The organism is Nostoc sp. (genome assembly GCF_036916575.1).
In the GTDB taxonomy this organism is placed as follows: domain Bacteria; phylum Cyanobacteriota; class Cyanobacteriia; order Cyanobacteriales; family Nostocaceae; genus Nostoc.
Genome location: NZ_JBALGC010000053.1, coordinates 1 through 51621 on the forward strand (window position 1 = coordinate 1; position 51621 = coordinate 51621).

General features: G+C 42.4%; 41 protein-coding genes and 1 pseudogene. 15 read left to right on the top strand and 27 right to left on the bottom strand.

Translation table 11 applies throughout. The annotated features are described in order from the left end of the window. Nucleotides 1-140 precede the first annotated feature (140 nt). The 3 genes from V7L29_RS12130 to V7L29_RS12140 form a co-directional block, all read right to left on the bottom strand. The gene (locus V7L29_RS12130; RefSeq protein WP_334735610.1) at nucleotides 141-1226 is read right to left on the bottom strand and encodes an ABC transporter substrate-binding protein; all 1086 of its coding nucleotides are present in this window, start codon (nucleotides 1224-1226) and stop codon (nucleotides 141-143) included. A 132-nt stretch (nucleotides 1227-1358) separates the two neighbouring features. Continuing rightward, nucleotides 1359-1526, bottom strand: coding sequence for a hypothetical protein (locus tag V7L29_RS12135; protein WP_334689873.1), 168 nt, complete (start codon nucleotides 1524-1526; stop codon nucleotides 1359-1361). Nucleotides 1527-1529: 3 nt separating this feature from the next. Beyond that, nucleotides 1530-1697 carry a hypothetical protein gene (locus V7L29_RS12140; protein WP_334735611.1) on the bottom strand — a complete coding sequence of 56 codons (168 nt, stop codon included), beginning with the start codon at nucleotides 1695-1697 and terminating at the stop codon, nucleotides 1530-1532. A 778-nt stretch (nucleotides 1698-2475) separates the two neighbouring features. On the opposite strand from V7L29_RS12140, the gene cruF reads away from it, so the two are divergent. Continuing rightward, nucleotides 2476-3387: a gamma-carotene 1'-hydroxylase CruF gene (gene cruF, locus V7L29_RS12145; RefSeq protein WP_334689872.1), complete on the top strand. Its 912-nt coding sequence runs from the start codon at nucleotides 2476-2478 to the stop codon at nucleotides 3385-3387. 295 nt (nucleotides 3388-3682) lie between these two features. Next, the gene (gene cruG / locus V7L29_RS12150) at nucleotides 3683-4888 is read left to right on the top strand and encodes a 2'-O-glycosyltransferase CruG (protein WP_334735641.1); all 1206 of its coding nucleotides are present in this window, start codon (nucleotides 3683-3685) and stop codon (nucleotides 4886-4888) included. A 293-nt stretch (nucleotides 4889-5181) separates the two neighbouring features. Here cruG and rnhA read toward each other — a convergent pair whose 3' ends face one another. The 4 genes from rnhA to V7L29_RS12170 form a co-directional block, all read right to left on the bottom strand. After that, on the bottom strand, nucleotides 5182-6093 hold the full coding sequence (rnhA, locus tag V7L29_RS12155) for a ribonuclease HI (protein WP_334735612.1): 912 nt from the start codon (nucleotides 6091-6093) through the stop codon (nucleotides 5182-5184). A 96-nt stretch (nucleotides 6094-6189) separates the two neighbouring features. Further along, nucleotides 6190-7563 carry a hypothetical protein gene (locus tag V7L29_RS12160; RefSeq protein ID WP_334735613.1) on the bottom strand — a complete coding sequence of 458 codons (1374 nt, stop codon included), beginning with the start codon at nucleotides 7561-7563 and terminating at the stop codon, nucleotides 6190-6192. Next, the gene (locus V7L29_RS12165; RefSeq protein WP_334735614.1) at nucleotides 7560-7979 is read right to left on the bottom strand and encodes a hypothetical protein; all 420 of its coding nucleotides are present in this window, start codon (nucleotides 7977-7979) and stop codon (nucleotides 7560-7562) included. Before V7L29_RS12165 ends, V7L29_RS12160 begins: the two co-directional genes overlap by 4 nt. Nucleotides 7980-8107: 128 nt before the next feature. Then, nucleotides 8108-8413 carry a CHAT domain-containing protein gene (locus tag V7L29_RS12170; protein ID WP_442944181.1) on the bottom strand — a complete coding sequence of 102 codons (306 nt, stop codon included), beginning with the start codon at nucleotides 8411-8413 and terminating at the stop codon, nucleotides 8108-8110. Between the two features lie 141 nt (nucleotides 8414-8554). On the opposite strand from V7L29_RS12170, the gene V7L29_RS12175 reads away from it, so the two are divergent. Next, nucleotides 8555-14005 carry a trifunctional serine/threonine-protein kinase/ATP-binding protein/sensor histidine kinase gene (locus V7L29_RS12175; RefSeq protein ID WP_334735615.1) on the top strand — a complete coding sequence of 1817 codons (5451 nt, stop codon included), beginning with the start codon at nucleotides 8555-8557 and terminating at the stop codon, nucleotides 14003-14005. 444 nt (nucleotides 14006-14449) lie between these two features. Here V7L29_RS12175 and V7L29_RS12180 read toward each other — a convergent pair whose 3' ends face one another. The 3 genes from V7L29_RS12180 to V7L29_RS12190 all read right to left on the bottom strand — a co-directional run bounded on the left by V7L29_RS12180 (nucleotide 14450) and on the right by V7L29_RS12190 (nucleotide 17568). Then, on the bottom strand, nucleotides 14450-14800 hold the full coding sequence (locus V7L29_RS12180) for a hypothetical protein (protein ID WP_334735616.1): 351 nt from the start codon (nucleotides 14798-14800) through the stop codon (nucleotides 14450-14452). Nucleotides 14801-14899: 99 nt separating this feature from the next. Continuing rightward, entirely contained in the window at nucleotides 14900-17098 is a 2199-nt protein-coding gene (locus V7L29_RS12185) for a CHASE2 domain-containing protein (RefSeq protein WP_334735617.1), read from the bottom strand. Nucleotides 17099-17283: 185 nt separating this feature from the next. Continuing rightward, nucleotides 17284-17568 (bottom strand): hypothetical protein, encoded by a 285-nt coding sequence (locus tag V7L29_RS12190; protein WP_334689866.1) that lies wholly within the window; start codon nucleotides 17566-17568, stop codon nucleotides 17284-17286. 301 nt (nucleotides 17569-17869) lie between these two features. Here V7L29_RS12190 and V7L29_RS12195 point away from each other — a divergent pair, with 301 nt between their 5' ends. Both V7L29_RS12195 and V7L29_RS12200 read left to right on the top strand, forming a co-directional pair. Beyond that, nucleotides 17870-18070 (top strand): helix-turn-helix domain-containing protein, encoded by a 201-nt coding sequence (locus tag V7L29_RS12195; protein ID WP_334735618.1) that lies wholly within the window; start codon nucleotides 17870-17872, stop codon nucleotides 18068-18070. Nucleotides 18071-18082: 12 nt separating this feature from the next. Then, nucleotides 18083-22876 carry a PAS domain S-box protein gene (locus tag V7L29_RS12200; RefSeq protein WP_334735619.1) on the top strand — a complete coding sequence of 1598 codons (4794 nt, stop codon included), beginning with the start codon at nucleotides 18083-18085 and terminating at the stop codon, nucleotides 22874-22876. A 65-nt stretch (nucleotides 22877-22941) separates the two neighbouring features. Here V7L29_RS12200 and V7L29_RS12205 read toward each other — a convergent pair whose 3' ends face one another. The 15 genes from V7L29_RS12205 to V7L29_RS12275 form a co-directional block, all read right to left on the bottom strand. Next, nucleotides 22942-23988 carry an aliphatic sulfonate ABC transporter substrate-binding protein gene (locus V7L29_RS12205; protein WP_334735620.1) on the bottom strand — a complete coding sequence of 349 codons (1047 nt, stop codon included), beginning with the start codon at nucleotides 23986-23988 and terminating at the stop codon, nucleotides 22942-22944. Between the two features lie 536 nt (nucleotides 23989-24524). Beyond that, nucleotides 24525-25613, bottom strand: a complete 1089-nt coding sequence (locus V7L29_RS12210; protein WP_334735621.1) for a sulfonate ABC transporter substrate-binding protein — start codon at nucleotides 25611-25613, stop codon at nucleotides 24525-24527. 399 nt (nucleotides 25614-26012) lie between these two features. Further along, nucleotides 26013-26876, bottom strand: a complete 864-nt coding sequence (locus V7L29_RS12215; RefSeq protein WP_334689861.1) for a TauD/TfdA dioxygenase family protein — start codon at nucleotides 26874-26876, stop codon at nucleotides 26013-26015. A gap of 37 nt (nucleotides 26877-26913) precedes the next feature. Continuing rightward, nucleotides 26914-28020, bottom strand: a complete 1107-nt coding sequence (locus V7L29_RS12220) for an aliphatic sulfonate ABC transporter substrate-binding protein (RefSeq protein WP_334689860.1) — start codon at nucleotides 28018-28020, stop codon at nucleotides 26914-26916. A 355-nt stretch (nucleotides 28021-28375) separates the two neighbouring features. Beyond that, nucleotides 28376-29377 (bottom strand): aliphatic sulfonate ABC transporter substrate-binding protein, encoded by a 1002-nt coding sequence (locus V7L29_RS12225; RefSeq protein ID WP_334735622.1) that lies wholly within the window; start codon nucleotides 29375-29377, stop codon nucleotides 28376-28378. A gap of 89 nt (nucleotides 29378-29466) precedes the next feature. Next, the gene (locus V7L29_RS12230) at nucleotides 29467-30798 is read right to left on the bottom strand and encodes an LLM class flavin-dependent oxidoreductase (RefSeq protein ID WP_334735623.1); all 1332 of its coding nucleotides are present in this window, start codon (nucleotides 30796-30798) and stop codon (nucleotides 29467-29469) included. Nucleotides 30799-31105: 307 nt separating this feature from the next. Then, nucleotides 31106-31927 carry a class I SAM-dependent methyltransferase gene (locus tag V7L29_RS12235; protein ID WP_334735624.1) on the bottom strand — a complete coding sequence of 274 codons (822 nt, stop codon included), beginning with the start codon at nucleotides 31925-31927 and terminating at the stop codon, nucleotides 31106-31108. A gap of 173 nt (nucleotides 31928-32100) precedes the next feature. Continuing rightward, nucleotides 32101-33282: an acyl-CoA dehydrogenase family protein gene (locus tag V7L29_RS12240; RefSeq protein WP_334735625.1), complete on the bottom strand. Its 1182-nt coding sequence runs from the start codon at nucleotides 33280-33282 to the stop codon at nucleotides 32101-32103. Nucleotides 33283-33458: 176 nt separating this feature from the next. Then, nucleotides 33459-34124: a hypothetical protein gene (locus tag V7L29_RS12245; protein WP_334735626.1), complete on the bottom strand. Its 666-nt coding sequence runs from the start codon at nucleotides 34122-34124 to the stop codon at nucleotides 33459-33461. Beyond that, the gene (locus V7L29_RS12250) at nucleotides 34076-34939 is read right to left on the bottom strand and encodes an amidohydrolase family protein (RefSeq protein ID WP_334735627.1); all 864 of its coding nucleotides are present in this window, start codon (nucleotides 34937-34939) and stop codon (nucleotides 34076-34078) included. The genes V7L29_RS12245 and V7L29_RS12250 overlap by 49 nt, the downstream gene beginning before the upstream one ends. Before the next feature lie 124 nt (nucleotides 34940-35063). Continuing rightward, nucleotides 35064-36554, bottom strand: coding sequence for an amidohydrolase family protein (locus V7L29_RS12255; protein ID WP_334735628.1), 1491 nt, complete (start codon nucleotides 36552-36554; stop codon nucleotides 35064-35066). Nucleotides 36555-36714: 160 nt separating this feature from the next. Beyond that, complete coding sequence (locus V7L29_RS12260) at nucleotides 36715-37068, bottom strand: hypothetical protein (protein WP_334735629.1); 354 nt, start codon at nucleotides 37066-37068, stop codon at nucleotides 36715-36717. Further along, nucleotides 37041-38267 carry an ABC transporter substrate-binding protein gene (locus V7L29_RS12265; protein WP_334735630.1) on the bottom strand — a complete coding sequence of 409 codons (1227 nt, stop codon included), beginning with the start codon at nucleotides 38265-38267 and terminating at the stop codon, nucleotides 37041-37043. The genes V7L29_RS12260 and V7L29_RS12265 overlap by 28 nt, the downstream gene beginning before the upstream one ends. 19 nt (nucleotides 38268-38286) lie before the next feature. After that, nucleotides 38287-38616 carry a ferredoxin family protein gene (locus tag V7L29_RS12270; RefSeq protein WP_334689852.1) on the bottom strand — a complete coding sequence of 110 codons (330 nt, stop codon included), beginning with the start codon at nucleotides 38614-38616 and terminating at the stop codon, nucleotides 38287-38289. Beyond that, complete coding sequence (locus tag V7L29_RS12275) at nucleotides 38613-40235, bottom strand: FAD-binding protein (protein ID WP_334735631.1); 1623 nt, start codon at nucleotides 40233-40235, stop codon at nucleotides 38613-38615. Before V7L29_RS12275 ends, V7L29_RS12270 begins: the two co-directional genes overlap by 4 nt. A 333-nt stretch (nucleotides 40236-40568) precedes the next feature. Here V7L29_RS12275 and V7L29_RS12280 point away from each other — a divergent pair, with 333 nt between their 5' ends. The 8 genes and pseudogenes from V7L29_RS12280 (at nucleotide 40569) to V7L29_RS12315 (ending at nucleotide 48278) form a co-directional block, all read left to right on the top strand. Then, the gene (locus V7L29_RS12280) at nucleotides 40569-41651 is read left to right on the top strand and encodes an iron uptake porin (RefSeq protein WP_334735632.1); all 1083 of its coding nucleotides are present in this window, start codon (nucleotides 40569-40571) and stop codon (nucleotides 41649-41651) included. Between the two features lie 348 nt (nucleotides 41652-41999). Further along, a complete protein-coding gene (ssuD, locus tag V7L29_RS12285; RefSeq protein ID WP_334735633.1) occupies nucleotides 42000-43148 on the top strand; it encodes an FMNH2-dependent alkanesulfonate monooxygenase in 1149 nt (382 codons plus the stop codon). 153 nt (nucleotides 43149-43301) lie between these two features. Then, nucleotides 43302-44129 carry an aliphatic sulfonate ABC transporter permease SsuC gene (gene ssuC, locus V7L29_RS12290; protein ID WP_334735634.1) on the top strand — a complete coding sequence of 276 codons (828 nt, stop codon included), beginning with the start codon at nucleotides 43302-43304 and terminating at the stop codon, nucleotides 44127-44129. A 140-nt stretch (nucleotides 44130-44269) separates the two neighbouring features. Next, complete coding sequence (locus tag V7L29_RS12295; RefSeq protein ID WP_334690891.1) at nucleotides 44270-45040, top strand: ATP-binding cassette domain-containing protein; 771 nt, start codon at nucleotides 44270-44272, stop codon at nucleotides 45038-45040. A 723-nt stretch (nucleotides 45041-45763) separates the two neighbouring features. Then, nucleotides 45764-46213, top strand: a pseudogene (locus V7L29_RS12300) (GNAT family N-acetyltransferase); the annotation flags it as partial. Between the two features lie 122 nt (nucleotides 46214-46335). Then, entirely contained in the window at nucleotides 46336-47283 is a 948-nt protein-coding gene (locus tag V7L29_RS12305; RefSeq protein WP_334735635.1) for a D-2-hydroxyacid dehydrogenase, read from the top strand. 131 nt (nucleotides 47284-47414) lie between these two features. Further along, the gene (locus tag V7L29_RS12310) at nucleotides 47415-47960 is read left to right on the top strand and encodes a PhnD/SsuA/transferrin family substrate-binding protein (RefSeq protein ID WP_334735636.1); all 546 of its coding nucleotides are present in this window, start codon (nucleotides 47415-47417) and stop codon (nucleotides 47958-47960) included. Nucleotides 47961-48032: 72 nt separating this feature from the next. Beyond that, nucleotides 48033-48278: a hypothetical protein gene (locus V7L29_RS12315; RefSeq protein ID WP_334690895.1), complete on the top strand. Its 246-nt coding sequence runs from the start codon at nucleotides 48033-48035 to the stop codon at nucleotides 48276-48278. A gap of 145 nt (nucleotides 48279-48423) precedes the next feature. On the opposite strand, the gene V7L29_RS12320 is transcribed toward V7L29_RS12315, so the two are convergent. Together V7L29_RS12320 and V7L29_RS12325 are read right to left on the bottom strand one after the other, a co-directional pair. Next, nucleotides 48424-49620: an acyl-CoA dehydrogenase family protein gene (locus V7L29_RS12320; RefSeq protein WP_334735637.1), complete on the bottom strand. Its 1197-nt coding sequence runs from the start codon at nucleotides 49618-49620 to the stop codon at nucleotides 48424-48426. 431 nt (nucleotides 49621-50051) lie between these two features. Then, nucleotides 50052-50225 carry a hypothetical protein gene (locus V7L29_RS12325; RefSeq protein WP_334735638.1) on the bottom strand — a complete coding sequence of 58 codons (174 nt, stop codon included), beginning with the start codon at nucleotides 50223-50225 and terminating at the stop codon, nucleotides 50052-50054. 684 nt (nucleotides 50226-50909) lie between these two features. Between V7L29_RS12325 and V7L29_RS12330 the strand changes: the two genes are divergently transcribed. Together V7L29_RS12330 and V7L29_RS12335 are read left to right on the top strand one after the other, a co-directional pair. Then, on the top strand, nucleotides 50910-51170 hold the full coding sequence (locus V7L29_RS12330; protein WP_334735639.1) for an NAD(P)-binding domain-containing protein: 261 nt from the start codon (nucleotides 50910-50912) through the stop codon (nucleotides 51168-51170). Next, entirely contained in the window at nucleotides 51167-51544 is a 378-nt protein-coding gene (locus V7L29_RS12335) for an oxidoreductase (RefSeq protein ID WP_334735640.1), read from the top strand. The genes V7L29_RS12330 and V7L29_RS12335 overlap by 4 nt, the downstream gene beginning before the upstream one ends. Nucleotides 51545-51621 lie beyond the last annotated feature (77 nt).

A 51621-nucleotide genomic window follows, 5' to 3' on the forward strand; every position in this document is an offset into this window, starting at 1 on the left:
CTCCTAACTCCTGTATAGACGCGATTAATCGTGTCTCTACTCTTAATTCCTGTACAGACGCGATTAATCGTGTCTCTACTCTTAATTCCTGTACAGACGCGATTAATCGCGTCTCTACTCTTAACTCCTAATTATTTTAGTTAACTGCTAGTTAATTGAGTCCAATAGCGATCGTAAACCTCTTCAAATTCTCCTACCGGAGTAACACGTTCACAATTTGCTAAAAGTGACTCTGAGGGAAATAAATTAGCATTGTTTTGGATTGTTTTTGGTAATTGCTCAAATCCAGCGCTATTAGGCGTAGAAACATTCAGGCGTTGACTGATTTGGGCTGCTATTTCTGGTTGCAAAATCATGTTAATCCAAGCATAGGCTCCAGCTAAATTGGGGGCTGCTTTGGGAATAACAATAGTGTCTGTCCATAATGAAGAACCACTACGAGGAATCACATATTTTAGTTTAGGATTTTCTTGAGAGATTCTCACCGCATCTGCTGAATAACACATTGCCAATAGTAAATCTCCTGCCAGAATTTGATTTTGCCAAGCGTCGGTGTCAAAACGTGCGATCGCAGGCTTTAGCACCTTCAACTTTTCATAAGCTTGTTTGATTTCTTGTTCATTTTTTGAGTTGTAAGAATAACCTAGCATCCGTAACGTCGCACCCATCACTTCTCGAACATCATTGAGCAAGGTCATCTGCTGATTAAGTTGCTTTTGGTTTTGCCAAAGGTAATCCCAGTCTTGTGGTGCATCCTTGATTTTTTCGGAATTGTAAAGTAAACCTGTTGTTCCCCAATTAAAAGGGATACTATATCGGTTATTGGGGTCATAACTAGGATTCTGAAACCGGGGGAATAAATTCTCTAAACCGATTAAGCGATCGTGATTTATTTCTGTTAACAAACCCTTGTTTACCATCTTCTGCACCATGTAATCGGATGGGTAGATGATGCTGTAAGTACCACCGCCTCCAGCTTGCAATTTAGCCAGCATGACATCATTGGAATCATACACATCCGCTAGCACTTTCATGCCGGTTTGGGTGCTAAAAGTTTTCAGTAATTGGTTGTCGGTATATTGCGTCCAGGTAAAGATATAAAGTTGGTCACGTTGACCATTCGTACTAGAATTAGCACGTACTTCAGCCAGCCTCCAGCCACAAGCAGCTAAAAATAAGCTAGAAAGCCCTGCCACCCCTTTTAAAAATTGGCGTCTGTTAGTCATTAAGTTAATAGTCAATTATCTTCTATGTTGTTGCCGATTGATTCTAGAGATACATTCTGTTTTTTGGGGTTATCGGGATACAGTCCAGCAGAAGTTTTGGACTGTACTTGAAGTTTTCGTGGAATGACAAATTTAATTCCCTGTCAGCGATCGCAGCGCCAAATTCAATAAATGAATCAGCACAAATACTTGGTCGTCACGTCGCAAAACATTGGGGCAATAGAAAGTTATGTACCCTTGAAACGATGGAAGCCACGCACGGGCTACCATTCGTCTCGATAAATGAGTACTGCTGTTCAATAGTCAAACTTCTAAACCCTGAACCTGTTGTAGTGCAAGTATGGAAGAGTGAATAATAAAAACTCTCTCCTGCCAGCACAATTTAGGAAGTTGTTCATGGACAACTTCTAGATTACGGCATACCTCGTAGCCCTTGGGGTGATTTGTAGGGGTAAATGTGTCATTTTTCACACTCACCATCAAAATGTTATATCACATACAATATTTTTTCTGACACAAGGGTTGGTGAAAACCATCGCCTGCTTGGACACTATCCCTAATTTGATCAAACTCATCTCGATTGCGCCAACGGTGAATAGTAACTAAAAACTTCATTTTACTTTAGGGCTTGCTTAATCTGTGATGGTTGTCCTCCCTCAACGAGATCCCTGCATGGAAGGAGTTTTTCATTATATGGGTATCATTAACTCATCCCCCGGCTTTACGCGGCGAGGATTTCGAGTCCTGCCGTCATTAGTAATTCTTACAAAGTTCTGATGCCTACGGTATTTGCTAGCTTTCCGGTGGAAACCTCCGCTCAACGCCAGTTCCTTTAAGTGGGGGAACCTCACCAACGGACTGGCTCGACTTTGCGCTGAGTCATTAGTAATTATATTTAATTTCTCGTGTTCAGTAATACTAATGACGGCAGGACCATTGACGACCAAGACGACAAGGCGACAATTCCTCCCCTACCGTGATGTTTGGGCAACCGCAGTCGTCTTTCTGTGAGACAATAAACCAGAAGTTTTTGCTGATGAAAGTATCTAGATTTTGACTATATGGTTTAGACTAGTAAGTTTATCATCATATTTCTTATAGCTTCAATCAATAGGCTGTTATGCTCTTGGCAAGAAAGCCAAACAAGTTTGTAGAGAATTGCAGCACAAAGTAGTTAAATATATTGTTAAACATTTGTAAACTGTTAGCAGCAGAGTAGCCGCGTGTCATATCTTGTTAAGGAATTATTATGAGACAACTTGTTATCGCTGAGCGCGTATGCCTGATTGGTCATATCGTGTCAAAAGCCTTTGGACTGGTAGGGATGCTACTGGTCGTACCTAATGCCGAAATAATTTTAAACTTATCGCAGGTTGGCGAAACTGCCATACAATTAAGTATGGCTGGCGGCGGTGTAGTTGATATCATCTTGGGGACAATAGCTGTCTCTATTTATGCCTACCGGACGTTGGGATTGGGAACTTGGTTAGCATTTATGCTACCGGCTGTGTTTATCTCTTTGGGAAGTGAACTACTGGGAACCAGCACAGGTTTTCCATTTGGTGATTATAGCTACTTGAGTGGCTTGGGTTATAAGATTGGGGGGCTAGTTCCTTTCACAATTCCTTTATCTTGGTTCTATGTTGGGCTGTCGTCTTACTTAATTGCTATATCTGGTTTGAAAGTGGCTCAAAAACCCAGTTGGGGGCGCCATATTGCTGCTATAGCCGTTGGTGCTTTGCTCTTCACTTGCTGGGATTTTGCCCTTGAGCCAGCTATGAGTCAATCTTCTCTGCCCTTCTGGTATTGGGAACAACCAGGAGCTTTTTTTGGGACACCTTACCAGAACTATGCAGGTTGGTTTGGTACTAGCGCCCTGTTTATGAGTGTGGCAGGATTATTGTGGAGAAATACCTCGATTAAATTAGAGCGATCGCAACTCAACTTACCCTTAGTCGTTTATTTAACTAACTTCGCCTTCGCCGCCGGACTAAGCTTGGCCGCTGGGTTCTCCATCCCTGTGTTACTAGGCTTATTGCTTGGTGTGACTCCCGCTGTGGCGCTGTGGTTAAACAGTTCAACCACGCCCACTCAAGTTGCTGTTGAACCAGCAAGCAAGGAAGTCTCGGTGGCAAGAAGCGTTAAAGTTGCCTTGAAATAGCCTATAGATTGGGGAGACGCGATTAATCGCGTCTGTACAGGAGTTAGGAGTAGAGACGCGATTAATCGCGTCTGTACAGGAGTTAGGAGTGGAAGGGAATAACTAATTCTCTATGCCCCATGACGCCAGTTGCTTCAACGGAGGGAACCTCCGCGACGCACTGGCTCCCCAATGCCCAATATTTCTTTACCTTGGGCTGCGCCTTAAGCGTTCGTGTAGCGTCTTTTAGAGAAGAGAAGCTATGCCGCAGGCTTTACGACTACGCTCAGTACAAGTGCCTAATGCCCAATGCCCAATGACTAATGACAACGCTTTGATACTAGAAAGCGCCGTATCCTTTTTATTGCTACTTATCCAAGTACCAGCAACGGCGATTCTGTTTTCGCGCCTGCTAAAGGGGCCAAGACGCCATCCTCCAATAGAACCGCAACAGCCGACACCGGAGCTTTTGGGTAGGGTTAGTGTCGTCGTTCCCACATTGAACGAAGCACTTCGCATTAGCCCTCTGTTAGCTGGTTTAAGTCAGCAAAGCTACGAAGTTCGGGAAATAATTGTTGTAGACAGCAAGTCTGATGATGGCACCCCCGACTTGGTAAAAGCGACACAGCAGAAAGATCCGCGCTTTCGCCTGATCACAGATGACCCCTTACCCTCTGGTTGGGTGGGGCGTCCTTGGGCGTTGCATAACGGTTTTCTATATAGCTCAGAGGCTAGTCAGTGGTTTCTGGGGCTGGATGCTGATATTCAACCGCATCCTGGTTTGGTTGCTGGTTTGGTGAAGACGGCCGAAGCACAAGGCTATGATCTGGTTTCCCTTTCACCCCAGTTCATCCTCAAATATCCAGGAGAGTGTTGGCTACAACCGGCTTTGTTGATGACTCTGCTTTACCGATTTGACCCCGCTGGGATCAATACAGAGCAGCCAGAACGAGTAATGGCAAATGGGCAGTGTTTTTTGTGTCGTCGCTCCGTTTTAGCAGCTGTGGGTGGCTATAGCAGTGCGAGTGGTTCTTTTTGTGATGATGTCACTCTGGCACGGAATATTGCTATCCAAGGGTATAAAGTGGGCTTTTTAGATGGCGCAAAGGTGCTGAAGGTACGGATGTATGAAGGGGCGATGGAGACGTGGAAGGAATGGGGGCGGAGTCTTGACCTCAAAGATGCAACTTCTCGTTCTCAGTTATGGGGAGATTTATGGCTACTCACATCTGTTCAAGGTCTACCCCTTTTAATTGTCCTGACTTTTTTGTTGATTTCTCCCCCACTTCCCTATTCCCCGACTCCCTCACTTCTTCTGCTGGGACTGAATTTATTTCTTGTGGTGATTCGCTTTGCTATGCTAATAGCGATCGCACCTTCCTATGATCGCAAAAGTGCCAAAGGCGGCTGGTTGTTCTGGCTTTCGCCTTTGGCTGATCCCTTAGCTGTGCTGCGAATTTTCTTATCTGCATTCCGCACCCCCCGCGAGTGGCGGGGACGCAAATATAGTGTTGAGTGCTGAGTTAGGAGGAGCCACTGCGTTGCGGTGAGAAGTTAGAGCAAAGGCTTCCGACGCTCTCTACGAGACGCTGCGCGTAGCTAGCTTCCCCGAAGGGGTACGCGGACTCGCTCTAAGCGAACGCAAGAGCGTCTCGCAGAGAAGCCATGCCGCAGGCTTTACGCTGCGCTATCCGTTGGCTAGCAAATACCGTAGGCATCCAAACTTCGGAGGGTTCCAAGAGTTGTAGCAAGTGGCGTTGAGGAGTAAGGAGTTAAAAATTCATAACTCATAACTCACAACTCATAACTCACAACTCATAACTCCTCTTCACCTCCTATTTGATCCCCACGTTCCAGTTCCCAAAGAATTTGATTTCCTTCACGGCGTACCCGTGACACTATCCAGTTTCGCCAGCGCCATTGATCTCCCCGACTGGTGACAGCACTGGCGTGGACATCCATCAAGTCTGCTAACTCAGAACTGGTGATTAAGTAGCCTTTTTCAGAAATTTCGTCCGCGATACGCAGAGTTTCGACCAAGCTGCGGAGTTGCGAAACCCTCATTTCTAACGGTTTTTCATCGGTTGCGGCCGCAGTTGGCCCAGTTGATGGTTCCATAACAGTTATTTCTAGTGCAGAAGTACTGACTTGTTGGGTATTTTGGTTAATTATTCGAGAGTTTTTTTCACAATCAGCTACTTTTGCTACATTTAGTTCGCTGGAATCAGGTAAAGAGTTGTAAAAATCTGTGGGTGATAATTGTTGTAGTAGCGGGATATTGCCACTCGCATAGGTGCGAGCGATCAGATCACAGCGTTCGTTACCCATGTTACCAGAATGTCCCCGGACGTGTTGCCATTTTACCTGTTGGGTATTAAGTTGATCGAGAGTTTCCAAAAGGTCTTGGTTTTGCACAGGTTTACCATCTGACTTTTTCCAGCCTTTCTTTTTCCAGCCTTTCACCCACTTGGTAACGCAGTTAATCAGGTATTCGCTATCGGTATGAAGGGTTATGGGTTGGGCTTGTTGAGATGTTTGCAGGAATTGTAGGGCTGCGATCGCAGCTTGCATTTCCATTTTATTATTAGTGGTATGAGGGGATGCATCGCCCATTTCGTGGATTGAGCCATCGCTGAAGTAGACGACAACTCCCCAACCGCCAGGGCCAGGGTTTCCGGTGCAAGCACCATCGGTGTATATGCTTTGGATTGTGGGTTGGGTGGACATGGTTAGGGTATGGAACCGCAAAGGACGCTAAAAAGAGGCAGCGCGGTGCGGGGGTTCCCCCCGTTGTAGCGACTGCCGTCGCTAAGGCAAGAGTTATTAACGGCGAATTTTTTTAAACAATATCCAGGCTATTATACTGGTTAGCACTCCAGCAACAACGCTCCACAAGAAGGCTGTTGTAAGGAAAAATGGTGTTTTGCTATTGGGTGGGTATTGAGCAATTAACACACTAGATGCGATTTGGCTGGTTGCTAATCCAATACTTGCGCTACCGATGAAGTTTTCTAAGTTGCGATCGCTTTTCGCTTGGTAGATGTCAATAGTACCTTGAATTGTACTAATTAAATTTTGCAGCAGAGTCAAGCCGGGGCTGAGGTTGATGTAATCTGTTTCTATTTGCAGCAGATATTTATCAGCACTAAATTCGCCAAATTGCTGTATAGATTGTAATTGGCTGTTGCTATTTTCTCGTGAAATCTTCTCTAGCCGCTTTTTATAATTATTCAAATTAACTTTGATTGTGCGTCCTTGGTCATCTAGGTAACTTAAATTAATCGCGTATTCCAATAAGATTGTCAGCGTATCAGTTAAGGTTTTTTGTAATTCTTCAAGATTGGGTCTACCGTTGTTTAGTTGTTCTCCTAAATCTCTGATTTTTTTGACAGTTTCTTGCACTTCGTTAAAATCTTTCTTGATTCGGCTTTTCAATTTGCGGCTTTGGTGATAAGCCCAAAGGATTTTATGGCGATAGCAAAACAGACGGATTAAATCAAAATATATATTAGCGATACTTTCTGTAATATTTTTTAGGGATTGCTGTGGCGGAAACAAACATATTAATATATGCAAGCTATCTTTAAAACTCTGTTCATTTGCCCAATCACTCGGCTGTTCCCAGACTAAAAATGCAGATGCACCTAAAAAATTGCTCTGGCTTTGCAAAGCTATTTTACCCTGAAAGCTGGGATTTCTTTGTTTATAGCATTGTTCAGCGATCGCTCTAATTTCTTCCGGGTTATAAATTTTTTCTAATTGTCCCCAAACAAACCAAGTTTGACCAATTTTCCCTTGTTGGTGATGAATACGAGATTCTATATTTTGTTTAATATCTTGAAATTTACTCATAGGTTTGCCCAGATAATCAGTAACACCGCTATCTACTTGCAGGGCATAGGTATCACTTAGTTGCAATGCGTAATAATAACCTGCTATATCTGGCGGAAAATTTTCTTGTTTTTCGGGTACGAGTAACTCGACGTAATCTGCTTCGGTTTTTTCTAACGTAGCGAGTTGTTTCAGCAAATCATCATCTTTAACTTTCTCGTAATCTTTATTTAAATCTGGTTTAATTTTACGCCAAAAATAATGACGATTTTGGTTAACTTGCTTATCTGTTTGTCCTAAACCTTGTTGCAGGTCATAGACAAATAAATCAATAGTTGGATAGATAAGATTATACTGTTGATTCATGGCATAGGCGTTTGTAGAGAGAGAATAATTCTTGCCCACGTGTCTTTAGCGACAGTTACAGAATCAGAAGCATTGAGAATGGGTTCAGCAATTTCAGTTAAATTTTGATCATCTAGTTCATCAATGGCAACAAGAATATTGTTGATTTCTGTGTTTTGCTGTTCGGCAGCCTGATTAATTTTAGCGGGTAAAGGGCCTTTGCTGCGGATTTCAGCTTCCTGTTTTAAATTTTGGCGAGCAGTTTGATAATGTTCAGTTAACGGCGAATAATTGCGTGCGATCGCATCCAGTTTACTAATGTCATCGGGAATATTTACTTGATTAACCTGTGTTTGCACATCATCTGGTAATGGTGCATCAAGGTAAGACAATGCAAAGACAAAAGCTTTGAGATTATAGGCTTCTAAAGGTTGCATGTTCAAAAAACTCCAATAATTGTAAAAGCTGCCCAGTGGTAATGATCACTATAGGGTTGATCAGTTGTTTGTCTGATCTTAATATCATCGAACTGATCTTGTAAAAAAGGACGAATGATCCCTTCATCTTAAGGTAATGTAGGAATTTTCCCTGCATACCATTCTGCAAGTTGTGCATTTGTGATATTTCGCAGCCATTGGGTAGCTTCAGCCAAAGCCACTGCTTGTGATTGTCCTTGTTGCAGCAATTGGTAAAACTGAATCATCATCAAAGCGCTAGCAGCTGATTCTACAGTCCATAGGGTACTGACAACATGAGCTACACCGCAACCCATAAAGCCACTGACAAGCTCGACATATTCTGTAGTGATGGTGTGATTACCTGTAATCGCGGTTTCGCAAGCTGCTAGAGTGACGAGTTGGTAGCTTTGCAAATTAAGATTGTGGATATCCGCATTTTGGAAGCCGCTGATCTGGGCTTAACTAGAATTTGAAGAGTTAACTTGACTTGAATTTTGGGAATCATTATAGGAACCGCCAATATCCATTATAAAACAATATTCAGGCAAGTAATAGTGTTTAAATTAATTGCTCGTATCCCGGAGTATAGTCTTACCAGTTTAATTTATGAAGCTACTGCCACAGTAATTTACCGAGCATACTGTAAAGCTAACGGAGACTCAGTTGTGATCAAACTGCTCAAAGCAGAGTATCCTACTGTCAAAGAGATTGCTCAGATCAAGCACGAATACGAAATTATCCAAAACCTAAATATTCCAGGTGTAATCAAAACCCATAAATTAATTAATTACGACAATGGGTATAGTAATGGTCTAGCAATGGTTTTAGAAGATTTTGGCGGCGAATCCTTAAAAGATCACATATCTACTACAGGGTTTGAAGTAAGAAAATTTCTTAACATCGCCGTTCAAATTACCGAAACATTAGGAGAGTTACATAGTCACCATATTATCCATAAGGATGTTAAGCCTGAAAATATTCTTTATAACCCTAATAGCGAAAAAATAAAACTGATTGACTTTAGCATTGCTTCGCTGCTGTCAAAAGAAAGCCCAGAAATCAGTAGCCTCAACCTGCTAGAAGGAACGCTGGCTTATATGTCGCCAGAGCAAACTGGACGTATTAACCGAACGTTAGATTATCGTACAGATTTTTATTCATTAGGCGTGAGTTTTTACGAAATGCTGACGGGTCGGCTTCCCTTCCAGAATGTTCAAGACCCAATGGAGTTAGTGCATTGTCACATTGCGAAAATTCCAATGGCTCCTGATGAGATTAATCCTAATCTACCACTGGGAATCTGTGCGATCGCTATGAAACTCCTGAGCAAAAATGCTGAAGATCGTTACCAAAGTGCTTACGGGTTAAAGGCTGACCTAGAGAAAGCAATGCTTCAACTAGAAACAAAAGGAAGGATTGACCTTTTTAGCTTAGGTGAGCAGGATTTTTCGCATCAATTTCAAATAGCTCAAAAACTTTATGGTCGGGAAGTAGAAGTGGCAGCTCTTATGGCTGCCTTCGAGAAAGTTAGCCTTGGTTCGAGTGAAGTTGTGTTAGTAGGAGGATACTCAGGTATCGGCAAATCCTCTCTGGTGAACGAAGTTCATAAACCGATTGTGCGGCAACGAGGTTACTTCATCGGTGGCAAATTTGACCAACTCAAGCGAGATATTCCTTATGCTTCTTTGATTGAGGCATTTCGAGAATTGATGCGACAACTGTTAACTGAAAGCCAAGTCAGAGTTGAGGTTTGGAAAAATAAATTGCTACAAGCATTGGGAGTTAACGGTCAGGTCATTATTGATGTTATCCCAGAAGTAGAACTGATTATCGGGCAGCAAGCACCTGTACCGCAGTTGGGTGTTACTGAGTCTCAAAACCGTTTTAATCGGGTATTTAAGCAATTTATCAATGCCTTTACTGCTGCGGATCATCCGTTAGTACTGTTTTTAGATGACCTGCAATGGGCAGATGCTGCCTCTTTGAGGCTGGTCGAGAATTTGATGACTGACCTAGAAAGCCAGTATTTATTGATGATTGGAGCTTACCGAGATAACGAAGTTAGTCCCACCCATCCGCTAATACTAATGCTAGAGGCAATTCGAGTATCTGGGGCAACCGTTGAAGAACTGCTCTTGAAGCCATTAGCAGCACCTCATATTACTCAACTGCTGACTGACACGTTCAATTGCGAATCATCCCAGGCAGAACCTTTAGCTGATTTGCTACTTCAAAAAAGCCAAGGTAATCCCTTTTTCTTGACTCAGTTATTAAAAGTATTGCATCAAGATAATCTCTTGACATTTGATTACCGTTCGGGTTTCTGGCAGTGGGATATTAACAAAATTCAGTCACAAGCCATTACCGATAATGTGGTCGATTTAATGGTGAATAAAATTCAGAGACTGTCACAACCAACTCAGCAAGTTTTACAATTAGCTGCTTGTGTTGGTAATCGTTTTAATTTAGAAACTCTAGCAGTAGTCAACGAAAAATCTACATCAGCAACAGCAGTTGATTTATGGTCAGCTTTGCAGGCGGGATTAATTCTTCCTTTGAGCAGTACTTATAAAATTCCTCAGTTGTTGAATCAGTCAGAATTGGCAACATACTGCGATACTGCGGTACAAGTTGACTATAAGTTCTTGCACGATCGCGTTCAGCAAGCTGCCTATTCTTTAATTCCAATCGGTCAGCAACAACAAGTACACCTAAAGGTGGGAAAATTACTATTACACAATACTGAAAAAGCCCAGTTGGAAGAACATCTTTTTGAGATCGTCAACCATCTCAATGCTGGAGAGTCATTGATTGTTGAACAAGTAGAAAGATATGAACTGGCAGAATTAAATCTGAAAGCAGGTCAGCGAGCAAAATCATCTTCGGCGTTTGTAACTGCACTCAAATTGCTGAAAACAGGAATGAGTTATCTACCTGAAAATAGCTGGCAAGATAATTATTTACTCACCTTAACATTATATTTACAAGTTGGAGAAGCAAGATTTTTAAATGGTCAATATGAGAAAGCTTTGCTGATTTTTGAGCAGACTTACAATCAGGTTAAAACTACTCTTGATATGTGTCGGGTGAATGAATATCGAATTATGTGTTATCGGATGGAAAATGATTTAAACTCTGCATATAAAATTGGGTTAAACACCTTGGAACTTTTAGGCTTTGAGTTTACAGCTTATCCCGATGATGCATATTTGTTAGAAAAACTTAATCATACCAAGGAAGTTATTGGTGATCGCTCAACTTTTAGTCTGGCAGAACTACCACAAATGCAAGACGAAGAGAAGTTAATGGCTCAACGCATCTTAAAAGAAGTCTGGCCCATTGCCTACTTTTTAGGATCTAAAGCGTTGCATATCACATCTATGAACATAACTCAACTTTCAGTTCAGTATGGCAACTCACCAATTTCGGTATTTGGCTATATGCTGTATTCCTTCAACTTAGTATTTCAATATGGTGAGGTAGATTCAGGTTATGAGTTTGGGCAGCTTTCTCTCCAACTCCATGAAATTATGAGAACGAAGGAATTAGAAGCAAACATTTTGAATATGTGGGGAGGTTTAATCTGTCATTACAAAGACCATATTAGTCAGGCAAAACCTTATTTATTAAAGGGATTTAATAGCGGTTTAGAAACAGGCTCTTACCAATGGTCTGGTTATTGTTCTGTTAATTTTTTATGGCAATCTTTGTTTGGGAATGAATCTTTAGAAAAAACCGCAGAAGTAGCGGAAGATTTTATTCCTACCCTCCGCAAGATTGACAAAAATATGTTGAACTACCATCTGCTGGCTATGGAAGCGATCGCTAACCTAACTAAGCCAGCAGGCAAGATTGACGAGCTTGTTGGAACTTGGGCAGATGAACGGCAAGTGCTAGAGTTTGCGTTGGCATCTTCGGATATGTTGAGTGCATTTGTAGTTTACATCTATAAACTTGCGCTCTGTAACTGGTATGGAGAGTATACCAAAGCTGTTGAGTATGCAGAAAATGCAGAAAAATTTGTTGGGGGAGCACGAGGAATTTTTATTAATCCTGTTTTCTACTTTCACCAAAGTATTGCTTTGGCAAGAGCTTATCCTGAAGTAGATACAACAACCCAAGCTATTTATCTGGATAAACTAAATGTTAACCTGGAAAAATTCCAGCAATGGGCGATGCACTGCCCAACCAATTATCAACACAAGTTCCTGCTGATTCAAGCTGAAATTGCTGGGATTTGTCAACAAGATTATCAGGCAATGGAGTTGTATGACAAGGCGATCGCCTCTGCTGCCGAAAACAGTTATTTACAAAATGAAGCCTTGGCAAACGAACTTGCATTTCAATTTTATTTGGCGAAGGGTAGGAAAAACCTTGCCAAAGTTTATCTTATAGAAGCCCACTATCGCTATTTGAAGTGGGAAGCGATGGGCAAAGTCCAACAACTAGAGGAAGAATATTCTCAATTTTTTACAGATACAGCAGAAGCAACTCTTTGGGGCACTGCTACAAACCCAATCAGAGATATTTCTGAAGCTAAAACCCAAATTCTAGATTTAAGCACAGCAATTAAAGCATCACAAGCACTGTCGAGTGAGATGGAGCTAAATCGGCTGCTGGAGAAGATGATGACGATCGCGATCGAGAATGCTGGTGCCCAAATGGGTTATCTACTTGTTAAACGGGAGAACCAATGGCTGATTGAAGCCGAGGGAAGCGTTGATCGAGACCAAGTGAGAGTGCAATCATCCAGCCTGGCTCAAGTAACGCATAAACTACCAATTTTGCTGATTAACTATGTTGAAAGAACAAAAGAAAATTTGGTTTTAGATGATGCTAGCCACACAAAGCGTTTTGCCAGTGACAACTATATAGTTGCCAATCAACCCAAATCAGTTTTATGTTCGCCTTTCGCCCATCAGGGGAAGCTAACTGGAATTATTTATCTGGAAAATAACCTCACCACTGGAGCTTTTACCGCAGAGCGACTAGAGATACTCAACTTATTGACTTCGCAAGTCTCCATCTCTATAGAAAATGCTCGGCTCTACACAAATTTGCATATATACTCCCAAGAGTTAGAGATTTCGGAAACCCAAGCGCGTCACAAAGCAAAGGAGCTAGAGCAAACGCTCGATGAATTAAAGCTCACTCAGTCCCAGATGGTGCAAAGCGAAAAAATGTCTAGCCTGGGGCAGTTGGTAGCAGGTGTTGCTCACGAAATCAATAACCCAGTCAGCTTTATCTACGGCAACCTTACTTACGTCAATAATTATGTCAAAGACTTGATGAATGTAGTACAACTTTATCAGCAGCAAAACCAGAACTTACCACTTAAAGTTCAGAATGAAATAGATGCGGTTGACTTAGATTTTTTGATGGAAGACTTACCTAAGCTGTTGGCTTCGATGAAAGTGGGAACAGATCGCATTCGCCAAATTGTATTATCTTTACGAAACTTTTCCCGCCTAGACGAAGCTGAAGTCAAAGCTGTTGATATCCATGAGGGCATTGATAGCACCCTAATGATTTTGCAACATCGGCTTAAACCCCAACCAGACTCTCCAGGAATTCAGGTAATACAGGAGTACGGCAACCTGCCACCTGTAAAATGCTACCCTGGGCAACTAAATCAGGTATTTATGAACCTGATCGCTAATTCAATTGACTCTTTGGAAGAATTTAACAAACATCGGACTGATGCCGAGAGAATACGTCGCCCAGGCATTATTACAATTCGTACTACTGTTGAAGGTGATCTTGCTGTCATTCGCATTGCTGATAACGGTTCTGGCATCTCTGAAAATATACAACGGCAACTCTTCACACCCTTTTTTACTACAAAACCTGTGGGTAAAGGAACTGGTTTAGGGCTATCTATTAGTTACCAGATTGTAACTAATAAGCATCAAGGACAGTTAGAATGTGTATCGGTTTTAGGACAAGGGGCTGAATTTATTATCTCTATCCCCCTTCAGGCAAGACTTAAAGCAAGAAGTGTCTAATCTTTACAGGGGCTTGAATTCTATGGCTTTGTCGTAGGATGCCATCGCTTCTTCAAATCGTCCTAAATCGGGTTTGATTTTCAGGGCATTGTTATCTCTCTTTTGTCACTCTGGGGAAATAAAAATTGAGGCTAAATGATGAAACCTAGATTTAGTGAGAAGATTAGCGATCGCAAACTAATAGAAACATCCAAACAAAGCTTTATAGGTAAAATCCTGTCTGGGTAAGAGTTACAGATTATTCTCTGCCGAAAGTGACAAAAGAGGGGTTATCCCTCTTTTGTTACTACGGGGAGATAAAAATACTGTCCCACCTCTGAACGCTAAACAAAATAATGAACTGTGTGATCGCAAGCCAATTTTGTCATTTAAATACCCTTGTTGATAAAAAACGGAAAAATAGGGGTTTCAGATTATTCTCTGCCGAAGGTAACAAAAGAGGGGTTATACCAATTCTGTATGAAGATGCGCCAAAACTATATAAGAAACGAACCGCGAAGGGCGCAAAGGAGAGGCAGCACGGTCTTGGGGGTTTCCCCCATGAGCGACTGCCATCACAAAGAAAGAAAGAAAATTAAGCGCAGCCTCACAAAGAAATGGTGTTAGCCAATACAATCGCATTGTTAGCCAATACAATCGCATTGTCAGTCGATGCAATCGCATTGTCAATTGATACAATCCATTGTTAACCGATACAATAACAATGCAGAAGGTTACGTTTAAATAAGTAGTCGAACCAAAATATTTACAGTCATTGCCAGAGAAGCGAAGCAATCGCAAAGGCTGGGATTGCATCGCTTCATACCCTACGGAAACGCCAAGGGCGAACGCAATGACATTGTGTAATTAATTCTGCCTGACTACTTAGCACCAGACCATTTCTAATCGCCAGGGCTAGATCCGTTTTAAATCTTGTAAAACTGCGGCGGCTGATTGATAGCGATCGCTAAAATGATAGCAAACCATCTTATCTAAAATTGCCGCTAATTCTTCGCTGACTGGCGCTGTTTGCCGCCACATCACATTACCCGTTTCTGGATCTGGGTGAAGTTCTTGCGGTGGTATCCCAGTTATGGCTTGAATGCCAATCATTCCTAAAGCGTAAATGTCACTGCATAAGCGGGGATGACCGGCAAATTGTTCTGGAGGTGCATAACCCCGCGTTCCGATGGCTACTGTCGCTAATTCTGTTTGCTCACTACTCGGCGGTTGCATCAATTTGACTGCACCAAAGTCAATCAACACCAGCCGATTATCTTCAGCGCATCTAATAATATTAGTCGGTTTGAGATCACGATGAATCACTCGATGCTGGTGAACAAATTCGAGAACTTCTAAAACTTGTTTGAACATCTCCATCACAAATGATTCGTTCTGCACATTCTGCACAGGTGGTAATTCTTCACTTAGGGTATGTCCCTCGATATATTGTTGAATTAAATAGAATTCTTGGTCATCTTCAAAATAAGCAAGGAGTTCGGGAATCTGATCATGTTTACCCAAAGATTCTAAAATTTCAGCTTCACTATTAAACAACCTGCGAGCAACTTGCAAAAATCGTGTATCTTGACGGGCTGGCATTAACTTTTTCACTACACAAATCGGATTACCTGGTCGTTGAGTATCCTGTGCTAAATAAGTGCGACCAAATCCACCTGCACCGAGAGTTTGAGAGATTTTGTAGCGTCCACTCAAAAGCAAATCACCTGATTTTATTTCTAGTAAATCAACTGGCGAAGGAAAGTCAAGATACGAATCGGGAGCTACTGTTTTATCTTCTAAGAGTACATTTAGTTCGGCGATCGCCTCTTGTTGTTTTTCAACTTGCAGAATAATTATCTGAGTTTGCAGCTGATTTTGGTAGCTAGTATAAGCTATAACGCTGATACTACTAATCACCAAAGCAAGAGCAGAAGGAATTAACGGCACCCATCCGGCTTGCAAAAACAAAGCAACGCAGATTCCTACTAAGCCAAGTAGAGTTGTCCCTCCCACCACTAGCAACAGCAACGGATTTTGCCACCGCCATGCTAAAACACTACCTAAGAGCGACCAGCACCACACCCAAATAAATTCCGCCCAGTCGGGCCAATACCAAATTAAAGGTCGCCCATCCAACACTGTACTGATAAGTTGACTTGCTATCTGTGCATGAATAAACAGAGCAGGCATTCTAGCTGGTTGATCTGGCAAAGTGCTGTAAGGTGTATAAAAGCCACCTGGCGGGAGATTAGCCGCAGTAGTGCCAATAATTACAAGACGGTCTTTGACTAAACTGGGTTTGACTTGGTCACTAAGGACTTCTGTAAGGGTTACTTGGTCGGCGAGGCTGTTGGGGTGACGGTAATTTAATAATATTTGATAGCCATCTGCATCCAGATGTTGATAGCTACCGGAATTAGCTTGCAAACGTGGGAAGAGGGTTTTACCTAACTGAAATTCTCCTTTATTTGTAAACTGGTATTCAATACCTTGTTTTTCTAGATAATTAATTGCTATTAGCGCACCAAATGCAAATGATGTTGTACATTTTTTGTCTGTAGAGTAAGCAAATAACAAACTGCGGCGGAGAATTTGGTCGTTTTCATGATCAGCAACCACATCGCTAAACCCAACATTATCTATAGGAAAATTGGGCGGCGGTGGAATTTCATCTCTACCCAAGCTGCTGAACAAACAGGTGCTGATGATGTTATCTTGATTTTGCTCCTTTGCTGCCAAATTGTTGTCTTCTGGTTGAAAAAGATATAAACCAACAATTCGCGGTTGATAAGACTCTATTTTCTCTAACAACTGATTGATTGTCCGATCTGAGAGAGTCCATTTCTCTCGTTTGAGATCGTCATCAGTAATTTTTACCAGCAAAATCCGCTTATCAGGTGGTTGTGCTGGCCGCGATCGCAACATCTGATCATAAACTCTTAATTCCCAAGGCTGCAACCATTTGAGTTCCCGAATTTCCCAGATAAAGGCGGTGACTCCTACACTGGTAACCAAAATGATTTGCAGCCAGCTTTTGCTCTTGGAAGTTTTACGGGAATCCTGAACTTTCACAAAGGGGACACGGAGTTTTTCTAATAGTCCACTAATCACGGCATTGCGGCGGTAGCCTGAATTGGGTAGATGTTGCAGGCGCAGAAGTTAATTTTCTGACTCTAAGTTAAAAGCTAATTAACCTGAGCTTCTATTTAATGTAGCAATTTACTTGCTGGTTCGAGGCGATGTCTCTTGACTCAAGGTTACCCTGCAAGAACGGCAAAGCCGAATGCGTAGATGCTCTAATCATCTGTAAGAGAAGTTTGAGCATCTTCAACAGAACTGGCAATTGGCAAAGTAATAGAATTAGTAGATGAGGTTAGTGAATCTAATTGGGGTTGTTCGAGTGATGCTTCGATACTGGGATCATCAAAATAGGAGCCAACAATTTTATCATAGTTAGAAGCAACAGCTAAAAAAGCACCACCCAAAATATAGATAGGTAATGGCAGATTAAATTCTTGCAACCAGTCAAACAGTTCCGCCAAGGCAAACAGCACCAAAAAGCAAGCAAGCCAAACCTTCATATTTTCATCCCCGAGATTAAAACAACTCTATTACTAGCTTAAATAGCTTGCATAATAGTTGATGTAGTACATAATCACCAACTTAGAACCTCTATAGCCCTAGATAGATGCAGTCAGAGTTATAACAGATGCTATATTCCAATAGACATCTAGTAAAAATGACGTAAGCACAATTTATGAATTATGCCTACCAAGGATTTTGGGCAACGCATAATTAATTTCACCAGATGTCTAATATCTAGTAAAAAAATAAAAATATATTTACCTTATGCCTGTAATCGAATAGCCAAGGATTGCACAGTTGGTTAGTGAGATTCGGCAAAGCTTCAAACTTACACAGGTAAAACTGGTAACGATGTTAGAGGTTTCGCTCCACACTATAAACCGATGGGAAAACGGACAGACACGACCTTCGCCACTGGCTATGAAACAAATTAAACAGCTATTACACCAGATGGCAGAACCCGGTGAGGCGTTTTTAGCCAAATACTTTCAAAAATGAGGAGCAGAGACTGTGACTGCTGAAGTTCCAGCAAGCATCACCCAAGACGTTGAACAGGTCTTAGCTAGGATCAGCGATGCTTTTATCAAATTGGATCGTGAATGGCGCTACACCTACGTTAATGACAAGCTAGCTGAACTAACTGGGATAAATCAGGAAGACTTCTTAGGCAAGAGTATTTGGGAGTTTCCTGACACAGTTAATAGCCTACTCTACAATGAACTGCACCGCGCTGTTAGTGAAAAAGTTACAGTACATTTTGAGTATTTAGAGCCAAAATGGGATCGCTGGTTGGAAAACCGCATCTATCCCTCAGAAACTGGCGTATCAATCTTAATTACAGATATTACTGAGCGCAAACGCAGCCAACAGCTTCTAACTGCACAGTATGCGATCGCCCACATCCTCTCTGAGGCGACTACGCTTGTAAATGTGGTTCCAGCTATTTTACAATGCTTGTGCGAAAGTTTAGGATGGCAAGCTGGGATAATCTGGAGTGTAAACGATGAAGCTAATGTTCTGCACCGCATGAGTAGTTGGTATTCATCTGACTTGCAAAAAGAACCATTCAACCAGCACACAATTGCTTTTAGTGAAGGGCTAGTCGGTCAAATTTGGGCAAGTGGTCAACCTGTTTGGAATTCAGAACTTGCCCCAGACGAGAATTTTTTTGCCGCCGCCATCGGATTTCCGATTCGGCTAGGTAATAAAATCTTAGGTGTTATGGAATTTTTCAGCGACAAAATTTCAGAGCCTGAAACTAATTTACTCCAAATGATCAGTGCGATCGCCACTCAAATTGGTCAGTTGATCGAGCAGAAGCAAACCGAGTCGTTACTGCAAAAAAGCGAGGAAAAATATCGCCGGATTTTTGAAACCCCAGGTGTCTCGATTGGCGAAGAAGACTTTACCATTGTTATTGATCACCTGAAAGCTGAAGAGGTTAGAAATTTGCGGCAATATTTGAGCGAACAGCAAGCTGCGCTGCGTGATAGTGAAGCACGCTACCGCTCACTGGCAGAAGCAAGCGCATCCATCGTCTGGAGGGCGGCACCTTGGGGCAACGTTGTTGACGATATTCCTACCTGGCAGGCGTTCACAGGACAAAGTCCCGAACAATACAAAGGATGGGGTTGGGTTGAGGCACTGCACCCAGAAGATCGTTCCTCAATGGTGGCAATTTGGAAACAGGCATTTCCGACACGCAGCGTTGCAGTTGCCGAGTATCGTGTCCTGCGGCATGACGGCGAATACCGTTACATGAATATACGCGGTGTGCCTATACTCGACGAAACAGGCGAAATCCGCGAATGGATAGGAATGTGTGTGGATATTACCGAACGCAAGCAAGCTGAGTCAGAGCGTGAACGACTACTGGCGCTACTGAAAACAGAGCAGACTCGCTTGATTGAAGCTAACGTTCTGCTTGATACCCTCTTTAATAACGCACCTATAGGTATTGGTCTATGGGATGAGAAATTCAGATACGTTCGATTGAATGAGGCTTTAGCTGAGATTAATGGTTTTCCCCAAGAGGTGCATATCGGTAAGACCGTCGCTCAACTACTACCTGGGTTAGATTCTACGGTGATGGAAGCTTTCCGCCATGTTGTCGAGACGGGAGAATCTATTACCCAAGAGGCCAGTGGAGAGACACCCGCTGCGCCTGGAAAGCAGCGGTACTGGTCGGTAAATTATTATCCGATTAAACTACCCAGTGAAATTACTTGGGTGGGCGCAATCTGCCAAGAAATCACCGATAGCAAGCAAGCAGAAGTCGAACGTCAACAACTGTTTGAGCGGGAGCAAGCGGCTCGTGTTGAGGCTGAGGACGCCAAAGAGCAAGTTACCGAAATTTTGGAGAGGATCACTGACGGCTTTCTTGCTTTTGACAGTGAGTGGCGCTTCACCTACCTCAATCATCAAGCAAGCAGTACTCTGGAGCGTTCCAGCCAGGATTTGCTGGGAAAAAATTTGTGGGAACTCTTCCCAGAACTAGCTGATACTAGCTTTGGTCAGCTTTATCAAAGAGCAGTTACTCTAGGAACGCCGCTTGAGCTTGAAGATTATTACCCACCCTTTGATACATGGTTTGCGGTTCGCGCCTATCCTTCACCCACAGGGTTATCAGTTTATTTACGTAACATTAATCTACGCAAACTCTCAGAAGCAAAACTGGGCGAGAGTGAGGCGTGTTTTCGGCTGCTAGCTGAGAATTCAACTGATATTATTTCCCGCCATACAGTAGATGGAATTCTTCTGTACATTTCACCAGCTTGCTATACAGTACTGGGGTATCAACCAGAGGAATTAGTAGGTCATCCCAGCTATCAGTTAGTTCACCCTGACGATTTGGCACAAATTGCGAAGAATTACCCAGTCAATACCAATTTACCAGATATTTGTACTATTACTCACCGTGCTCGTCACCAAGACGGACATTATATCTGGTTGGAAACAACTCTTCGAGCGATCCGCGATCGCCAAACTAAAGAAATTTTAGATATGCAGGCGTCTTCGCGAAATATTACTGAGCGCAAGCAGGTGGAGGAACAGCAGCGTTTTCTCGCTGAAGCTAGTGAGATTTTGGCTGGATCATTGGATTACGAGACAACCTTAGCCAGTTTGGCGCGTTTAGCAGTGCCTAAAATAGCGGATTGGTGCTTAGTTGATATTATTTGTGACAATCAATCAGTCCGCCGCCTTGCAGCAGTTCATGCCAATCCAGGGAAACAAGAATTGGTAGAACAGTTACAAAATTATCCGCCTGATTTGGCACAAACAGATGGTATTGCTGAGGTAATACGCACAGGCAAGTCACAAATTACTGATTTGATTTCTGATCAACAGATGCAAGTGCCAACCCACAACGCCGATCACCTAAAAATCTTGCAAGAACTAAATCCTACATCTAGCATGATTGTACCGCTTATCCTTCGGGGACGGGTGCTAGGAGCTATGATGGTATCTTCTTCAGGTCGTCGCTACGACACCAAAAGCCTGATGTTAGCTGAGGAGTTGGCTTGTCGGGCGGCGATCGCTGTTGATAATGCCCGACTCTACAAAGAAGCACAGCAATCTCAAGAAGCGGCTTTACGCGCAGTATCTCGCACTGCCCGTCTGCAAGCGATTACCGCTGCACTTTCTGAATCTATCACTCCGGCACAAGTTGCTGAAGTAATAGTAGAGCATGGTATAGCAGCTTTAGGAGCTAGTTTTGCTTTAGTAGCACTACTGACTAAAAGCGGCACTGAACTAGAAATTGTCCGTGCAGTAGGTTATCAAGAGGAAATGGTAGATTCATGGCGTCGATTCTCTATTAATGCATCAGCGCCACTGGCAGAAGCAGTCCGAACCAAAAAGCCGATCTGGCAAGAGCCAACAACAACAAGGGTGGCTCGTTACTCACATCTTGCTCAGGAGTATGCTCGGTATAACTACGGAGCTTGGATTTCGATTCCATTAATCATCGAGGGACGAGCCATAGGTGGAATGTCTCTAGCTTTTGCAGAGATTCAAGAGTTTAATCAAGATGACCAAGCCTTGATCTTGGCACTAGCACAGCAGTGCGCTCAAGCGATGGAACGTGCCCGCCTATACGAGGCAGAGCAAACCGCAAGGGAAGCAGCAGAAAACGCCAACCGAATTAAAGACGAGTTTCTTGCAGTCCTTTCTCATGAGTTGCGATCGCCACTCAACCCAATTTTAGGTTGGTCAAAGCTACTCCAAACCAAAAAACTTGATCAGAAGACAATCCCTCAAGCGCTGAAGACTATTGAGCGAAATGCTAAGTTACAGGCTCAACTAATTGAAGATTTGCTGGATATCTCCCGGATTTTACAAGGTAAACTCAGCTTGAATATCTACCCAGTTGATCTGACATCTGTGATTTCAGCAGCAATGGAGACAGTGCGGCTATCGGCAGAAGCTAAGTCAATTGAGATGCACATCAGCTTAGAACCAAATTTAGGGCAAGTTTTGGGTGACTCCAACCGATTGCAGCAAATCGTTTGGAACTTACTCTCAAACGCAATTAAGTTTACACCTGTGGAAGGACAGGTGGATATCCGATTAGAAAGCGTAAAAGGTATAGGGCACAGGGCACAGGAAACAGAAAATAGTCCGATGCCAAACCCTATATTTTATGTTCAAATAACAGTCAGTGACACAGGGAAAGGTATCGATCCTGATTTCCTACCTTACGTGTTTGAATATTTTCGCCAAGAGAACAGCAGCACCACCAGAAAATTTGGTGGACTAGGGTTAGGGTTAGCGATCGTCCGTCACTTAGTCGAACTGCATGGCGGGACAGTCCAGGTAGAAAGCGGGGGCGAAGATCAGGGGGCAACTTTTACCGTCAGACTGCCGCTGATCCAAAATCAATCAGAGATTAAACACCAAAGTAACGACTCTGAGCCATCCTCAAATTTAAATGGTGTCAAAATTTTAGTAGTGGATGATGATGTAGATACGCGAGAATTTATTGCCTTCTTACTAGAGCAGTATGGGGCAAATGTGACAGTAGTAACATCAGCAGATCAAGCACTAGCCGCTTTAACCCAATCCCTGCCAGATATACTTTTAAGCGACATTGGGATGCCAGAAGTGGATGGATGCATGTTCATGCGACAGTTGAGAACGCTGCCACCAGAGCAAGGAGGACAAATTCGGGCGATCGCACTTACCGCCTATGCTGGAGAAATTAACGCCAAGCAGGTACTAACAGCCGGATTTGATAAGCATCTTGCCAAACCAATAGAGCCAGCCGAGTTAGTAGATGCGATCGCAAACTTAATAGCTGAATAAAGTCAACGACTCCCTCATCAGAGCCGTTGCTCGATCATGATAAACCTGCCTTTACCTGTTTACCGTTACTTGATATTCTCAGGTGTGATGGCTTGATATTGTAGAGTAGGAAGAATCGCTTGTCTAATATCTATCTTACGGGGGATGACTTTTTGTTCAAAATAAAAATCAGCAACACTCTGCTGTTGGGCAATGATCGCAGGTGTGATTCTTCTCAATTTATAACGACTACGGCGTACCACCTTTTCTACAATTGATACATCTAATTTCAGTTCAGGAGCTAAATCGTTGGCAATTATGGTTGGGTTTTTTTCAGCAAATTCTCCTACCTTCTCTGCTTCCTCCAAAAACACTCGCACCAATCCTGGATTTTGGGTAACAAATTGACGCCTGCCAATATAAAACCCGCCTAGAGTGTTAATTCTTGCTGCATTTCTCAGAATCCGAATCGGGATAGTATTTTCCGCAACAGCTAAAAGCGGATCGCCACCCACCCAGGCGTCAGCCTTGTCTTGAATAAAGGCGTCGCGAGCTCCAGATGGAGTCGAAGCAACGATTTGAATATCGCTAATTTTTAACCCTACCTCTTGCAAAGCTTTTGCTAGTAAATACTGTGCATTCGACCCTACCTGAAAAGCAACTTTCTTACCTTTAAGATCCGCTACTTTCTTAATCAGAGAATTAGCTTTCACCACAATACCTTGGTTTGTACCATCGGTGGGCGTGCGTCCAGCAATATAGACAACTTCAGGGATGGCTGCGCTTGCAGCTTGGGAAAATATTGGAGGTGTCTCTCCGACATTACCGATATCCACCTTACCTGCATTCAGCGCTTCGATCAATTGCGGCCCTGCTGCGAATGGCCCAACCCAATTCACGGTTACACCCAATGCTTTGAAACGTGGCTCAACAACTTTTCTGGCTTTGACAATATCACCAGAACTTTGATAGGCCAAGTTAATTACTTTGGCATTAAATTCGTTTGTCTGCGCTTGGGTGCTTTGCACTAGGCTACTCACAAAGGGAGATAATAAAGCAAACAGTCCTAGTGCTGAATATTGGACAACACGCTTTAAAACTGTGCGGCGTTGTGGTTGAAATGGCTTGTTCATGAGTTATAATTTTCCTCGTAGTTTTAGCTTTTAAGTTGTCAGTCTTACTTCCTTTCAGCAAGTAAGATAATTGGAAGTTGTTTTGTCAACCTCCTAGAACACCAATTCAGTATTAAAACTTGAGATTCTACTAATTGAAAAAATCTCTTTATGAATTTAGTAAATTGGTATTTTAGTTGGTTTGAAAAAACTGAGCGTTGTCAGTCTTACTTTCATCAAGTAAGATGATTGGAAGTTGTTATATCAAACTTATAGAACACCAGTTTAGTCTTAAAACTTGAGATTATACCAATTCAACAAATCTCTTTTTGGGTTTATTAAATTGGTATTCTAATTGGTTTGAAAAAACTTAGCGATGTTTTTAGCTATTTATCGAATGATTCACATTCATTCAAAAATCAAGTCTTGAGGTTTAGAAAAAGTGGCTTTTCGTCAATTCAGCTTGTTTAGGATGAAGCATTTAAAAGGATTCAAGATTGGGTATTGGAAAATTCTTTTATAGTCCCCAGTCCCTAGACTTCATATCTGATTAGTCTCTATTTTTCACTTATAAGTGTTGGTGGAGTGATAGCTGCATATTCTTTAGGTGTGAGTAGTGCTTCCTGAACATCAATCTTTTTAGGCAAGATTTTTTCGCTATAAAATAAATCTGCCACATTTTGTTGAGCTTTCATCAACTCTGGAGTAATTCCTTTAAGTCGATAATTAGCGCGTCCACAAATTATTTCTTGAATGGGTAGATCAATTTTAAGTACGGGTGCTATCAGTTTGGCTACCTCTTTACGATTTGCTTCTGCCCATTGACCGTTTTTATCAATCTCTTCCAAGATAATCCGAAGTAATTCCGGATTTTCCTTAGCAAACTCGCGTGTTCCTACATAGTATCCACCTGGAGTACCAATATTTGTGGCATCTCGCAGCACCCGCGCACCGTAGAGTTTTTCTACTAAAGCTAAGTGAGGATCACCAGTTACCCAAACTGGAATAGTTCCCTGAATAAATGCACCACGGGCTTCGACATTGGGCATACTCAAGACTGTAATATCACTGTATTTTAAGCCAACTTCTTCTAAAGCTTTGATGATAAAATAGTGAGAAGCTGAACCTTTTTGAAAAACTACTTTTTGCCCTTTGATATCAGCTAAAGTCTTAATTGGAGAACCTTTAGGAACTGCGATCGCACTCCCTTTCCCGGAAGTAGCAGTAATTCGTCTACCAGCAAGATAGACGATTCTTGCACCAGCAGCTTGAGCAAAAATGGGAGGAGTTTCTCCAACTGTTCCAATATCAATTTTGCCGACATTCATCGCTTCCATGAGTTGCGGCCCTTGGGCAAATTGCGCCCATTCAACTTTGACACCTAAGGGTTCTAAACGTTTTTCTAAAACTCCTGTCACTCTAACTAAATCACCAGAGCTTTGATACCCAATTCGCAGCACTTTTGTTTTAAGACTAATAGTTGTTGTTGCTGCTGTCTCGGCTTTGGGATCGGTTGCAGTATTTGTATTATTGCTGGGTGAAGTACAACTTATTAATGTGCTAGATAAAGCCAAAAAACCAGGCATTAAAAATAATGCTAATTTCCTGATTTTTATTGGTTTAATTTTAACAGAATTGCTAAACATTTTATTCCTCAATATTAAAATAAATATCTGATTTCAAGATAATTAATAATGTTTTAAATAAATTATTTCCCGCTTTTAAATATAACTATAGAGCATTTTGCAACTTTTAATATTTGTCTAAATTCTAACTATTTTTTGATTTAAAAATAGTGTTAATTAACACTATTTTATTAAAAAAACAATATTTTTTAATTTACTTTGTGATAACATCTCATAGGAGAATATCACAATTTATTTAGAAATAAATTGTGATTATTTAGTATAAGTTAGTTAAAAACTTTTATCTAATAAATCAAGTTTTTGTCCTGTATAATTTATGAATTAGTGTGGATAATTTTCACTTATAATTTTGGTTTTGTAGAGACGCAATTTCTTGCATCTCTACTTCAGATATAGAGATTAAAAGGGACGACTACCTGCAAGGCTAACCCGCTTCAATACCCGTCGCTCATTCGGATCGAACGCTTGACGATAATGCAAGGTAGCTTGATTATCCCAGTAGACAATATCGCCTACAGACCATTTGTGTTGGTAGTAGAATTGGGGCTGATTCAAATGTTGACGCAACTGTTCAATCAGTTTAGATCCTTCTTGAGGTGCTAATCCTACAATTTCTACTTCAGTAGCAGCATCTAAGTAAAGATGCTTTTTGCCACTCTCAGGATGTGTCCGCACTAGAGGATGGGGAAAGATAGGACTTATTAAGGGAATATTTTTGTCTAAACGATACAAAGAGCGGGGTGCATTCCGGTCTCGTAAGAATGGGTTGTAGGTAATTAACTGTAAATCTGCAATCCGTTCTTTAGTGGTTTCGTCTAACGCCTCATAGGCCAAATTGGTATTTAACCAATAAGTATTTCCACCTTGAGAAGGTATTTCCAAAGCATAAAGAAGCGAACCACTAGATGGGGTAGGAGTCCATTTGTGGTCAGAATGGAAAGTTAGTTCTCCACTACCGGTATAGCCACCATCGACGTTGGAAATCGGAATCACCACAGGAGTTTCTCCCGGTTTAGAAGCGAGTACTGGAGTTTCATCAGATGGTACAAAGAGTGCGCCAAAGTATAACGAAAAGTTCAAAAGCTGTTCATCAGAGAGTTGTTGCTCTCTAAAAATCAAGATATGGCGATCGCGCAGAGCTTTCTTAAGTTGTAATATGACTTCAGGTGCAATAGGTTGACTAGCATCAATATCGGTAACTATGGCTCCCAAAGGGGCATCAATAGACCTAATTTTAACCTCTATCAAAGTCGAGGTAGGCATAACATTCTCCTGTATTTTAGTTTCTTCTTGGGAATAACTACTTATTTGCTAACACCTCTGAGGGAGTAATTTTGGCGTACTCTTCAGGTGTCAAAAACCCGTCTCTAACATTCACTTTCTTGGGGATAAGTCCTAAGCTGTACCACTTGTCTGCAACTTCCTGTTGCTTGATAATGGTTTTCTCAGTAATCGGTACCAGCCCATACTCATATTTCTTATGCATTATTTCTAAAGTCGGTGGATCTAGCTGAGTTACAGGAGCGAGCAGTTGTGCTACTTCTTTGGGATGATCCTTAGTCCAGATTTCTGCCTTTTCTAGCTCCTGTAGAAACACTTTGATCACGTCAGGATGAGCCTGATAAAACTGGCGTGAGGTTGAGTAAAAGTTGCCAGTATCCCGCAACTTACCACCATCTGCTAAAACACGAGCTATTTTATTTTGTTCATTTCTGGTAGCGAATGGCTCCCAAATATACCAAGCATCCACTTTATTCTGACTGAATGCCGCATTTGCATCTGCTGGGGGTAAAAAAACTGATTGGACATCACTCAGTTTCAGTCCTGCATCTTCTAATGCTTTAACTAATAGGTAGTGGCCAATAGAAGCTTTCTGAAAAGCCACTTTTTTGCCTTTCAAATCGCTAACAGTTTTAATCGGAGACTTTACAGGAACTAGAAGTGAAATAGATTTACCACTAGGGTGTGTAGTAGCTAGATAAACAAGGGGCACTCCTGCTGCTTGTGAAAATACAGGAGGCGATTCGGCTGTAGATGCGATATCCAGTCCATTTGCATTCAGAGCTTCTAGCTGTTGTGGCCCAGCCGCAAACTCAGGCCACTGTACTTTAAAACCCAGAGGTTCTAATCGCTTTTCCAAAGAACCCTGCTTTTCTAAAACTGCTAGAGCAGTAAGTTGTTTTGAACGGACAATCCGTACTACTTGCTTCTTAGTTGACTTCTCTGTAGTGCTAGATGAAGCTACTGACTCAGGGGAAGCTGCCGACTGCTGAGTGTTATTTTGTGCTTGACTACAACTCGATAAAACCGTCGATAGCATTAAGCAGTAGCCTAGAGCAAACAACAAAGAACGACGTGTTGTTCTTTGGTTTTTCCTGAATTCAAACTTTCCTTTTAAAGCTGGCATGGGTTGTTTTATTTATTTCCGTCTAAATGGTCAGAACAATTATGATTAATTACGAATTAAATAACAAAAAGAACTCTTATTTATTAATATAATTGATAATTAGATTAATTAAATATTTTTTCTATAATTAAAAATATATATGAATTACTGATTTAATTTACATCGAGTTATTAGCATCATTATTATTAAATTCTGTAAAACTATTAGAATTACATAAAACAAGCTGTACAACACTGTTGAGCGTAAACAGCTACAGGCGGCAAAAGCCTTTTCAACCGCATCGAAAATATAATCCAGTAGTGAGTATAAATAACCTACTGATTGGATTCTGAATTTTGATTTATCTTTTAATAAATCAACTCTTAGGTTTCCACACTGCATCTTTGACTTTAAAAGTTTTAGGAATTAGCTTTTGGCTGTAAAAAAGGTCAACTACGTGCTGTTGTTCGGTGACAAATTCATCAGTTATATCAAACACACCAAAGATAGGGCGTCTTTCTAAAGCCCATTTCCAGACTTCTGGTTGTTGTCTAGTTTGCGCTGCCAACAACTTAGTAACTTCATTGGGGTTAGCTTTAGCCCATTCTTCTACCTTCCTTTGTTCTGACAAAATCACTTTCACCAAGTCGGGGTGATTTTCAGCAAAATTGCGTGTAGCGATATAGTAGGCTCTTTGGGGGGCGACATCAGAACCTTTGACTAGAACTCGTATTTCATTTGCTAGCTCTTTTCGAGCATAAAATGGATCACTAGTGGGTAACACGTCAACTTTGCCACCTTCAAAAGCAACCTGACTTTCTGGAATAGTCAGGTAAGCAGGCTGAATATCATTGAGAGTTAATCCGGCACTCGCTATAGCTTTCAAAAGCAAATATTGCAGGGCTGTTCCTTTTTGTATAGCAACTTTTTTACCCTTGAGTTCAGCGAGGGTTTTGATTGGTGAATCCTTACGGACAATAACTGCTTGAGCGCCTGCGCTGGAGCCAGTAGCAGCAACATAGACAATGGGATTATCACCAGCTTGGGCAAAAATCGGTGGTAGGTTCCCAACGTTGCCAATATCAACGCTGTTTGCGGCCATTGCTTCCATCATTGGAGGGCCGCCCCGGAATTCTATCCACTTGATAGTTATGCCATCAGGAGCAAAACGCTTTTCCAAATAGCCCTGAGCTTTGAGTAAGTTCAGACCAGGAGTACCGCTCTGATGACCAATGTTGATCACCTCTAGTTTTTTTGAGCTTGCAGTAGTTTTCTCAACTTGGGGACTATTAATTTGAGTGCTTTGAGAGCTACAGCCTGTAACTAACAGAAAAGTCGTAAACGCCAGCAAAAAATAACGAGCTATACTCGCAGGCAACCATGACTTTCTGTAGCTTCTGAGCATAATTAAATGTAATTTCTTGAGGAGACTGAATATTTTTAGTCTTTATTTTGTTGGACTTAATTTTACTGGTAATTCAGGCTTTTTAGTCCTAGATGCTCTCGCAATGTATTGCCAGTGTACTCTTTACGGAATAATCCCCGTCGTTGTAATTCTGGAATTACTAAATCCACAAAATCTTCAAATGCACCAGGAATATAAGCTGGTGAAATCACGAAACCATCAGCGCCTTCATCTTGGAAGATTGCTTGGAGTTGGTCAGCAATTTGAGTAGGGCTACCAACAATTTGTAAAACTAAACGACTTTGACCGTAACGTTTCCCAATTTCTCCCAAAGTTAAACCTTGGTCTTGGCTCAATTTCAAAATTTGGTCATACATACTCTGACCACCTTCACGAAATTCTAATTCACTTAAAGGCTTATCTAAGGGAAATTCCGAGAGATCGTAATTGAGGGCATTAGATAGAGAGGCTAAACCCACTAATGGGTGAACTAATTCATGGTGTAGTGCTTGTTTTTCTTTGGCAATACTTTCTGTTTCCCCGATAAAAGGCACTACAGCTGGTAAAATTTTGCAATCTTCTGGATCACGTCCATATTTTCCCATCCGCGATTTCACATCTTTGTAGAAAGTTTTCATATCAGCGGGTGTGAGTGGAGATGTGAAAATGGTTTCTGCCCAACGAGCCGCAAATTCTTTACCACGTCCAGAAGAACCGGCTTGGATGATTACTGGACGACCTTGGGGGGTGCGAGGAACTGTTAAAGGCCCTCTCGTTTTGAGCCATTTTCCAGAGTGGTGAACGTAATCGACTTTAGTAGGATCGGCAAAAATTCCATTTTCTTTATCTAAAACTAATGCACCTTCTTTCCAGCTATCCCAAAGTTTAAAGGTAGCTTCGATAAATTCATCAGCGCGATCGTAACGTGTGTCATGTTCTAAATGTTTTTCTATACCAAAATTTTGGGCTGTACCATCACCACTAGAGGTGACAACATTCCAAGCGGCCCGACCTTTAGAAAGGTGATCTAATGTCGCAAATGTCCTGGCTAAATCGTAGGGAGCATAGTATGTTGCAGAACGTGTTACACCCACTCCGATTTTTTGGGTAGCAACAGCCATTGTCGTCGCAACTAGAACAGGATCTAAGGTGACAGCACCTTGAGTACCATACTTGATGCTGGTTTCAAAACTGTTGCCATAGCGGTCTGGAAGCGCCAAAATATCTGCGAAGAAAACTAAATCAAACTTACCGCGTTCTAAAGTACGGGCGACATTTTGATAATACTCTGGTTGGAGAAAACCTGAATGTGTTTTGGGATGACGCCAGATGCCATGACTGTGAACAACATGGGAAGCGTGCATGAAGCCAGCCAAGTGCATTTGCTTTGACATTATGACACTTCCTTGTAAAATTCAAATTTTTTGTAGCTCAGTTTTTTGAATTGGTTAAATTCGCTTATGTAATGCATATCGGTCATCGGGGAGAACTTTTTAATAAATAAAAATAATTTTTTTTAATGTCTGAAGTTAGGAAATAGAGTGGGTATAACCCACCCTATAAGGAACTCGATGAACTGAAAATTTAATAGTTAGGAGGGAAAAATTTAGGAAGTGGAGTGAGAAGGGCCCACTCCAATGTCGTGCTAATGGAAGGTTGAAACTTGTGAGTGCAACTTTGTCTTGTTCGTGTTCAATTTTGCTAGTGCTTCCAAGCAACTAGGATTGTAGCTTTGAGTTCTTCTGTAAAATGTCCAGACGGCTCAACTGCTAATAGCGCTTCTCTAAGATCCGTTTCAAATGCTGGGGCGTTATCGCCATAGAAAATTTTGAGAGAAAAGGCTGTAGTGTATAAGTAACCGAGATAGCTATCGAGAGTCCAAGATTTTTCAAATGGCACTTCATAGACTTCTTGACGAACAAAAGCCGAATTGCCAATTACGACTTCATGGGGAGGATCGACTGGCTTACGAGTGCCTTGTCCTCGTTGTCCAGTCCGCCGCTCTTCACCTAACCATTTCTTCACTACTCCCACAGCAGCTTGTTTCCAAGGTAGATTGCTTTCCCAAGGGTTGTCACCAGTGTTAAGCAGTGCTAGTCCACCATCATCAGTAAGCAATTCATAAAGGCGTTCAAGTACGAGTTCGCGTTCCATCCAGTGAAAAGCTCTACCAATAGTGGCTAACTTGAATGTCCCGAAACTAGAGTCGATGAACTCTGCTCCTTGTTTTAACCAAGTAATATTATTTGCTCCTACTGCTGCTGCTTGCCGTTTAGCTTCTGCAATCATTTCTGGATCGGGATCGATCGCAACAACTTCCTCAAATCTGGTTCGCAGAGGAATTGAAATTAATCCTGGCCCAGTACCTAAGTCAAGGAGTCGTCCTTGACCATTAAGATTAAATATTTCGGCTAGTTTGTCGAATACAACAGGTGGGTATTTAGTTCTATATTGAGCGTAGCCCTCAGCGGCTCCTTCAAATAAACTTGGATCATAGGTAGGAAGTGTTTTTAGTTGAGTCATATCAATTTTGGATTTTAGATTTTAGATTTTGGATTTAAGTAAGTAAGGTGGAGATTATAGAACGCCCACCCTACAAGACAGCGAGTAGACAGCTTAAATATTGGGCATTGGAGAGTAAGGAGTAAGGAAATGGAGAAGCAAATAATTTTTCCTCATGCCCCATGCCCCATGCCCTAAGAATATTGTGTAATCACGGGTAGCTGATCGTTGAGTACCCAATCGCCGATCGCTCGCAATTTGTAGTCCACAGGATCGTGGAGGGTAAAGGTTCGTAAATCCCGCCAGTAACGGTCAAATCCATATTTGGTTGCAGTGGCGCGAGTTCCGGTAACTTCAAAGATGCGGTTGGTAATATCTATACCTACACGGGTAGCTAATGCCTTGGCTGCGGAAACTGCGATCGCTACTTCTCCCCTCTCTTGATGAGTGAGTGCTGCATCCTTGTCCCATGCTGCTTGCACCTTCAAGGCTGCTTGGTCGGCTAGAGCGATCGCAGCTTGGATTTCAATCCAAAAATCACCGTAATGATGCAGAATATATGGGTCTTGAGTCGCACTATCTACCCCTGATGTAATCCACGGTTTAGTAGTAGTTTTAGTGTACTCACGAGCAGCGGCAAAGGCTCCTTTAGTAACTCCCAGATAAACGTTGGTTTTTGTTAGCTGGGCAATAATCCCAAGAAAAGTTGAGAAGGCGCTATCAGGGGGATTAGGTGGCCCCAAAATCTCATCTTTCTCTACTAAGACATTGTTAAATGTATAACTACCGCTATCAGTGCGACGTTGACCGATATTGTCCCAATCTTGATTGGAAACTAACCCTTCCCTGTCTTTAGGAATTATGAATATAAAGGGCAATTCTACACCATCTTCCAAAGCGGAGAATACCCGATAATCTGCAACAGAAATACCCGTACCAAAGCTTTTAAGACCATTAACCCGAAAATTTTCACCTTCTGGGTTAATTTTCAGCCTAGTATCCCGCGTATTGATAGCATTCGCCCAAAATAAGTTATTCTTAGCAGTTTCTCTATAATATTTTGCCTTTTGGGCTGGCGTGCCGGAAACGTGACCCAAAGCCGTTAAGTTGAGATGATTACCATACAACTGACCAATTGATCCATCTGCTTTTGACAGTTTTCTAACAATTTTTAAGGCATCAATCCAAGTTGCACCAATTCCACCATATTGCTTAGGTACAATCAGTGATAGCAGGCTACTCTCACGCAGTTTATTAATTTCCTCTTCTGGAACTCCGGCTTTAGCATCCCGTTCAACTGCGGATTGAGCAAGTTCCTTGGATAAAGAAGCTGCTAGGTCAATGTAGTCCTTTGGTTTTGTAATGTCTAGCACCATAATCAAATCATCCTTAGTAATTGTTTCAGCAGTAGGCAGCAATTAGATGCAGAATTTTAGGAGAAATGTAGAGTGGGCAAAACCCACCCCACAAATGAACAGAGGAAATGGAACATGGAACACTGTTGAGGATTGGGTACTGGGGACTGGGAAAACTTTTACTTAGTCTCCAGCCCCTAGTCCCCAGTCGCTAGAAATTTATCTGCGGCTTTCTCAACACCTGTACCCTTGAAGAAGTCTTGATTGAGACTGGTGTACAACTCCAAAGGATGGATTGAGAGGAAGTAGCGCAGGTCTTCTTCGGTAATGATTTCCTGTTCTGCCATTGAGTAGGCGTTGGCAGTAACGGCGGTGATATCCGGTACATCCCAGTGACCAGAATCAGAACCCAAGAAGGCTTTAACACGATCGCTAAAGGGATTCGCAGCACGATTAAAAGCTTGGGATACACGGGTATCATCTGATTCCGTACCGAAGTAGAAATGATTCAAGAAGCGATCGCGCACATCTTCTGGCTGATCAATTCCTGCTAGTTCAAATTCATCAAGTTCGCCTGGATCTTCGGGAGACAATAGTTGATGGTGGAATCCTAAACCGTCACCAATTTTATCTAAGCGTCCATCTACAAGTTCGCCACCGTAGCGGGTGTACAACTCTACTAATGTTTCCTTATCGATAATTGCAGGATTGTTATTTGACAACAAATGTTGTTTGTTGCGGGTTTCCCAATGCCAAATAATATCAGCGTATAGACTAGCACCCCAAGCTGAACCACCTTCTAAGAAGGCAAACTTTAATTGCGGGAAGCGGCGGTAACTCCACCAAAGAACAGCGATTTGCATAATGCTTCTGCTGCAAAGGCAAAGTGATTAATGTGATTGTACTGGGCGTTGGTAACAGAACGCTGAGTTGTCCAACCTTGGCTAGAAGCGTGAGTTGTGGGAACAACTTTGAGTTCTACGCACTTAGCCCAGAATGGATCGTAATCATACTGGCTATCTAAGCCAAAGTTATCAATCCAAACCACTTCGTTAGCGACTTCTTTGCCATACTTCTCAAAGGCAGGAATTGGACGACGAACATAACCAGGGATTTGAATCGCTTTAAGTCCCAGAACATTTACCGCATATTCTAACTCTTCAATCCCTTCTTCGGGAGTGTGCAGTGGAATCGCGGCAATGGGTGTTAGGCGATCGCTATAAGGGCGGAAAATGTCAGCATGGTAGGTGTTAACTGCCCGACAAACAGCCCGCCGCATTTCTTCGTTACCGATATTCGGGGTCAAAGTTGCCAAGTTGGGGTACACCACAGCAAAGTCTGTACCTGCTTCTTGCAAGCGCTCATGCAGCAACTTGGGTAAGCTAATGGTAGCCAAATTCAAAGTATTTTTTGTGGGACGACCCCACCAGTTAGGGCGATTGCTGCGATAAGCAAAACGTTCTTCCCAAGTTTGTTTATACCACTTAAAGATGGAAGATCCTGGTAAATTCTCTTTAAAACGCTCTACAAGCGCAGTTCCACTAACTTGCTCTAAATAATCCAAGACTGCTGGTTCAAATTCCTGGGTATGTACATCAGTGTCAATGATTGGATAACCAAGTTTTTCCCGAATTTGAGCAGACCTGGTTTTTTGTGGGCGGTCTAGAGCGATCGTCATAATAGTTTACCCTCATCAAATGTTTATAGGCATTGGCAAAGACGCGATAAATCGCCGTCTTTACAAGAATCAATCCTTTGTAGAGACGGCGATTTATCGCGTCTCTTAAACCGAACCGTATTGCCTAGCCCCTACTCCCTTTCGCAGCCAAAAATTCATCTGCGGCTTTCTCGACAGCCGTACCTTTGAAGAAATCACTATTCAGGCTGGTGTATAACTCCAAGGGATGAATTGACAGGAAATATTGCAAATCTTCTTCGCTGATAATCTTGCGTTCTACCATTGAATAGGTATTAGCTGTGATCGCAGTAATATCAGGAACGTCCCAGTGACCAGAATCGGAACCTAAAAATGCTTTAACACGATCGCCATAAGGATTAGCTTTGCGGTTAAAAGCTTGAGCTACACGGGTATCATCTGATTCTGTGCCAAAGTAGAAATGATTTAAGAAGCGATCGCGGATATCCTCTGGTTTTGTAACTCCTGCTACGGCGAATTCATCCAAATCACCTGGCTCTAGAGGAGATATTAAGTCAGCGTGGAAACCTAGACCGCTACCTAGCTGATCCAAACGATCATGTACTAATTCATCACCATAACGGGTATAGAGTTCCAGCAGTTCTTCATAATTAACATTGGCAGGATTGTTATTTTCCACCATATGATCTTTATTGCGGGTATCCCAGTGCCAAATCAAATCGGTGTACAAACTAGCACCCCAAGCTGCACCTCCTTCTAAAAAGGCAAACTTGAGTGTGGGGAAGCGGTGAGTTACACCACCAAAGAATAAAGATTTACATAATGCTTCCGCAGCCGAAGCAAAGTGACCAATATGGTTGTATTGGTAATTGCTAATCGAACGCCGATTTATCCAACCCATACCAGAAGAGTGGGTGGTGGGTACAACTTTCAGTTCTACGCACTTCGCCCAGAAGGGATCGTAATCATATTTGCTATCCAAGCCAAAGGTGTCAATCCAGATGGCTTCGTTGGCTACTTCTTCGCCATACTTCTCAAAAGCGGGAATCGGGCGGCGGATATGTCCGGGGATTTGAATTGCTTTGAGTCCCAGAATCTTTACCGCATATTCCAACTCTTTGATCGCCTCTTCGGGCGTATTCATTGGGATGGAAGCAATGGGTGTTAAGCGATCGCTATAAGGACGGAAAATATCAGCGTGGTAAGTGTTAGCTGTACGGCAAACAGCCCGCCGCATTTCTTCATTGCCGATATGTAGTGCCATAGTTGCCAAGTTCGGGTACACAACGGCAAAGTCTGTACCTGCTTCTTGTAAGCGCTCGTGCAGCAACTTTGGCAAACTAACGGTAGCTAAATTTAGGGGATCATTGGTGGGACGAGTCCAGAAGGGAGGGCGGGCTGTGCGGTGAGTGCGGCGTTCTTCCCAAGATTGGTTGAACCATTTAGAGCGAGATGCACCAGGTAAGTGTTCTTGAAAACGTTGTGCGATCGCAGTTCCAGCAACTTGCTCTAAATAGTCCAAAAATGCTGGGGGAAACTCTTGGGTATGTACATCGGTGTCAATAATCGGATAACCCAGTTTTTCCCGAATTTGAGCAGACTTGGTTTTTTGTGGACGGTCTAGTGCAATAGTCATATCATGTTACCTAAATTTTCAAATGAATTGGTCAAACAATTTTGGATTTTAGATTTTGGATTGATTTGACAGATAAATTTATTAGCTCTGTACATCAGGGAATTATTGGTCACGAGGGAAGTAGGAAGCCTTTGAGCCTTTAAGCTTGGGAGTTAAGCCTTTAAGCTTGGGAGTTAAGCCTTTGAGCTTGGAACGTTAAGCCTTTAAGCTTGGAAGTTAAGCCTTTAAGCTTGGAAGTTAAGCCTTTAAGCTTGGAAGTTAAGCCTTTAAGCTTGGGAGTTAAGCCTTTAAGCTTGGGAGTTAAGCCTTTAAGCTTGGAAGTTAAGCCTTTGAGCTTGGGAGTTAAGCCTTTAAGCTTGGGAGTTAAGCCTTTGATGCTAAAAATTGCGTTTTTGAAAGACTTAATTACAAAAATCTGTTTTTCTTGCTTAGAAAAGTCACTGATTTCTGCTTCCCCTACTCCCGCATCTGGGATGACAGATAAAATTAACGCTGTTGTTTGTTCACAACCCAATCTGTTAATTTAAAATTCGACTTTGCTAAACCCTGCGAAACTAAAAAATTCTTAGTGCCTTCTAAAAGTTTCACACCCTCGGCTGGTAATGGTTCTTCTGACACCTGTTGGAGTGGGAACGATACTTTGATGATATCGACGGGATATTTGGTAATTTGGGCGTGGTACTGATAATATTCTTCAGAATTAGCTTTTAAATCCTTGGTTGCTTCTGTGAGAATTGCATTAAACTTCTGAGGAAAATCAGGCTGTTTAGCCAGAAAGCTTTCAGTCGCTACAACTAATGATGTTCCTGAAAGACCCTGATGATTTGCCGAAGAATCAATCACTGGAAACCCTTGTGATTTCAGAAAAGGCCCCAGATCACTTGAAGTTGCATAAGCAGCTACATCACCATGTTCTAAAGCCGCTTTTGCCTCAGTAGTCATCAAGTGGACAACTTTTACATCTTTGGCAATTTTAGCTTCAGCTAACAGACCCAGCAGGTATCGATGCATATAAGAACCTTTTTGGGTAGCTATTTTCTGACCTTTAAGTTCAGCCAGCGATCGCGGGCCATTCTTTTTCGCAACTAGCCAGGCGGTTGTATTAAATTGGGTGATCCGCAGCAATCGAGTTTCCACACCCCTAGCTCTCAAAACTATGGCTGGTGTATCTCCTAAAGAACCAACATCTAATTGACCTGCGACAAGCGCTTCATTTAGATCCGGCCCGTTAGGAAATCGCGCAAAAGTAATGTTTTTAAATCCTAATTTTTGCAGTTCACGATTTAATATTCCCTTTTTCTTTGCCCAACCAAGTGGCCCTGTAGGTTCTACACTACCTACATAACCTATACGTAGGGTAGAAATGCTATTAGATGCAGCTACAGCGCTAGCACTCTTAGCATTAATCGCTTCAATGGATTGAGCAGATTTAGTTTCGCCTTGGCTACATGCTGTAGTTAGTAGCAGTAGGACACAAGCCACTGAGGTTGATAATCTGGAAGGAAGTTTATAGCGGTTTCTGATTGGGTGAGGTACAGTTTTGACCTCTCTCCAAACCTCTCTCCTAAAAGGAGAGAGGCTTTGAATTTTTCCCCCTTCCCGCGTCGGGAAGGGGGTTAGGGGGTTAGGTCTGTCTGCATCTCTGTACCTCACCAAATTGAAAATGGCTATATTTTTACTGATAGAACCTGTTCCTACTTTGAACGACAGCATGACTCTTTTCTCCGCTGTACTATTTCATCTGCTTCAAAATTTGGAATGTTTGATCGACTTTTGCTTTTGAAGTACGTTTATGTCCCCAACCGACGTTTTCACGGTAACTACCCAGTAGCCCGACTTCTACCAATTCTGCCTCGTTGACTGAAGTCTGCATGTCACTTTCTGGTGCTACATAAAGAGCGTCAACTGGACAATATAATTCGCACATATAACAGGTTTGGCAGTCACTCTGTCTAGCAATGCTTGGCGGTGCATCAGGTACACGGTCAAACACGTTAGTCGGGCAAATGTTCACGCAGATATTACAATTTATGCACCGTGACTCGCTGACCAACTCAATCACACTAATGCTCCTATTTTAGATGGTAACTTTTCTGTACTCTCTAAAGGCTGAACCTTAACCCAGACTTGATCTAATCCGCCACTAATTAAGTAATGTTGCTGGTTAGCATCAAGTTCTGGATAGTCTAAGTGTCTGTGCATACCACGAGTTTCTTTACGTTCAATGGCACTGCTGTACATCCATCGCGCTGTGGCTACCATCGCCGCAGCTTCTCGCGCCCGGATTAGCTCTTTCTCTGACGTTACCTGGCTACTGCGGAGTTCTTGCCAAAGATAATTTAGCCTACCCAAAGACTCGGTTAAACCTTGTTCGGTACGGAAATAGTTCTTTTCGTAGGGAAATACTTCAGCTTGGACTGCCTGAATCACTTCATCAGTTGCTATTTGAGAGCGATCGCTCCCACTGTGTAATAATACTTCTCCAACACCCTTAACTTGGCGTTGAGTTTTCTGTTCTCCCAAACTGCGAGTATATTCAGCAGCCGATTGACCTGACCAATAGCCAGAAGATATTGCCCAAGCCGCGTTGTGGCTACCACCACCAGTGAATCCGCCACAAATCAGTTCGCGTGTGGCAGCATCTCCAGCCGCGTAGAGTCCCCGTACAGAACTGGCACAACTCTCATCTACAATCCGAATTCCTCCCGTACCGCGCACGGTTCCCTCTAAACGCAGAGTCACAGGGAAACGTTGGGTAAATGGATCAATGCCTGCACGGTCAAAGGGTAAAAAGAAGTTAGGCTGTGCTAAACGCATAGATGCCCGCATTGATTCAGCCGCTTTGTCTATGATGGCGTAAACTGGCTGTTGCAACAATGTCTGGGCAATTACTGAACGTCTATGAGAGCTTGCCCCCGGAATCACAGTACCATCTTCGTAGGTGAAGGTTGCCCAATTATAGAACAGGGTTTTGGTAACTGAAGAAAAAGCGGGGGAGATGCCATAAGCATTGGAAAATTCCATACCCGACATCTCGGCACCTGCTTCAGCCGCCATGAGATAACCATCCCCTGTCAGGACGTTGCATCCTAACGCTTTACTCAAGAATGCACAGCCGCCTGTAGCAATGATCGTGGCTGGCGATCGCACTACCCATTTACTACCAGTCTGACGATTCATACCTGTTGCACCAGCAACAGCACCATCGTCATCAACCAATAGTTCTAAGGCGGGGCTGTTGTCTAAAATTTTGACTCCTGCCCTTTGGATTTGTCGCCGCATCAGCCGCATATACTCTGGACCTTGCAGCGATCGCCGATAGGGTTTAGCTTCATCGTCAGTAGGAAAGGGATAACCCCACTCTGCTAACTGATTAACGTTTACATAGGTCTGATTCAGTACCCGATCCATCCAGTGGCGATCAGATAAAAAACCACCCAATGATTCCCGACTTGCCTTTGCTGTTTCTCGTACTTCTGGGTCGGGTGGGACGTACCACACACCATTACCAGACGCAGCAGCGCATCCAGTTGTACCACAGTATCCTTTGTCTACAAGCACAACTCTAGCTCCACTTGATGCAGCACTCCATGCCGCCCAAGTTCCTGCTGGCCCACCTCCAATTACAAGCACATCTGTTTGGAGGTCGAGTTCAAAATCGGTTGTTAACGTCTTCAGCATCTACCATTTCCCCCCATCGATAAAGTCTTAAGCATCAAGTCTTCACCCCATCGATGCTGCAAAATATTCCCAAACCTGTTTGCCTATCTACTTGATGGCTTGCTAGTAGCCTTAATTTGCGGCTCCTTAAGACAAGTTGCCACCAGATTGGTATCAAACTAACTACTTCAACTTGATAGGTAAACCGTAGTTTATAACATAACAAAGTTTTTCACAGTTTTGGACAAAAAGCAAGCATTTGAGCAAATAAATTTAAACGTAAAGTTATGTAAAATAAACTTTTTTATCTCTCCCAAGAGACTTGCTTTTTAAAGTATTTTGTGCTGATAGCCAATGTTAGGACATAAAGTACTTAAGTTCGATAGACCTCAAACCTTCTTTGCTTACCGTGCCAGACTTAACTTTCAAACGAGCTTTACTGGCAGAGATCAATTAACCACTCTTGTAACAGCGGGAAATAACATTCCTAACTTGACGGCTACTACGGGAACCGCCATGACCCGTTTTACCATTGATGGTGAAGGGAGAACTGATACGTATCTTAGTCAGTTGGTATATCGTTTTCCTCTAGGCAAAAATGCCATTGTTTGGATCGGGCCTAGAGCACTTGCTCCTGCGACTTTTAATCCCACCTTAAATGGCTCCATTGGCGGGTTAAATGGTGCTATTTCCCGATTTTCCGCATTCAACCCTACTGTTTACCGACCTGATTTTGATGGTGCTGGTGCAGCTTTGGCTTATAAGTTTAGCAATCAATTGCAATTAAGCTTAGGTTACATAGCAGATGACTCTAAAGTTAATCAAGTAGTCAGCGGCAAAGGACTTTTCAATGGCACCAATACGGCAGTTGTACAGCTAACTGTATCGCCCAGTCGCCAGCTAGATATTGGGCTGACCTACACCCGTAAATACTATAGCGATAACACTACTGGTGCTGACCCGAATTTTAACGTCACTGGTGGTACAGGTAGCGCTTTCGCCAGAAATCCTTTTGAACAAAACTCCACAACAACCAATAACTTTGGATTTCAATTTAACTGGAGAGCTACTCGCAGCTTGAGTTTAGGTGGTTGGTTCGGCTATACACGTGCCCATCAAAACAGAGGTGGTGATAGTGATGCGACGATCATTAATACTGCCCTGACAGTTGGTTTACCAGACTTGTTTAAGAAAGGCAATCTGGGTGGGATTATCGTTGGGATACCGCCTAAAGTCACAAGTAGTAATTATAGAAATAGCGCTGGGCTTCTTCGAGAAGATCCAAGTACCTCTTTACACCTAGAGGCTTTCTACACCTACCGGGTGAATGACAACATCAGTATTACTCCAGATTTTTATCTGATAACCAAACCAGAACATAACAATAACAACGATCCGATTTGGGTAGGTGCTCTCGGCACTAACTTTACTTTCTAGCCCAAAGACTTTTTTCTTTAACAAAGATCCAACAGTTCCTTACGCTGAAAACAAGCGCGTCAACGTTAAGGGTGAGAAATCACCATTCGACGGAGACTTAACCTACTTGGGAGTTGCACAAATGTGGGTAATTACACAAAACTTGTGTTCTTGACGACAGCTATTCTTGCGGCAAAAGTGTCATGATTAACAGGATTACCCGCGAGAAAGTCAATTTTGTGGGCAGTTATTCTTTATGAATCGTTAATCTATACTGGTTTTTTAAATAATTTCTTGTAAAATACTGATTAAAAACTACGGTAATTGTGTCGATTTATCGTAGTTATTAGCCCTCATACCCTGACAAACATGCAAATTCTCTGGTTTATTCCTACTGGATCTCATGACGGACGCTATTTAGGCACAGATATTGGCTCTCGTGTTGCCACACCTGATTATTTGCAGCAAATTGCCCAAGCTGTGGATAGTTTAGGCTACACGGGCGCATTGTTACCGACAGGGAGTTCTTGTGAAGATGCTTGGATAACTGCCGCCGCTTTCATATCTGTCACCAAGCAGATGAAATTTCTGGTGGCAATTCGCCCAGGAATTACTTCCCCAGGTGCTGCTGCACGGATGGCAGCAACATTTGACCGGATTTCTAAAGGAAGATTGTTGATTAATGTGGTGACAGGTGGAGATCCTGTGCAACTGGCTGGGGATGGCTTGCATCTAAGTCATGACGATCGCTATGATTTAACCGATGAATTTCTCACAGTTTGGCGGGGTATCGTCAGCGGGGAAACAGTCGATTTTAAAGGAAACTACCTGGATATCAAAGGCGGTAAGCTCTTATTCCCACCAGTTCAAAAACCCTATCCACCTTTGTGGTTTGGTGGCTCATCTGCTGCTGCCAAGCGGGTTGCTGCTAAACATATTGATGTTTACCTGACTTGGGGCGAACCTCCACAACAAGTGGCTCAAAAGATTGCCGAAGTCCGAAAATTGGCGGCTGAACAAGGTAGAACAGTAAGTTTTGGGATTCGCTTGCATGTAATTGTGCGAGAAACCGAGTCTGCGGCTTGGGATGCTGCCAATGAGCTAATTAAGTATGTGGATGAGGATGCGCTCGCAAAAGCTCAGAAAGATTTAGCTAGTTCTGATTCTGAAGGACAGCGGCGCATGAGTCAACTACATAGTGGTAATCGAAAAACCCTAGAGATTAGCCCCAACCTGTGGACAGGAATTGGATTGGTGCGGGGTGGTGCTGGTACGGCCCTAGTTGGAGACCCCGACACTGTTGCCGCTAGGATGCTGGAATATTGCAATTTGGGCATAGAAACTTTCGTTTTCTCTGGATATCCGCATTTAGAAGAAGCGTATCGCACTGCTGAATTATTATTTCCCCGTCTAGCTTTGCAGAACGAACCTGCACCTTTAACGCCACAAGTTTTGAGTCCTGTTGGCGAAATTGTCGCTAATGAAAAATTTGCTAAACAACTAACGAGTGCCTCATGAATATGCAAAATTTTAGATTTGGGATTTGGGATTAAGCAAAAACACCAAATTTAAAATCTAAAATTTGATGCTTCTAGATTCATCCTTGTAGAAATCTAAAATCGTTCGACTGAGCACTGACGACGAAGTCTAAAATCCAAAATCCCAAATTCCATGACTATTACCCTTAAACACACCAAAAGTAACAATAATATATCCCTGAGCGAGGTGTTAGACAACCCGCAGATCCAGAAAATAGTGCCTTGGATTGTGCCTGTTCTAGTGCTAGTACTTTGGGAACTTGCTTCCAGAACTGGTTTACTCTCAACCAGAATTTTACCAGCCCCAAGTAGCGTAATTGCTACAGCGATTAGACTAGCCTCCACTGGAGAACTTTTTCAACATATAGGAATTAGCGCTGGGCGGGCGATATCTGGTTTTATAGTTGGTGGCAGTATTGGGTTCGGTTTGGGATTGCTCAATGGCTTTTCTCGTGTTGCAGAAAAGTTATTAGATAGTTCCCTGCAAATGCTCCGCACTATCCCTAATTTAGCATTAATTCCGCTGGTAATTCTCTGGTTTGGTATTGGCGATCAAGCTAGATTATTTCTAGTGTCTATGGGTGTATTTTTCCCGTTATATCTCAATACATTTCATGGCATCCGCAGTGTTGACCCTGGACTGATTGAAATGGGGAAAGTTTATGGATTGAAAACACCACAACTTCTGGGGCAAATCATTTTTCCAGGAGCCTTGTCTTCGATTCTGATTGGTGTCCGTTATTCCTTGGGGATTATGTGGCTGACACTAATTGTGGCTGAAACGATCGCAGCAGATTCTGGCCTTGGCTATATGGCAATGAATGCCCGTGAGTTTATGCAAACCGATGTTGTGGTTTTGAGTATTGTGATCTATGCGTTGCTGGGTAAATTAGCAGATGCGATCGCTAGAGGATTAGAAACAAAATTCTTGGCTTGGAACCCCAATTATCAAAAGTCATAAATGCCAAATTTACCAAAGTCAAAAGTTGAAAATTATTGATTTTAACTTTTGACTTATATTCATTTTTAATGTGATTTGCTTTCTTCAATGTCTCATCAAATAATTAAATTATGATTGTTCTAAAAAAGGAGATTTTGCAAGTGAATTCTAATATACAAGGTACACAACTAAGTATTTTGGATTTGACGAAGGCTTTTGGTAAAAAAACTGTTTTAAACTCGCTGAATTTAGAAGTTAAAGCAGGTGAGTTTGTCGCTATTGTCGGACGTAGTGGTTGCGGTAAGAGTACCTTATTGCGTCTTGTGTCAGGATTAGATAAAGCGACTTCAGGCGGAATACTACTAGATGGAGAACCCCTGCATAGACTCAGCCGCTTCGTAACAGTGATGTTTCAAGAGCCTCGCTTGCTGCCGTGGAAGCGCGTTGTTCAGAATGTGGGATTAGGCTTGGAAGGTAATTGGCGTGAAAAAGCTTTGTGGGCACTCGATAAAGTCGGACTCAAAGATCGGGCTGATGAGTGGCCATATGTCTTATCTGGTGGACAACGGCAACGGGTATCATTAGCAAGAGCATTAGTCAGTCAGCCCCGTTTGTTGTTGCTAGATGAACCTTTGGGAGCATTGGATGCTTTAACTCGCCAAGAAATGCAGCACTTGATTGAGAACTTATGGCAAGAGCGAAGATTTACTGCGTTTTTGGTTACACACGATGTGGAAGAGGCTGTGGCGTTGGCAGACCGAGTGATAGTGATTGAAGAAGGGCAAATTTCTCTTGATCTGCCTGTGAGACTTTCACGCCCGCGAGATAGAAGTAGCGAAATGTTTGTCAATATCAGAGAAGCAATTCTCAAGCGAGTAATGAGCCATGAAGGTACTCAACCAAATAACCAATTGTTGCAGTTGAGTAGTTGAGATTTAGCTTTCGTTAGTTGATTAATATAATGCTTGATGTAGCTGCGGTAAAATAGGCTACTTCGAGAAGAAAACTTCCTCTTAAAAAGCAGCTATAGGAATCGAAAATTATTTATGAATACTTAAAATACTTCTCAACTCTCCTCTCTACGGTTCTGGGTGATTTTTTCTATATTCACAAACTAGACAAAGTAAAACATAATAATTGTTAACTTATATAGCTTTGGATCTTCCGTACCTGTTATGCTGAATCTTTAGTTAAGCATCAGAACTTGACTTTAAAATCCAGGTAAAAAGCCTAAATTTCGCGTATAAGTATAAAAGCTTAGTAATAACAACTGCTATTGATGCCTAGCAAGGGTTTCATGCTTTTGATAAGATCGATTTAGCATACTAAGTAATGAAGATCCATAGCTTTCTTTAAAATAAACATCAATATCTATTATTTATATTTAATTTAATGATAATTAGAAAATTAACAAAGGATGATGCAGAAGATTATAGACAGATCAGATTAGAAGCTTTGTAAGGATTCAGGTGTTTGAAACCCAGTCACAGAGCCAGTTTAAAATTCGACTTTGACTTATTAACATACCTTTAGTCGCAATAAGACACGAAAAAATAGTCCTTATGCAATTCTTATTGAGAATATAAATTTGTGGCTAATCCTCCGAAAGTATTATCAGTAAACGATTGTAGAGATTTTGGTATGACCTAAATCCTTACGAAGCTTTATATAAAAATCCAGATTCATTTGGCACATCGTATCCTGAAGAAAAAAATAAGACGATAGAACAATTTCGGGATAGAATACCAGAAAATAACAATAACTTTATTTTGGGCTGCTTTGAGGATAAAAAGTTAATTGGAATAGTTGCGTTTCACCAAGAATCAAGAATAAAACTCAGGCATAAAGCATATATTAGTAGTATGTATGTTAAACAAGAATATCGAAGACAAAGTATAGGTAAATTATTACTAAATGAATTAATTGAAAAAGCAAAAGCTATTAACGAAGTAGAAGTATTATTACTTAAGATTGTGAAAAATAATTTTTCAGCAAAACAACTTTATTTATTATTAGGATTTCAAATATATGGAATAGAGGAAATGGCATATAAATCTAATCAGAAATATTTTGATCTGAAGTTAATGCGTTTACAGATTAAATAAAAATATCTTAAATTTTACTAAATATCATGATTGAGACTAAGAAAAAAGGGCATTTAATTTTTTTAATCAAACAGAGACAATTTCTAAAGATAGCCCTGTAAATAAAGAAGAGGTAATTTACAATGAAGCTGATTTTACCGCTCGATCTCGTTGCCGACATTGAGCCTCATCTACCACCTGATACAGAGGTTGTCAGGGTAGATATTGAAGGAAATTTAGAGGGGGATGCTAGCGATGCTGAAGTTTATTTCAGTTGGTTTTTATCCAGAAGTCCGACGCTGCATAAAATAATAGAAGCAGCACCTGCACTGCGTTGGCATCATGCACCAAATGCAGGCGTGAATCACATCCTGACACCAACTTATTTGGAAAGAGATATTATCCTCACAAATGGGGCCGGAGTGCATGGGATTCCGATCGCAGAATTTGTAATCACTTATATACTGGCTCATGCCAAGCATCTACAGGAATTGTATGCTTCACAAGCAGAACGTCACTGGAAAAGAGGTTTCGCTATCGAAGAGTTGACAGATGCAACCTTGCTAATTATTGGTGCTGGTGGTATTGGTCAAGAAATTGCCGCTCGTGCTAAACCTTTCGGCTTAAGAATTATTGGCAGTCGGCGTCATCCCCAAGAGCTACCAAATTTTGATAAAGTAGTCGGCGCTGATGAATGGCGAGACCTCCTCCCAGGGGTTGATTATGTAGTTATTGCGACACCACTAACTCCAGAAACCAAAGAATTTATTGATGAATCGGTATTGCGATCGCTCCCAAAACATGCCTATCTAATTAATATTGCTCGCGGTGGCGTAGTCGATGAATCAGCATTAATAAAAGCGCTCACAGAAGGTTGGATTGCAGGTGCAGCATTAGACACAGTTAACTCAGAACCGCTACCACCAGAAAGTCCTTTGTGGTCACTTCCTAACATCTTTATCACACCTCATACTTCCGGGTATTCACCAAAAAGTAAACAGCGTTCAATAGCGCTATTTATCGACAATCTGAAGCGTTACCAAGCTGGTCAGCCGTTACGAAATGTAGTAAACAAAGAAGCAGGATACTAAATATTGGGCATTGGGCATTGGTAAAGAATTTAACTTTTAATCTTCTGCCTCTCTGCCCTAATACCCAGTCCCTTTGAAAATTCAAAATGAAATGGGAGAGTAGCAAAGTTTAAGGTGGTTGGGAGCTCCAGTTGAAGTTAGCTGGACTAGATAATTTTCCCTACAAAACTCAGTTTACACAGTTTACTGGAGGTAATCTTATGGTGCAAGCAATCAATGCCAATGCCATTGATATTGCATCGTGTAGTGAGACTCCACCAATTTTTGCGATCGGGACTCAGGATGCGGTGAAGATTATTGCAGCCACTAAGGGCCCAACTATCGGACAAACTGTGCTTGTGCCAAAGAATTCTACAGCTAAAACGATCGCAGACCTGAAAGGGAAGAAAGTTGCTTACATCAAAGCTACGACAGCCCATTACTTCTTGATCAAGATGTTAAAGGAAGTTGGTCTGACTTTGAAGGATATTGATGCGATCGCCCTCTCCATACCCGACGGACTTTCTGCCTTCAGGAAAGGTGATCTAGATGGCTGGGCTACCTACGGTTATTCGATCCCGCAAGCTAAAAACAATGGCGCCAGAGAACTGAAGTCTGCAAAGGATATCTTGAGTGGTAACTTCATGATTGTAGGCGCTCCCAGTGCGATCAAAGACCCAGGCAAAAACGCTGCGTAGGCGCAGCCCGTCGTAGACATCGCTGACTTCCTCTGTAGGATTAAAAAGTCACAAGCTTGGCGCGAATCGAATTTGGAAACCTGGGCAAAAAGTTATGCTTCAGCTATCGGCATAGATGAAAGCATTATCCTAGAACAAGCAAAGCAGGAAGAAAAACAACGCCATGTTCAGGTTCTCCCTACCTCCGATGAAGCGATCGCCTCACAGCAAGAGGTAGCTGACACCTTTGCGGAAGCTGGTGTCCTCCCAGCTAAGGTTAGTGTGAAACCTCTGTGGGACAATACTTTTAATGATGCGATCGCTAAGTGCAGCATTTGACAAAGTACTAAATATTGAGCTTGGGCACTTGTACTGAGCGTAGCCGTAAAGCCTGCGGTATAGCTACGCTTAGGGCGCAGCCCAAGGTAGAGAAGTATTGGGCACTAGTAAAACTCTTACTCACTCCCCAATCCCCAGTCCCCAATCACTTGACTTTCAGCACCGACTTCCCTAATGACTGGCAAATAACATCATTCTGCGGTGTATGGATACGGCTGCATAGAACGTCACGGTAGTGTCGCTCTAAAGGATTCTTTTTCAACAAACCAGGATTACCAGTCAGTTCTAAGGCAATCTCCACAGCCCGAATCGAGTTAGTTGTGGTCATATATTTAACAGCTTGTGTCTGTAATACTACGTTAGGCTGATACTCGTCCTTGTCAATATCTTCAGCCAAGCTATAAATCAATCTATTATTAGCAAATAGCAGTGCTTCTATCTCACCCACGGCAGTTTGGAAGCGTGGCAAAGTTGCCAGTGGCTCTTTGAGATTAGAAGGCGATCGCTCCCAAAGATACTTAGCAAGCCAGTCTCGCGCACTAGTAGCAACACCGAGATATAAAGCACTCACTGTTAAACTGGCCCAAGTGGAAATCAGCGGATCAAAGGATGGTGCAGCAGATATAGGGCTGATATTTAGAGCATACTCCGAGGGGATTAATACATTCTCCAAAATGAGATCGTGGCTACCTGTAGCTCTCATTCCCAAGTGATCCCAGGTTTCGACAATTTGCAAACCGGGCAAATCGCGCGGAACCAGAAAACTTCCAACTTGTGGTTCATCCTCAGTTGTCCGGGCCCAAACAACAAAGTAACTGAGGATGGGACTGCCCGTAGTGTATTGCTTGTGGCCTGTTAAACGCCAACCCTCTGTTGTCCGTTCGGCAATTGTGGCAGGCAATCCGCCTCTAGCTGGTGTCCCTAACTCAGGTTCGACACGGGCCGCATTGAGCAGGGCAATGCCTTCAATCGATTCACGACACAGCCGCTTATATACTTCTGGATGCCAGCGACGGCTACGGCCTGCATGGGCATGTTGGAGATAGTGCATTGTCAGTACTAACGCGGTCGAAGCATCGCCACGCGCTATCCCTTCAATCACTCGGCAGATAGTTGATAGCCCCAAATCCTGACCACCTAATTCCCGGGGAATGGTGAGGCTGAGTAATCCCGCCTCATGCAAAGCTGTAAAATTCTCGAAGGGAAAGGAACCATCTTTGTCGTGTACTCCTGCACGGGTGGCAAAGTCCTTGGCCAGAGCCTCAACCCGGTCGAAAATATTGGGGATTTCTAAGCTTTTGGCTACAAAGATGTCTGGCACTGCTTGCTCCAAGTGTGACATAAATACTCCTTGAAAACTCACTTTACTACTGAATTAGAGATGTTTTGCAATAAAAAGGGATTGGGGACTGGGGAAGAATTTTTTTAATCTCTAATTTTTCATCTCTTTGAATGCATCTGAATTTTGACCCCGCCCTTGAAGAACATAACTTTGCAGCGATGTCGAGGGTAAACTCAAATCTTTTAAAGACGGGCGAGACTCCATCTTGCGAAAAATTAATGTTCCTATAAACTTGAGATGCTTCCATTGGAGTTAAGCGATCGCAACTACTTGTAGCTTAAATCCTGCTTTCTTTTCTTCCTCAGTTTCTCACAGAAAGACGACTACGGTTGCCCAAACATCACGGTAGGGGAGGAATTGTCGCCTTGTCGTCTTGGTCCTGCCGTCATTAGTATTACTGAACACGAGAAATTAAATATAATTACTAATGACTAAGCGTAAAGTCGAGCCAGTCCGTTGGTGGGGTTCCCCCACTTAAAGGAACTGGCGTTGAGCGGAGGTTTCCGACGCTCTCTACGAGACGCTGCGCGAACGCAGACTCGTTGGCGTAGCCTCTCGTAGAGAAGAGGCTGCGCTATCCGTTGGCTAGCAAATACCGTAGGCATCAGAACTTTGTAAGAATTACTAATGACGGCAGGACTGGAAATCCTCGCCGCGTAAAGCCGGGGGATGAGTTAACTCGAACTCAGGTCTTTTGGTGCTCCTGAAAAATACTACTTAAAATCAATCGTAATTTAGTATTTAGTAAGTTCTGTAAGTATGACATAAACAGCTTTCTCAGAGCAAGCCAACCAGAGGATTCAGCGATCGCTCCATAACTTAACGAATCGCAAAAGTTCCCACGAACCTATCCCACTAATAAGATTTGTGCTACAAAGCTTAAGCTGATTGAGAACTAAAAATCAAGGTTTTCAAGCACATTTTACGAAAAGAAGTAGGGATTTTTAGAATAGTGGGATAGGTTCCACATAACACAGGGCTAACAGTTCAATCAAGCGCAAGTCTCAGGTCGTCGATGATAGCATAGATAGCAATTGTTTTTAAGTTGACACTAATGGGGATAGCCGCCCGCCTCCAAAGTCATTAGTCCTTGGTCATTGGTACTAATGACGGCAGGACGGCAGCACTTCGATTTCCTTAGGCTATTCAATAAAACGAACGAAACGATGTTTTCGTAGCCGTGGGATGAGTTAAAGACTTATTCACGAGTATTAAAGACTCATTCACGAGTATTAAAGACTCATTCACGAAATTTGATTATTCGCTGATGAATTAGGAAACGAAACGCCATGAAAATTAGCATTATTGGCTCAGGCAACATGGGCAGATCGGTAGGAATTCTTTGGGCAGAAGGGGGACACGAGGTTTTCTTCGGTTCCCGTGACCCAGAGAAAGGACAAGCGATCGCAAATCGCGCTCGATTTCTGTTAGAAGTGGTCGAAGCAGTCAGCAGCGTTTGGGGAGGAGAGCGGGTTGGCATCAAGCAGTCTCTCAGCAACACGTTCTATGGTATGCACGACTCAAATTCTGAAGCCACGTTCGCTATGTGATTGAGGCACTAAATCCCTTCAACCTTGCCTATATTGATTTGATGGAGCCAGATAAACCCGATTTAGAGGCTGGCAAGGTAATTAATCCGGTGCTGTCAACGTTTGGCTCATTCTACCAAGGCACAGTAATTACTAACGGCGGCTATGATAAGTCCAAAGGCAATGATAAAGTAGCGACAGGAGAAGCGGATCTGGTTTCCTTCGGCAAGCTGTTTATTGCAAATCCAGATTTGCCCAAGCGTTTTACAGTAAATGCCGAATTAAACCCTTCTGATTTTAAAACGTTTTACGGTCAGGGTGAGAAAGATTTAGACAAAGGATACACCGACTATCCATCTCTTGAACTGCAACCTAGCTCTGACTTTTCCCGTTAAGTCTTGAAATGCTTACTGGTAAAGGATTCAAGAAACAGCGCAGCATATACGGTACAGTAATTAAAATTCGGTGCTAA

Bases quoted from the DNA above. Each gene is read 5' to 3' on its own strand.
- V7L29_RS12130 (WP_334735610.1), bottom strand. From the start codon at position 1,226: ATGACTAACAGACGCCAATTTTTAAAAGGGGTGGCAGGGCTTTCTAGC.
- cruF (WP_334689872.1), top strand. From the start codon at position 2,476: ATGAGACAACTTGTTATCGCTGAGCGCGTATGCCTGATTGGTCATATC.
- cruG (WP_334735641.1), top strand. From the start codon at position 3,683: ATGACTAATGACAACGCTTTGATACTAGAAAGCGCCGTATCCTTTTTA.
- rnhA (WP_334735612.1), bottom strand. From the start codon at position 6,093: ATGTCCACCCAACCCACAATCCAAAGCATATACACCGATGGTGCTTGC.
- V7L29_RS12160 (WP_334735613.1), bottom strand. From the start codon at position 7,563: ATGAATCAACAGTATAATCTTATCTATCCAACTATTGATTTATTTGTC.
- V7L29_RS12165 (WP_334735614.1), bottom strand. From the start codon at position 7,979: ATGCAACCTTTAGAAGCCTATAATCTCAAAGCTTTTGTCTTTGCATTG.
- V7L29_RS12180 (WP_334735616.1), bottom strand. From the start codon at position 14,800: ATGCAATCCCAGCCTTTGCGATTGCTTCGCTTCTCTGGCAATGACTGT.
- V7L29_RS12190 (WP_334689866.1), bottom strand. From the start codon at position 17,568: ATGAAGGTTTGGCTTGCTTGCTTTTTGGTGCTGTTTGCCTTGGCGGAA.
- V7L29_RS12205 (WP_334735620.1), bottom strand. From the start codon at position 23,988: ATGAACAAGCCATTTCAACCACAACGCCGCACAGTTTTAAAGCGTGTT.
- V7L29_RS12210 (WP_334735621.1), bottom strand. From the start codon at position 25,613: ATGTTTAGCAATTCTGTTAAAATTAAACCAATAAAAATCAGGAAATTA.
- V7L29_RS12215 (WP_334689861.1), bottom strand. From the start codon at position 26,876: ATGCCTACCTCGACTTTGATAGAGGTTAAAATTAGGTCTATTGATGCC.
- V7L29_RS12220 (WP_334689860.1), bottom strand. From the start codon at position 28,020: ATGCCAGCTTTAAAAGGAAAGTTTGAATTCAGGAAAAACCAAAGAACA.
- V7L29_RS12230 (WP_334735623.1), bottom strand. From the start codon at position 30,798: ATGTCAAAGCAAATGCACTTGGCTGGCTTCATGCACGCTTCCCATGTT.
- V7L29_RS12235 (WP_334735624.1), bottom strand. From the start codon at position 31,927: ATGACTCAACTAAAAACACTTCCTACCTATGATCCAAGTTTATTTGAA.
- V7L29_RS12240 (WP_334735625.1), bottom strand. From the start codon at position 33,282: ATGGTGCTAGACATTACAAAACCAAAGGACTACATTGACCTAGCAGCT.
- V7L29_RS12245 (WP_334735626.1), bottom strand. From the start codon at position 34,124: ATGCAAATCGCTGTTCTTTGGTGGAGTTACCGCCGCTTCCCGCAATTA.
- V7L29_RS12250 (WP_334735627.1), bottom strand. From the start codon at position 34,939: ATGACGATCGCTCTAGACCGCCCACAAAAAACCAGGTCTGCTCAAATT.
- V7L29_RS12255 (WP_334735628.1), bottom strand. From the start codon at position 36,554: ATGACTATTGCACTAGACCGTCCACAAAAAACCAAGTCTGCTCAAATT.
- V7L29_RS12265 (WP_334735630.1), bottom strand. From the start codon at position 38,267: ATGCTGTCGTTCAAAGTAGGAACAGGTTCTATCAGTAAAAATATAGCC.
- V7L29_RS12275 (WP_334735631.1), bottom strand. From the start codon at position 40,235: ATGCTGAAGACGTTAACAACCGATTTTGAACTCGACCTCCAAACAGAT.
- V7L29_RS12280 (WP_334735632.1), top strand. From the start codon at position 40,569: ATGTTAGGACATAAAGTACTTAAGTTCGATAGACCTCAAACCTTCTTT.
- ssuD (WP_334735633.1), top strand. From the start codon at position 42,000: ATGCAAATTCTCTGGTTTATTCCTACTGGATCTCATGACGGACGCTAT.
- ssuC (WP_334735634.1), top strand. From the start codon at position 43,302: ATGACTATTACCCTTAAACACACCAAAAGTAACAATAATATATCCCTG.
- V7L29_RS12305 (WP_334735635.1), top strand. From the start codon at position 46,336: ATGAAGCTGATTTTACCGCTCGATCTCGTTGCCGACATTGAGCCTCAT.
- V7L29_RS12320 (WP_334735637.1), bottom strand. From the start codon at position 49,620: ATGTCACACTTGGAGCAAGCAGTGCCAGACATCTTTGTAGCCAAAAGC.
- V7L29_RS12325 (WP_334735638.1), bottom strand. From the start codon at position 50,225: ATGCCTACGGTATTTGCTAGCCAACGGATAGCGCAGCCTCTTCTCTAC.
- V7L29_RS12330 (WP_334735639.1), top strand. From the start codon at position 50,910: ATGAAAATTAGCATTATTGGCTCAGGCAACATGGGCAGATCGGTAGGA.